This is a genomic window from Pseudoclavibacter sp. VKM Ac-2867 (genome assembly GCF_015351275.1).
Lineage (GTDB): Bacteria > Actinomycetota > Actinomycetes > Actinomycetales > Microbacteriaceae > Pseudoclavibacter.
Genome location: NZ_JADKSL010000006.1, coordinates 1 through 55910 on the forward strand (window position 1 = coordinate 1; position 55910 = coordinate 55910).

At 68.9% G+C, this 55910-nt stretch carries 59 protein-coding genes and 1 riboswitch; of the genes, 23 read left to right on the forward strand and 36 right to left on the reverse strand.

Going from position 1 to position 55910, the window contains the following annotated elements; genetic code table 11:
- Positions 1-123: 123 nt before the first annotated feature.
- Positions 124-1053 (reverse strand): aldo/keto reductase, encoded by a 930-nt coding sequence (locus tag ITJ67_RS07370; protein WP_194677199.1) that lies wholly within the window; start codon positions 1051-1053, stop codon positions 124-126.
- A gap of 169 nt (positions 1054-1222) precedes the next feature.
- Here ITJ67_RS07370 and ITJ67_RS07375 point away from each other — a divergent pair, with 169 nt between their 5' ends.
- Genes ITJ67_RS07375 through ITJ67_RS07385 form a run of 3 tightly spaced genes read left to right on the forward strand, consistent with a single transcriptional unit; the run spans position 1223 to position 2661 of the window.
- Complete coding sequence (locus ITJ67_RS07375; protein ID WP_194677200.1) at positions 1223-1714, forward strand: DUF4395 domain-containing protein; 492 nt, start codon at positions 1223-1225, stop codon at positions 1712-1714.
- An 11-nt stretch (positions 1715-1725) separates the two neighbouring features.
- Positions 1726-2166, forward strand: a complete 441-nt coding sequence (locus ITJ67_RS07380) for a thioredoxin family protein (protein WP_194677201.1) — start codon at positions 1726-1728, stop codon at positions 2164-2166.
- Between the two features lie 54 nt (positions 2167-2220).
- Positions 2221-2661 (forward strand): thioredoxin family protein, encoded by a 441-nt coding sequence (locus ITJ67_RS07385; RefSeq protein ID WP_146080186.1) that lies wholly within the window; start codon positions 2221-2223, stop codon positions 2659-2661.
- A 47-nt stretch (positions 2662-2708) separates the two neighbouring features.
- On the opposite strand, the gene ITJ67_RS07390 is transcribed toward ITJ67_RS07385, so the two are convergent.
- Positions 2709-3503 (reverse strand): GAP family protein, encoded by a 795-nt coding sequence (locus ITJ67_RS07390; RefSeq protein ID WP_194677202.1) that lies wholly within the window; start codon positions 3501-3503, stop codon positions 2709-2711.
- 117 nt (positions 3504-3620) lie between these two features.
- Between ITJ67_RS07390 and ITJ67_RS07395 the strand changes: the two genes are divergently transcribed.
- From ITJ67_RS07395 to ITJ67_RS07405, 3 genes are all read left to right on the forward strand, one after another.
- Entirely contained in the window at positions 3621-4832 is a 1212-nt protein-coding gene (locus tag ITJ67_RS07395) for a sensor histidine kinase (protein WP_194677203.1), read from the forward strand.
- A complete protein-coding gene (locus ITJ67_RS07400; protein WP_323741413.1) occupies positions 4829-5500 on the forward strand; it encodes a response regulator transcription factor in 672 nt (223 codons plus the stop codon). Before ITJ67_RS07395 ends, ITJ67_RS07400 begins: the two co-directional genes overlap by 4 nt.
- Positions 5501-5630: 130 nt before the next feature.
- Positions 5631-6635: a Gfo/Idh/MocA family protein gene (locus ITJ67_RS07405; RefSeq protein WP_194677204.1), complete on the forward strand. Its 1005-nt coding sequence runs from the start codon at positions 5631-5633 to the stop codon at positions 6633-6635.
- Here ITJ67_RS07405 and ITJ67_RS07410 read toward each other — a convergent pair.
- The 5 genes from ITJ67_RS07410 to ITJ67_RS07430 are packed head-to-tail and all read right to left on the reverse strand — an operon-like array spanning position 6632 to position 12603.
- On the reverse strand, positions 6632-7012 hold the full coding sequence (locus ITJ67_RS07410) for a VOC family protein (protein ID WP_104241028.1): 381 nt from the start codon (positions 7010-7012) through the stop codon (positions 6632-6634). The genes ITJ67_RS07405 and ITJ67_RS07410 overlap by 4 nt on opposite strands.
- 52 nt (positions 7013-7064) lie before the next feature.
- On the reverse strand, positions 7065-8843 hold the full coding sequence (locus ITJ67_RS07415; RefSeq protein ID WP_228502427.1) for an acetyl/propionyl/methylcrotonyl-CoA carboxylase subunit alpha: 1779 nt from the start codon (positions 8841-8843) through the stop codon (positions 7065-7067).
- Complete coding sequence (locus tag ITJ67_RS07420) at positions 8840-10483, reverse strand: 5-oxoprolinase/urea amidolyase family protein (RefSeq protein ID WP_194677205.1); 1644 nt, start codon at positions 10481-10483, stop codon at positions 8840-8842. The genes ITJ67_RS07415 and ITJ67_RS07420 overlap by 4 nt, the downstream gene beginning before the upstream one ends.
- 4 nt (positions 10484-10487) lie before the next feature.
- Positions 10488-11282, reverse strand: coding sequence for a LamB/YcsF family protein (locus ITJ67_RS07425; RefSeq protein WP_194677206.1), 795 nt, complete (start codon positions 11280-11282; stop codon positions 10488-10490).
- A gap of 28 nt (positions 11283-11310) precedes the next feature.
- Positions 11311-12603 (reverse strand): NRAMP family divalent metal transporter, encoded by a 1293-nt coding sequence (locus tag ITJ67_RS07430; protein WP_194677207.1) that lies wholly within the window; start codon positions 12601-12603, stop codon positions 11311-11313.
- A gap of 172 nt (positions 12604-12775) precedes the next feature.
- Here ITJ67_RS07430 and ITJ67_RS07435 point away from each other — a divergent pair, with 172 nt between their 5' ends.
- On the forward strand, positions 12776-13444 hold the full coding sequence (locus ITJ67_RS07435; protein WP_236558243.1) for a GntR family transcriptional regulator: 669 nt from the start codon (positions 12776-12778) through the stop codon (positions 13442-13444).
- Positions 13445-13509: 65 nt separating this feature from the next.
- A complete protein-coding gene (locus ITJ67_RS07440) occupies positions 13510-14244 on the forward strand; it encodes a glutamine amidotransferase (protein WP_194677208.1) in 735 nt (244 codons plus the stop codon).
- Here the strand turns inward: ITJ67_RS07440 and ITJ67_RS07445 are convergent.
- The 8 genes from ITJ67_RS07445 to ITJ67_RS07480 form a co-directional block, all read right to left on the reverse strand.
- A complete protein-coding gene (locus ITJ67_RS07445) occupies positions 14241-15131 on the reverse strand; it encodes an ABC transporter ATP-binding protein (protein ID WP_194677209.1) in 891 nt (296 codons plus the stop codon). The two genes, ITJ67_RS07440 and ITJ67_RS07445, sit on opposite strands and share 4 nt — an antisense overlap.
- Positions 15124-16209, reverse strand: coding sequence for a FecCD family ABC transporter permease (locus ITJ67_RS07450; RefSeq protein ID WP_194677210.1), 1086 nt, complete (start codon positions 16207-16209; stop codon positions 15124-15126). Before ITJ67_RS07450 ends, ITJ67_RS07445 begins: the two co-directional genes overlap by 8 nt.
- Positions 16206-17252 (reverse strand): FecCD family ABC transporter permease, encoded by a 1047-nt coding sequence (locus ITJ67_RS07455; protein WP_323741414.1) that lies wholly within the window; start codon positions 17250-17252, stop codon positions 16206-16208. The genes ITJ67_RS07450 and ITJ67_RS07455 overlap by 4 nt, the downstream gene beginning before the upstream one ends.
- Positions 17249-18193 (reverse strand): ABC transporter substrate-binding protein, encoded by a 945-nt coding sequence (locus tag ITJ67_RS07460; RefSeq protein WP_194677211.1) that lies wholly within the window; start codon positions 18191-18193, stop codon positions 17249-17251. Before ITJ67_RS07460 ends, ITJ67_RS07455 begins: the two co-directional genes overlap by 4 nt.
- 55 nt (positions 18194-18248) lie before the next feature.
- Positions 18249-19007 carry an ABC transporter ATP-binding protein gene (locus tag ITJ67_RS07465; protein WP_160070738.1) on the reverse strand — a complete coding sequence of 253 codons (759 nt, stop codon included), beginning with the start codon at positions 19005-19007 and terminating at the stop codon, positions 18249-18251.
- Positions 19004-20053 (reverse strand): iron chelate uptake ABC transporter family permease subunit, encoded by a 1050-nt coding sequence (locus ITJ67_RS07470; RefSeq protein ID WP_194677212.1) that lies wholly within the window; start codon positions 20051-20053, stop codon positions 19004-19006. The genes ITJ67_RS07465 and ITJ67_RS07470 overlap by 4 nt, the downstream gene beginning before the upstream one ends.
- Complete coding sequence (locus tag ITJ67_RS07475) at positions 20046-21059, reverse strand: ABC transporter permease (protein WP_194677213.1); 1014 nt, start codon at positions 21057-21059, stop codon at positions 20046-20048. Before ITJ67_RS07475 ends, ITJ67_RS07470 begins: the two co-directional genes overlap by 8 nt.
- Before the next feature lie 179 nt (positions 21060-21238).
- The gene (locus tag ITJ67_RS07480; protein WP_194677214.1) at positions 21239-22252 is read right to left on the reverse strand and encodes a siderophore ABC transporter substrate-binding protein; all 1014 of its coding nucleotides are present in this window, start codon (positions 22250-22252) and stop codon (positions 21239-21241) included.
- A gap of 222 nt (positions 22253-22474) precedes the next feature.
- Between ITJ67_RS07480 and ITJ67_RS07485 the strand changes: the two genes are divergently transcribed.
- Complete coding sequence (locus ITJ67_RS07485) at positions 22475-23605, forward strand: FUSC family protein (RefSeq protein WP_194677215.1); 1131 nt, start codon at positions 22475-22477, stop codon at positions 23603-23605.
- Between the two features lie 52 nt (positions 23606-23657).
- Positions 23658-25844: an RNA polymerase recycling motor ATPase HelR gene (helR, locus tag ITJ67_RS07490; RefSeq protein WP_323741415.1), complete on the forward strand. Its 2187-nt coding sequence runs from the start codon at positions 23658-23660 to the stop codon at positions 25842-25844.
- A 54-nt stretch (positions 25845-25898) separates the two neighbouring features.
- Here the strand turns inward: helR and ITJ67_RS07495 are convergent, their stop codons facing one another.
- Positions 25899-26324 (reverse strand): hypothetical protein, encoded by a 426-nt coding sequence (locus tag ITJ67_RS07495; RefSeq protein ID WP_194677216.1) that lies wholly within the window; start codon positions 26322-26324, stop codon positions 25899-25901.
- Positions 26325-26508: 184 nt separating this feature from the next.
- Between ITJ67_RS07495 and ITJ67_RS07500 the strand changes: the two genes are divergently transcribed.
- The 5 genes from ITJ67_RS07500 (at position 26509) to ITJ67_RS07520 (ending at position 31309) form a co-directional block, all read left to right on the forward strand.
- Complete coding sequence (locus tag ITJ67_RS07500) at positions 26509-27492, forward strand: NUDIX domain-containing protein (protein ID WP_323741416.1); 984 nt, start codon at positions 26509-26511, stop codon at positions 27490-27492.
- A gap of 186 nt (positions 27493-27678) precedes the next feature.
- Complete coding sequence (locus ITJ67_RS07505) at positions 27679-28203, forward strand: pyridoxamine 5'-phosphate oxidase family protein (RefSeq protein WP_160070744.1); 525 nt, start codon at positions 27679-27681, stop codon at positions 28201-28203.
- A gap of 174 nt (positions 28204-28377) precedes the next feature.
- Positions 28378-29178 carry a TspO/MBR family protein gene (locus ITJ67_RS07510; RefSeq protein WP_194677218.1) on the forward strand — a complete coding sequence of 267 codons (801 nt, stop codon included), beginning with the start codon at positions 28378-28380 and terminating at the stop codon, positions 29176-29178.
- A 182-nt stretch (positions 29179-29360) separates the two neighbouring features.
- Positions 29361-29693 carry an L-rhamnose mutarotase gene (locus ITJ67_RS07515; RefSeq protein ID WP_194677219.1) on the forward strand — a complete coding sequence of 111 codons (333 nt, stop codon included), beginning with the start codon at positions 29361-29363 and terminating at the stop codon, positions 29691-29693.
- A 197-nt stretch (positions 29694-29890) separates the two neighbouring features.
- Positions 29891-31309: an amino acid permease gene (locus ITJ67_RS07520; protein ID WP_194677220.1), complete on the forward strand. Its 1419-nt coding sequence runs from the start codon at positions 29891-29893 to the stop codon at positions 31307-31309.
- Between the two features lie 45 nt (positions 31310-31354).
- Here ITJ67_RS07520 and ITJ67_RS07525 read toward each other — a convergent pair whose 3' ends face one another.
- Positions 31355-32659: an alpha/beta hydrolase gene (locus ITJ67_RS07525; RefSeq protein WP_194677221.1), complete on the reverse strand. Its 1305-nt coding sequence runs from the start codon at positions 32657-32659 to the stop codon at positions 31355-31357.
- A 245-nt stretch (positions 32660-32904) separates the two neighbouring features.
- On the opposite strand from ITJ67_RS07525, the gene ITJ67_RS07530 reads away from it, so the two are divergent.
- On the forward strand, positions 32905-33465 hold the full coding sequence (locus tag ITJ67_RS07530) for a hypothetical protein (RefSeq protein ID WP_323741417.1): 561 nt from the start codon (positions 32905-32907) through the stop codon (positions 33463-33465).
- Between the two features lie 102 nt (positions 33466-33567).
- On the opposite strand, the gene ITJ67_RS07535 is transcribed toward ITJ67_RS07530, so the two are convergent.
- Positions 33568-34017 (reverse strand): excalibur calcium-binding domain-containing protein, encoded by a 450-nt coding sequence (locus tag ITJ67_RS07535; protein WP_323741418.1) that lies wholly within the window; start codon positions 34015-34017, stop codon positions 33568-33570.
- A gap of 195 nt (positions 34018-34212) precedes the next feature.
- Between ITJ67_RS07535 and ITJ67_RS07540 the strand changes: the two genes are divergently transcribed.
- Positions 34213-35115, forward strand: a complete 903-nt coding sequence (locus ITJ67_RS07540; protein WP_194677223.1) for a hypothetical protein — start codon at positions 34213-34215, stop codon at positions 35113-35115.
- A gap of 15 nt (positions 35116-35130) precedes the next feature.
- Here the strand turns inward: ITJ67_RS07540 and ITJ67_RS07545 are convergent, their stop codons facing one another.
- From ITJ67_RS07545 to ITJ67_RS07575, 7 genes are all read right to left on the reverse strand, one after another.
- Positions 35131-35535 carry a (deoxy)nucleoside triphosphate pyrophosphohydrolase gene (locus ITJ67_RS07545; protein ID WP_228502453.1) on the reverse strand — a complete coding sequence of 135 codons (405 nt, stop codon included), beginning with the start codon at positions 35533-35535 and terminating at the stop codon, positions 35131-35133.
- A 73-nt stretch (positions 35536-35608) separates the two neighbouring features.
- A complete protein-coding gene (locus tag ITJ67_RS07550) occupies positions 35609-36349 on the reverse strand; it encodes an amino acid ABC transporter ATP-binding protein (RefSeq protein WP_228502455.1) in 741 nt (246 codons plus the stop codon).
- Between the two features lie 71 nt (positions 36350-36420).
- Positions 36421-37320: an amino acid ABC transporter permease gene (locus tag ITJ67_RS07555; RefSeq protein ID WP_416362313.1), complete on the reverse strand. Its 900-nt coding sequence runs from the start codon at positions 37318-37320 to the stop codon at positions 36421-36423.
- A gap of 3 nt (positions 37321-37323) precedes the next feature.
- Complete coding sequence (locus ITJ67_RS07560) at positions 37324-38169, reverse strand: ABC transporter substrate-binding protein (RefSeq protein WP_194677225.1); 846 nt, start codon at positions 38167-38169, stop codon at positions 37324-37326.
- An 84-nt stretch (positions 38170-38253) separates the two neighbouring features.
- Entirely contained in the window at positions 38254-38778 is a 525-nt protein-coding gene (locus ITJ67_RS07565; RefSeq protein ID WP_323741419.1) for a cupin domain-containing protein, read from the reverse strand.
- Positions 38771-40105, reverse strand: a complete 1335-nt coding sequence (locus tag ITJ67_RS07570; protein WP_323741420.1) for an amidohydrolase family protein — start codon at positions 40103-40105, stop codon at positions 38771-38773. The genes ITJ67_RS07565 and ITJ67_RS07570 overlap by 8 nt, the downstream gene beginning before the upstream one ends.
- A gap of 11 nt (positions 40106-40116) precedes the next feature.
- Entirely contained in the window at positions 40117-41949 is a 1833-nt protein-coding gene (locus ITJ67_RS07575) for an adenosylhomocysteinase (protein ID WP_194677227.1), read from the reverse strand.
- Positions 41950-42055: 106 nt separating this feature from the next.
- A riboswitch (SAM riboswitch) is annotated at positions 42056-42170 on the forward strand.
- A 77-nt stretch (positions 42171-42247) separates the two neighbouring features.
- Here ITJ67_RS07575 and ITJ67_RS07580 point away from each other — a divergent pair.
- Complete coding sequence (locus ITJ67_RS07580) at positions 42248-42931, forward strand: hypothetical protein (RefSeq protein WP_194677228.1); 684 nt, start codon at positions 42248-42250, stop codon at positions 42929-42931.
- A 125-nt stretch (positions 42932-43056) separates the two neighbouring features.
- Here ITJ67_RS07580 and ITJ67_RS07585 read toward each other — a convergent pair whose 3' ends face one another.
- The 5 genes from ITJ67_RS07585 to ITJ67_RS07605 form a co-directional block, all read right to left on the reverse strand.
- Entirely contained in the window at positions 43057-43416 is a 360-nt protein-coding gene (locus ITJ67_RS07585) for a hypothetical protein (RefSeq protein ID WP_104241063.1), read from the reverse strand.
- A gap of 9 nt (positions 43417-43425) precedes the next feature.
- Positions 43426-44820: an FAD-dependent oxidoreductase gene (locus ITJ67_RS07590; RefSeq protein WP_194677229.1), complete on the reverse strand. Its 1395-nt coding sequence runs from the start codon at positions 44818-44820 to the stop codon at positions 43426-43428.
- 114 nt (positions 44821-44934) lie between these two features.
- On the reverse strand, positions 44935-45498 hold the full coding sequence (locus ITJ67_RS07595; RefSeq protein ID WP_160070759.1) for a hypothetical protein: 564 nt from the start codon (positions 45496-45498) through the stop codon (positions 44935-44937).
- 77 nt (positions 45499-45575) lie between these two features.
- Positions 45576-46142: a hypothetical protein gene (locus tag ITJ67_RS07600; protein WP_194677230.1), complete on the reverse strand. Its 567-nt coding sequence runs from the start codon at positions 46140-46142 to the stop codon at positions 45576-45578.
- A gap of 87 nt (positions 46143-46229) precedes the next feature.
- Entirely contained in the window at positions 46230-46961 is a 732-nt protein-coding gene (locus ITJ67_RS07605; RefSeq protein ID WP_194677231.1) for an alpha/beta hydrolase, read from the reverse strand.
- A 68-nt stretch (positions 46962-47029) separates the two neighbouring features.
- Here ITJ67_RS07605 and ITJ67_RS07610 point away from each other — a divergent pair, with 68 nt between their 5' ends.
- Positions 47030-48214 carry a cation:proton antiporter gene (locus tag ITJ67_RS07610; RefSeq protein ID WP_194677232.1) on the forward strand — a complete coding sequence of 395 codons (1185 nt, stop codon included), beginning with the start codon at positions 47030-47032 and terminating at the stop codon, positions 48212-48214.
- Positions 48215-48358: 144 nt separating this feature from the next.
- Here ITJ67_RS07610 and ITJ67_RS07615 read toward each other — a convergent pair whose 3' ends face one another.
- From ITJ67_RS07615 to ITJ67_RS07625, 3 genes are all read right to left on the reverse strand, one after another.
- Positions 48359-48850, reverse strand: a complete 492-nt coding sequence (locus ITJ67_RS07615; protein WP_104331074.1) for a SixA phosphatase family protein — start codon at positions 48848-48850, stop codon at positions 48359-48361.
- A gap of 180 nt (positions 48851-49030) precedes the next feature.
- A complete protein-coding gene (locus ITJ67_RS07620; RefSeq protein ID WP_194677233.1) occupies positions 49031-49873 on the reverse strand; it encodes an alpha/beta fold hydrolase in 843 nt (280 codons plus the stop codon).
- Positions 49874-50081: 208 nt separating this feature from the next.
- Complete coding sequence (locus ITJ67_RS07625; protein ID WP_194677234.1) at positions 50082-50438, reverse strand: hypothetical protein; 357 nt, start codon at positions 50436-50438, stop codon at positions 50082-50084.
- A gap of 279 nt (positions 50439-50717) precedes the next feature.
- Here ITJ67_RS07625 and ITJ67_RS07630 point away from each other — a divergent pair, with 279 nt between their 5' ends.
- The gene (locus ITJ67_RS07630; RefSeq protein ID WP_194677235.1) at positions 50718-51110 is read left to right on the forward strand and encodes a hypothetical protein; all 393 of its coding nucleotides are present in this window, start codon (positions 50718-50720) and stop codon (positions 51108-51110) included.
- 281 nt (positions 51111-51391) lie between these two features.
- Positions 51392-51961 carry a hypothetical protein gene (locus ITJ67_RS07635; protein ID WP_194677236.1) on the forward strand — a complete coding sequence of 190 codons (570 nt, stop codon included), beginning with the start codon at positions 51392-51394 and terminating at the stop codon, positions 51959-51961.
- Between the two features lie 81 nt (positions 51962-52042).
- Here the strand turns inward: ITJ67_RS07635 and ITJ67_RS07640 are convergent, their stop codons facing one another.
- Together ITJ67_RS07640 and ITJ67_RS07645 are read right to left on the reverse strand one after the other, a co-directional pair.
- The gene (locus tag ITJ67_RS07640; RefSeq protein WP_160071612.1) at positions 52043-52489 is read right to left on the reverse strand and encodes a VOC family protein; all 447 of its coding nucleotides are present in this window, start codon (positions 52487-52489) and stop codon (positions 52043-52045) included.
- Positions 52486-52965 carry an SRPBCC domain-containing protein gene (locus ITJ67_RS07645; RefSeq protein WP_194677237.1) on the reverse strand — a complete coding sequence of 160 codons (480 nt, stop codon included), beginning with the start codon at positions 52963-52965 and terminating at the stop codon, positions 52486-52488. The genes ITJ67_RS07640 and ITJ67_RS07645 overlap by 4 nt, the downstream gene beginning before the upstream one ends.
- A 174-nt stretch (positions 52966-53139) precedes the next feature.
- Here ITJ67_RS07645 and ITJ67_RS07650 point away from each other — a divergent pair, with 174 nt between their 5' ends.
- Both ITJ67_RS07650 and ITJ67_RS07655 read left to right on the forward strand, forming a co-directional pair.
- Positions 53140-53568 (forward strand): YciI family protein, encoded by a 429-nt coding sequence (locus ITJ67_RS07650; RefSeq protein WP_104241075.1) that lies wholly within the window; start codon positions 53140-53142, stop codon positions 53566-53568.
- A gap of 38 nt (positions 53569-53606) precedes the next feature.
- On the forward strand, positions 53607-54929 hold the full coding sequence (locus ITJ67_RS07655; RefSeq protein ID WP_194677238.1) for an RNA polymerase sigma factor: 1323 nt from the start codon (positions 53607-53609) through the stop codon (positions 54927-54929).
- Between the two features lie 179 nt (positions 54930-55108).
- Here the strand turns inward: ITJ67_RS07655 and ITJ67_RS07660 are convergent, their stop codons facing one another.
- Positions 55109-55810, reverse strand: a complete 702-nt coding sequence (locus ITJ67_RS07660) for a YceI family protein (protein ID WP_160071615.1) — start codon at positions 55808-55810, stop codon at positions 55109-55111.
- Between the last annotated feature and the right edge of the window lie 100 nt (positions 55811-55910).

A 55910-nucleotide genomic window follows, 5' to 3' on the forward strand; every position in this document is an offset into this window, starting at 1 on the left:
TGCTCCCGATCACGGGAGCAGCACCGGGCCACAACTCTGCGCTCGGGCAGGCTCGGGCAGGCTCGGGCAGGCTCGGGCAGGCGCGCGGGCAGGCGCGCGGGCAGGCTCCGGAGCGCGCGGACGCTACGGCAGTGTGTGACCGGCCGCCGTGAAGATGAGGTAGTACTCCTCGCGCGTCAGATGCACATCCGAGCCCGCGGCCGACTCGGCGACGCGCGATGGGGTCGTCGTGCCGAGAACCACCTGGATGTTCGCGGGGTGACGTGTGATCCAGGCCGTTGCGATGCCCATCGGCGTGACGCCGTACTTGTCGGCGAGCGCCTCGAGCACGTCGTTGAGCTCGGCGAAGTGCTCGCGGTCGCCGAGGAAGACGCCGTCGAAGAACCCCTTCTGGAACGGCGACCACGCCTGGAGGGTGATGCCGTTGAGGCGCGCGTAGTCGAGCATGCCGTTGTCACGGTCGATGGACTGGTCGAGGCCGACCATGTTGGCGGCGATCCCCGACGCGATGATCGGAGCGTGGGTGATGCTGAGCTGCACCTGGTTGATGATGAGGGGCTGCGCGACCACCGACTTCAGCAGCTCGACCTGACCGGGCGTGTGGTTGGAGACGCCGAAGTGGCGGACCTTGCCGCGGTTGTGGAGCTCGTTGAACGCCGTCGCCACCTCCTCGGGCTCGACGAGGGTGTCGGGGCGGTGCAGCAGGAGCACGTCGAGGTACTCGGTGCCGAGGGCCTCGAGCGACTCGTCGACCGTGCGCAGGATGTGCTCGGCGGAGAAGTCGAAGTAGCCCTCGCGGATGCCCACCTTCGACTGGATGAGCACCTTCTCGCGCTCGGCGGGGGACAGGCGGATGGCCTGGCCGAAGCGACGCTCGCAGGCGTGGCGCTCGCCGCCGTAGATGTCGGCGTGGTCGAGGACGTTGACGCCCGCGTCGAGGGCCGTGCCCACGAGGGTGCGCAGCTGCTCGTTGTCGAGGTCCATGATGCGCATGAGACCGAGGACGATGCTCGAGGCACGCACGTCGGTCTGGGGGAGAGTGAAGGTCTTCATGCGGGCATCATCTCAAGTCGCCTCCCGCCGAACCTGGTCGTCGCGGAGCGTCACAGTCGTTCCCCTCGGAGCCGCGCGCGCCTACCCTTTCGGCACAGCATCCGCTGCCGCCCCGGGGCTGGCTTCGTTCGAAGCCGTCGCCGAGGTCACCCCTGGAAGAGGGAGCATCATGTCGGCACAGACTCGCATCGACCCACGCGGGCCGCGGTTCGGGGCAGCGATCACGGCTGTCCTGCTCCTCGTCACCGTCTTCCTCGGCCTCGTCGCCCCGGCGGCGGAGACGGTGGCGGGCAGGCTCGTGCAGCCCGGTTTCCTCCTGCTCACCGCCCTGACGGCGCTCTTCGCGTGGGGCGCGTTCGCGGGCATCCAGCGGCACCCCTACGGGCGTCTCTTCGCCGCGGTGATCCGACCGCGGCTCGCGCCACCCGCCGAGACGGAGGAGGCGGCGCCGCCGACGTTCGCGCAGGGAGTGGGGTTCGCGGTGACCCTCGTCGGCGTCGTGCTGCACGTGCTCGGTGTTCCGCTCGCCGTGCCGGTGGCCGCGGGCGCGGCGTTCATCGCGGCCTTCCTGAACGCCGCCTTCGGCTACTGCCTCGGCTGCCAGCTGTACGTCCTGCTTCTTCGGGTCGGCGTCGTCCGCCCGCGCGGCGTGCAGGCCTGAGGGAGGCGCCCGTGGATGCCTCGCTCGCCGTCATGGTGCTCGTCGGACTCGTCGTCGTCGCCAGCGTCATCGGCGTCGTCCTGCAGCGGACGAACGGTCGCCTGAAGACCTCGCGTGCCCCAGGCGGTGCAGCCGCGGGGGCCGCGGACCTGCACCTCCTCGGGGCCGGCGTCGAGCCGGGGGACAGCGCCACGGTCATCCTCTTATCCACGGAGTTCTGCGCGAGGTGCCCCGCCACGAAGCGGATGCTCGACCAGCTCGCCGCGACGGCCCCCGGCGTCGTCGTGGCCGAGGTCGACCTCACCGACCGTCAGGATCTGGCCAGGAGCTACGACGTACGGCAGACGCCGACCGTGCTGGTGCTCGACGCCGACGGCAAGCGGGTCGCGCGCATCGGCGGGCCTCCGAGACGAGCTGAGCTCGAGGCGCAGCTCCTGCAGCTCAGCTCGTGACGCGAACGCCCGCGGATCTGACCTCCGAACCCCCGAGTGTGGGAGGCTGAGCGCGTGGACGGATCAGTGGTGTTGCTCGTGATCATGGCGCTTGTGCTCATCGTCGCCGTCGTCGGGTGGGTCGCGCGACGAGGGGTGAGCCGCTTCGACGGCGAAGGCGAGCCCGAGCCCGAGCAGTCCGAGATCGACCTCGAGCTCCTGCCCGAGGATGTGCTGCCCGGCCGCCGCGCGACGATCGTGCTCTTCACCGCCCCCGACAGCGCGGAGTGCGCCGCCACGAGATGGATGCTGCAGGACGTTGCAGCCACCTCGGCGGGGGTTGTGCTCGCGGAAGTCGACACGAGCATCCGCCCCGAACTCGTGCTGCCCTACGACATCGTCGTGACCCCGACGGTGCTGCTCCTCGACGCCGACGGGAACCGCGCCGGTCGCTTCGACGGGTCCCCGCTGCGTGAGTCGGTGGAGGCGCAGCTCATCGAGCTCAGCGTGCGCTGAAGGCGCGTCGGGGGTGTCGACGCGGGCCGGCGCCCAGGCTGTCACCGTCAAGTGTTGAAGGGCCAGAAGTCGAAGCTCGCCGAGTGCGCGAGCGCGTCTCGGAGCAGGAAGAAGCCGACGAGGGCGATGATCCAGGCCGTGTTCTCCGCGGCGTTTCGGCTCAGCCAGTCGGCGAGCCGGCGAAGGCGGGGCTCGACCGCGCGTCGAGCGGCGACGCGGCCGAGGAGCAGCAGCAGTGCCGGCGCGACCATGACCACGCAGTAGGCGGCGAGGAGCGGAGTCGACCCGGCGATACCGAGCCCGGAGCCTGTGAGGAGGCCGACCGCCGCCAGGTACGGGATCATCGTCGCGAGCTCGATGAGCCCCGCCGCCAGCGCGAGCGCGATGACGGTCACGGGTGGGCCGTCTCCGAGTGCGCGGTCGCGCCAGCGGGCGAGCCTGCCCTTGGCGGGCTTCGCCGACTCCCCGGGGTGTTCCGGCTGCGCGCCTCCCGGCAGCGCGCTCCCGTCCTGTGCGGCCCCGGCCGCGACCCGGCCCCGCTTCTTGGTCGGCATGCAGATGCCCACAACGAGCAGTCCGCCGCCGACCACCAGCTGAATGGCGTAGGCCGTCGGGGTCTCGAGCACCGCGGCCGCGTTCTCCAGGAAGGCGGACGCCCCGGCCGTCAGGGCGAGCCCGACGAGGAAGTAGAAGCCGGCGATCGTCCCCAGGTAGGTGAGGATGCGCCCGAAGCGGATGCGGCCGGGCGCGAGCAGGAAGAAGATCGGGATGAGGAGCGTGCCCGCGCTCAGGCTGTCGACGAGCGCGAGACCGAGGAGCGAGAGCAGGAGTTCAGTGGACATGCCGCAACCCTCCTGTGCACGGGCTCCCGGCCGCATCCGCTGAAGGATGCCAGCCGCGGTGCTCGCGTACATCGTTCGGGTGACCGCGCGTGGGCGTCCGTGTGCTGGGATGGTGCCATGACCGAACCGCAGAGCGCCGTCGCGCCGGGAACCCGGCACCTCCGCGCCGGTTGGCGGCCCGACGAGGATGCGACGACCACGCTCTTCGCGATCGCGGCTGCCGTCCTGCTGGCGCTCTTCGACTCGCCTCAGCACATCGCGCTGAGCCTCGGTGCGGTTGCGCTCGGTGGGCTGGCGCTCACCCAGAAGCGGCGGTTCCCCGTGCTCGTGCTGCTCGTCTGCGTGACCGTGTCGGTGTCCGCTTTCGTGCTCGTGGGCGTGATCGGCGGGGCCGTCCTGGTGCTGGATGCCCTCTATATCGTCGGCCGGTACAGCCCGCCGGCGGCGCTCCGAGCGGTGCAGGTGCTCGTCGCGGTGGCCGTGGTGGCGGCTTTCGCCGTGCCCGTGCTGCTCGGCGAGGCGCTGCGGCAGGGCGTGTTCTTCGGGCTGCAGGCCCTCGCGATCTTCGGCACGCCGCTCTGGTGGGCGAGCTCGGTGCGTCAGAGCGCGGAGCTCGCGCGGGTGCAGGAAGCTCGCGCCGACGACGCCGAGCGTCTGCTCGTGCTGGAGCGGGAGGAGGCGGTGCGCGACGAACGCGAGCGCATGGCCCGCGACCTCCATGACGTGGTGGCGGCCAACCTCTCGGCGATCGCCATCACCTCGGAGGCGGCTCTCGCGGGGTCCGGCGTGCGAGGCCGGGAGGCGGGGGCGCTGCAGGCGATCCGCGACTCGGCCCTCGACGGGCTCGACGAGATGCGGTCGATGATCCTCATCCTCCGAAGCGGCGCCGGCGACGGGGAGGTCGCGGCGCCGCCGAGGCTGGCTCAGGTCGCGGAGCTCGTGGCCTCGGCGGACTCGGTCGAGGCGAGCATCGTCGGGGAGGTGCCGAGCACATCCGCCGCCACGGAGCAGGCCCTCGCCCGTGTGGTGGTCGAGGCCGTCTCGAACGCCGGGCGGCACTCGCCGGGCGCCGTCGTCGAGGTGCGCTTCGAGGAGCGGGCTGACTGGCTCTCCGTCGTCGTGACCTCGACGGGCGGCACCCGGATGGAGGCAGTGCCGGGCACGGGCAACGGGCTCGGTCTCATCCGCGAGCGGGCGGAGCGCCTCGGCGGCCACCTCGAGGCTGGGCCGACGCCAGACGGTGCTGGGTGGCGAGTCGCAGCGACCGTGCCGCGCACCGCGGGCGCGAGGGCGCAGACCACTGAACGACCTGAGGGGAGCACATCGTGACCGAGGAGATCGACGGACCCATTCGTGTGCTCGTCGCCGACGACCACGCCGCGATCCGGGCCGGGCTGCGGCTGCTGCTCGAGGCCCACGGCATCGAGGTCGTGGGCGAGGCCGGCGACGGGGCCGCGGCGATCAGGAACGCGCGGGCCCTGCGACCCGACGTCGTGCTCATGGACGTCCGCATGCCGGGGACCGACGGCATCGAGGCGACGCGAGCCATCGTCGCCGACTCGCTCGCGCAGGTGCTGGTGCTCACCACCTTCGACCTCGACGAGTACGTGTTCGGCGCCGTCCGGGCCGGCGCTGCCGGGTTCCTGCTGAAGACGACGTCGGGGCCGGCCCTCCAGGCCGCAGTCGAGGCGGTGGCTCGGGGCGAGGGAGCCCTGTCTCCGGAGGTGACACGGCGTCTCCTCGATCGCTTCGCGCAGACGGCTGACGGCGCTCCGACGCCGACTCCGGAGCTGCCCGGACTCGCCGAGCTCACGGCGCGAGAGCGGGAGGTGCTCTCCGCGCTGGGCGAGGGGCTGTCGAACTCCGGCATCGGCCAGCGGATGCACATCAGCGCCTCCACGGCGAAGACCCACGTGTCGCGGGTGCTCGCGAAGCTCGGCGTCGTGTCCAGGATGGAGGCCGCCGTGCTCGCGCGTCGGGCTGGCCTCAGCGACTGACGCGCGCCCGCATCCGCGAGACGGGGTCCTGGCGACGTCGAAGGTCTGCTCCGTCTTGCTCTGCGAGAAGGCCTCGTGCTCGACGCGCGGAGCTCTCGCGGTGCGCGCGGCGCCCGACTAGGGTTTTTCCGTGACGACTGAACGGGTGCGGTGGGGAATTCTCGGGGCGGGCAACATCGCGAGGACCTTCGTGGGCGACCTCGTGGCGCAGGGCCTGGAGGTGGCGGCGGTCGCGTCTCGGGAGGCGCGGCGCGCGGCCGAGTTCGCCGCTGAGCTGTCGATTCCGACCTCCTACGGCAGCTATGAGGCGCTGGTCGCCGACCCCGGCGTCGACGTCATCTACATCGCGACGCCGCAGGCGTTCCACGCCGAGCAGGCGCTGCTCGCGATCGACGGCGGGAAGCCGGTGCTCGTGGAGAAGTCGTTCACCAACGACGCCCCCGAAGCCGAGCGGGTTGTCGCGGCGGCCCGCGCCAAGGGCGTGTTCGCGATGGAGGCCATGTGGACGCGCTTCCTGCCGACGGCCGACGCGATCGGCGACGTCCTCGAGCGCGGTTCGATCGGCGAGCTCGTGAGCGTCTCCAGCTCGCATTTCCAGAACCTCGACGTGGCCCCGACGAGCCGCCACGGGAACCCCGAGCTCGGCGGTGGCGTCATGGCGGACCTCGGCGTCTACGGCGTCTCCTTCGCCTCGAGGTATCTCGGCGAGCCCACCTCGATGCTCGTCGACGGCGAGGCCTCGGAGCTCGGGGTCGATCTCTCCGCCTCCGTGCTCCTGCGGCATGGTGCCGGCCGCACCTCGGCGACCCTCACGCGCATGGATGCGCCCGGCTCGAACCGCGCGGCCATCGTCGGCTCGGATGGCTGGATCGACATCGACTCGGTCTTCTACGCGTCGACCTCGTTCACGGTCTACGACGGGGGCCGAGGGCAGCGCGGGCTCCTCCGCTTCGACAAGCCGCAGCACGTGGGTCGCGGCATGCAGTTCCAGGCGCTCGAGGTCGAACGGTGCCTCAGCGCCGGCGAGCTCGAGAGCCCGCGCATGCCGCTCGACGAGTCGATCGCCATCATGCGAACGCTCGACGAGGTGCGGGCGCGCATCGCGGGCGCTCGTTCCAGCTCGGTCTCGCGCTAGGAGCTCGACCAGACCCCGAGCTCGTTGCCCGCCGGGTCGGTGAAGTGGAAGCGGCGGCCACCGGGGAACTCGTACGGCCCGCTCACGACCTCGCCGCCGGCCGCGCGCACCTGCGCGACGCTCGCCTCGAGGTCGTCGGAGTAGAGCAGCACAAGCGCCCCGCCTGGAGTGACCTGGGGGTCGAGTCGGAAGCCGCCCACCTCGTCGGTGGCGTCACCGCCGGGCCGGCGGATGCCGACGTAGTTGGGGCCGGGGCCGTAGTCGTTGAAGCTCCACCCGAAGGCATCGCCGTAGAACTGCTTGGCCACGGCGAGGTCGGTGACTCCGAACTCGAGGTAGTCGATGGAATGGTGGGCGCGGGCGGCTGGTTCCGTCATGCGAACCAGTCTGCCCGCAGCCACCGACATTTCACCGTCGCCTGGCAGGAGATCAGCTCGACGCGGCGAGCTCCGCGAGCACCTCGCCAGCTGCGATGGGGCTCCCAGCCTCGGCGCGCTGGCGGAGGACGCCAGCGGCCGTGACCTGAACGGGCGTCTCCATCTTCATGGCCTCGACGACCGCGACGGCGGTCCCCGCCTCGACTTCGGCGCCGTCCTCCACGAGCCAGCGCAGGAGCGTGCCCGCCATGGGGGCCGTGACCGACGAGCCGGACTCGCTGCCAGCATCCGCTGCCCCTGCAGAACCTGCCGCACCGGCAGGCGACGCCGCGGGAGCCGAGCCTCCGGCCGCGAAGAGCGTCGCAGGGAGCCGGAGGGCGACGCGGCGGCCGTCGAGCTCGACCCACGTCGAGACCACGGAGGGGTCGCTCGGCTCGACGGCGAGCACCTGCTCGGGAACCCGCTCGGCGAAGGTCGTCTCGATCCACTGCGTGTGCACGCCGAAGCCGGGGACGCCCTCGGCGCTCTTGCCGCCGATGAAGTCCGGGTCGTCGAGCACCGCGCGGTGGAAGGGCAGCACCGTCGGCACGCCTTCGACCTCGAACTCGGCGAGGGCGCGGCGCGCGCGGCGGAGCGCCTCCTCGCGGGTCGCGCCGGTGACGATGAGCTTCGCGAGCATTGAGTCGAACTGGCCGGAGACCACGGAGCCGGTCTCGACGCCCGAGTCGACGCGGACGCCCGGTCCGGACGGTGCTCGGAACAGCGAGATGGTGCCCGGCCCCGGGAGGAAGCCACGCGCCGGATCCTCGGCGTTGATGCGGAACTCGAACGAGTGCGCGCGGGGCGTGAACTCGGCCGCCTCGAGCGCGAGCCCGTCGGCGATGCGGAGCTGCTCGACGACGAGGTCGACGCCCGCAGTCTCCTCGGTGACGGGATGCTCGACCTGCAGGCGCGTGTTGACCTCGAGGAACGAGATGACGCCGTTCGCGTCGAGGAGGAACTCGACGGTGCCAGCGCTGCGGTAGCCGGCGGCCGCGCAGATGTCGCGGGCCGAGGTGTGGATGCGCTCTCGCTGCTCCGCGGTCAGGAAGGGGGCAGGTGCCTCCTCGACGAGCTTCTGGTTGCGGCGCTGCAGCGAGCAGTCGCGGGTGCCGACGACGACGACGTTGCCGTGCTCGTCGGCGAGCACCTGCGCCTCGATGTGGCGCGGCGACTCCAGGAACTGCTCGACGAAGCACTCGCCCCTGCCGAAGGCGGCGACGGCTTCTCGCCCGGCGGCGGCGAAGAGCTCCTCGACCTCGTCGAGGCGGCGCGCGACGCGCAGGCCGCGCCCACCACCGCCGAACGCGGCCTTGATCGCGATGGGGAGGCCGTGCTCCTCCGCGAAGGCGCTCGCCTCTGCGGGGGAGCCGACGGGGCCGCTGGTTCCGGCGACGAGCGGCGCGCCGACCTGCTCGGCGAGGCGGCGGGCCGAGATCTTGTCGCCGAGCAGCTCGATCGCCTCGGGAGACGGGCCGATCCAGACGAGCCCCGCCCCCTCGACGGCGCGCGCGAACTCGGCGTTCTCGGAGAGGAAGCCGTAGCCCGGGTGCACGGCGTCGGCGCCCGTGGATGTCGCAGCAGCAAGCAGCTTCTCGGCATCGAGGTACGTGTCCCGCGAGGTCGCGCCCTCGAGTGGCACGGCCTCGTCGGCGAGGCGCACGTGAAGCGCATCGGCGTCGCCGTCGGCGTACACGGCAACGGAGGCGACCCCGTAGTCGGCGCAGGCGCGGGCGACGCGCACGGCGATCTCGCCGCGGTTCGCGATGAGGACCTTGGTGATGCGGGTCATCGGAGTTCTCCTGGGGTCTGGGTGCGTGGGGTCTGGGTGCGTGGCTGGTGGCCGCGCGGTTCGACGATGCGGAATCGCACCGTCGCGCCGACCGGCAGCTGGCCCGCGAGGGGGAGGTCGTCGGTGATGACGGCGCCGAGCACGGGGTAGCCGCCGGTGAGGGGGTGGTCGGCGAGGAAGAGCACCGGCTGCCCGTTCGGGGGCATCTGGATCGCGCCGCTGACGCAGCCCTCGCTGGGCAGCTCGCCGCTCTTCACTCGGGTGAGGGCGTCGCCGTCGAGTCGCACGCCGACCCGGTTCGATTGCGGCGTCACCTGCCAGTCCTGGCCGGTGAAGCGCTCGATCTCCTCGGCCGAGAACCAGTCGTCGCGGGGGCCGAGCACGATGCGCAGCTCGACGGTCTCGCCGCCGGCTCGGGGAAGCTCGCGCGGCGGGGCGTCCGCGACGGGGCTGGCAGCGAGGAGGGTGGCGTGGGGCGCGAGGACGCTGAGCAGGTCGCCGGCTTTCAGCGCGTCGGGGCCGAGCCCCGCAAGGAGGTCGGTCGCAAGGCTCTCGAGCACCGGGGGCGCGCCGAACCCGCCGCGCACCGCGAGGTAGCTGCGCACTCCGGCGGCGGGGGAGCCGAGCTGCAGTTCGTCGCCGTCGTCCAGCGCGAACGCCGCTCCGAATGGGGCGGTGCGGGGAAGGGTGCCGGACACGGTCAGGGGCACCTCGGCGCCCGTCACCGCCACGACCTGCGGGCCGTGCGCCCGCACCAGGAGGCCGCCGTAGGCGACCTCTAGGGTGGGGGCCTCCGCAGCGCTGCCGACGAGGCGGTTCGCCTGGCGGTGGGCTGGCGCATCCAGTGCCCCGGAGGCGGAGACGCCCATGCTGGCGTAGCCGTCGCGTCCGAGGTCCTGGAACAGGGTCTGCAGGCCGGGGGACAGCACTTCGAGGGCGGAGGGGCTGTCGCTCGTGTCGACCGCACCCGCTGGTGTGGCCCCTCGGGCACTGTGTGCTCGGTCCTCGCTCACGCTCGCGCGGGCCCTCGTGGTGGCGACGCTGAACGTGACGAGATCACCTGGCGCCATGAACGCGGCCGGGTCGCGGTCGAGGTCCCACATGGGCACCTCGGTGGTGCCGATGAGCTGCCACCCGCCGGGGCTCTCGCGCGGGTAGACGCCGCTGTATGTGCCTGCCAGCGCGACGGAGCCCGCGGGGATGCGGGTGCGGGGCGTCGCCCGGCGTGGCACGTCGAGCACGGGGTCGTCGCCTGTCAGGTACGCGAAGCCGGGAGCGAAGCCCACGAACCCGACCGTGAAGGTCGAGCTCGTGTGGCGGCGCACGACTTCGTCAGTGGAGAGGCCGAGGAGCTCGGCGACCTCCGCGAGGTCCTCACCGTCGTACCGCGTCGGGATCTCGAGACGCCTCGGCTGTCCCGTGCGCACGCCGCTGAGGTCGGCTGCCGCGGCGGCGGCCTCGATCTCCTCGGCGGTGACCCGGGCTGGCCGGAACGGGACGAGCAGGGTGCGCGCACCCGGCACCATCTCGCCGACACCGGGGATGCGCAGTGCGGTCAGGGCGTCGAAGAGCGCGATCGTCTCGTCGAGGCTGTTGCACTCGATGAGGACCGCATCGTCGCGGGCGGTGAGGACTCTCATGGGGTCAGGCCAGCTTTCCGGCGGCTGCCGGGGCGGCTGCGAACGGGCGCAGCTCCACGCCGGCCTCCGTGAGCGCGAGCCGCACCTGCTTCGCCATGTCGGTTGCCCCTGGACTGTCGCCGTGCACGCAGATCGAGTCGGCCCGCAGCTCGAGAGTGCTGCCGTCGATCGCTTCCAGCAGGCCCTCGGTCGCGAGGCGCACCATACGCTTCGCGACCTTGTCGACGTCGTGCAGCACGGCGCCGGGCTCCCGACGGGAGACGAGCGTGCCCTGCGGCGTGTACGCGCGGTCGGCGAAGGCCTCGATCGCGGTGGGGATGCCCGCCTCGGTGGCGAGGCGGAGCACGGCCGAGCCCGGCATGCCGAGGAGCACGAGGCTCGGGTCGACGAGGCGAACGGCCTCGACGACGTCCGCCGCCTGCCGCTCGTCGTGCACGATCGTGTTGTAGAGGGCCCCGTGCGGCTTGACGTAGCTCACACTGGTCCCCTCGGCGGCGGCGAGTGCCTGCAGGGCGCCGATCTGGTAGACCACATCGGCCACGAGGTCGTCGGAGGCGACGTCGATGTTGCGACGCCCGAAGCCGGCCAGGTCGCGGTAGCCGACGTGCGCGCCGATCGCGACCCCCGCATCCGCCGCCCCCTTGACGGTGGCGCGGATGGCGCGCGGGTCGCCGGCGTGGAACCCGCAGGCGACGTTCGCGCTCGTGACGATGCCGAGCATCTCCTGGTCGTTTCCCAGGGTCCAGCGGCCGAAGCCCTCGCCGAGGTCGCTGTTGAGGTCGATGGAGCGTGTGTTCATGTGGTCAGCCTTTCGCTCGGGATACGGATCAGGTGTTGAGGAGGTCGAAGATCGGTCCGACCGCGTTGACGGCCATGTACCAGGTGATGAGCGTCGCGAGCGTGCCGATGATGAGCAGCCACTTCGGGTACTTCGCGCCGCCCAGCTTCGACGGGCGGAACCAGCCGATGTACATGAACAGGGTGAGGCCGATCGGCAGGATGAGGCCGTTGAAGCCACCGACGAACACGAGGAGCGTTGCGGGCGGAGTGCCGATCGACAGGTAGATGGCCAGCGAGAACAGGATGAAGCCCACGGTCCAGAAGTCAGCGGCGCGGCCGGCGATGCGCTTCGAGAGGACCGGCAGGAACGACACCGAGGTGTACGCGGCGCCGATGATGCTCGTGAGGGCGGCGAGCCAGAAGATGGCGCCGAAGATGCGGAAGCCAGCCTCGCCGGCGGCTGCCTGGAAGGCGTCTGCTGCCGGGTTGAGGGTCGTGTCGAGCACGACGCCGCTCGCGACGACGCCGAGGATGGCGAGGAACAGCACGTAGCGCATGATGCCCGTGATGACGATGCCGGTCACAGCCGCGCGGTTGACTTCCTTGATGTGCTCCGGTCCGGCGTTGCCGGAGTCGAGCAGCTTGTGCGCCCCCGAGTAGACGATGTACCCGCCGACGGTGCCGCCGACGATCGTCGTGATGGTCGCGAAGTTGATGGTGTCGGGGAGGACGGTCTGGCGGAGTGCGTCGCCGATGGGCGGCTGCGCGACGATGGCGACGATGACCGTGAGGATGATCATGGCGATACCGGCCACGATGACGACCCGGTCCATGACGATGCCGGCGCGCTTGATGAGGAAGATGGCGATCGCGATGGCGGCGCTGATGACGGCGCCGACCTTGACGTCGAGGCCGAGCAGCACGTTCAGGCCGAGCCCGGCGCCGCCGATGTTGCCGATGTTGAAGACGAGGCCGCCGATGACGATGAGCACGGCGAGCACGTAGCCGCTGCCGGGGAGGGCGTCGTTGGCGAGGGCGCTCGCGCGCTTCCCGGAGAGCGTGATCATGCGCCAGATGTTGAGCTGCACGGCGAGGTCGATGAGCACCGAGATGAGGATGCCGAAGGCGAACGCGGCGCCGAGCTGCTGGGTGAAGGTCGCCGTCTGGGTGATGAAGCCGGGGCCGATGGCCGAGGTGGCCATGAGGAAGAGCGCGCCGACCAGCGAGGTGCGGCGAGCTTTGGCGTACTGCTTGAGCTTCTCCGGGGTGCTCGCCTCGTCGGCGGCAGAAGAGCCGGACGCTGGGGACGCCGGGGAAGCGGGAGGAGGTGTGGAGGTCATGACTCGTTCCAGTTCGGTAGGGGAGCAGCGAGTGATTGCGGCAACCCTACGGTTGTTCAACGCTGAGCAACAGATTGTTCAACGATAGACGCGTAAATGTCTTGTTACAAGATGTATCGGGCAGATTTCGTCCAACGGGTCACCGCGAAGCGCCGCCGGTAGAGTGCGAAGCGTGAACGCAGCCGACGAGACCCTCGACAGGGCGGAACGAGCGGCCTCGAGCCTCCGCCAGATGATCGTCACCGGCGAGATCGTGCCAGGGCAGCGCCTCTCGGAGAGCGCCATGACCGAGCGACTCGACGTCTCGCGCAACACCCTCCGCGAGGCATTCCGCATGCTCACGGCGGAGCGACTGCTCACCCGGCGCCCCAACGCGGGCGTCTTCGTGGCCATCCCCTCACTGGCCTCGATCCTCGACATCTACCGCGTTCGACGCATGATCGAGGTGCAGGCCCTGCGCGCCGCCCCGGGGCGGCACCCGGCCGGGGCGCGGATGCGCGAGGCCGTCGAGCACGCCATCCGAGGGCGAGAGGCCGGCGACTGGGCGGCGGTCGGAACCGCCAACATGGCATTCCACACGGCGATCGTCGCGCTCGCTGACAGCGAGCGCCTCGACCGCGTCTACGCGAACGTCTCAGCGGAGCTCCGGCTCGCATTCGGCTTCCTCGAGGACCTCGAGTATCTGCACGCGCCCTACATCGAGCTCAACCAGCGCGTGCTGGAGCTCCACCTCGCCGGCGATACGGCCGGGGCGGCGGAGGCCCTCGACGAGTACCTCGTGCGCTCCGAGCGCACCGTGCTCGCCGCCTACGCGCGCATCGCCCCAGCACCGACGCTCTGACCCGACGACCTGAACCGAAGACCGACTCGTCGCCTCGAGTCGCACCCAACCCGAAGGAGTCCGCCGTGTCTCTCACCGCTCTGGTCGTCCGCCACGTCGTCTTCGAGGACCTCGGGCTGCTTCGTGACGTGCTCACTGAGCGCGGCTACGGCATCCACTACCTCGAGGCCGGGCAGGACGAGATCACTGCCGAGCTGCTCGTCGATGCCGACCTCGTCGTGGTGCTCGGCGGGCCGATCGGGGTGGGGGATGCGGAGCGATACCCGTTCCTAACTCCCGAGATCGCCGCCATCAGGGCTCGCGTCGAAGCAGACCGGCCCACGCTGGGCGTGTGCCTCGGGGCACAGCTCATGGCGGCAGCCATGGGCGCGGCGGTCGCGCCGACGGGGCGGGTCGAGATCGGCTTCTCGCCGCTCACGCTGACCCCGGATGGGGCAGCTTCGGTGTTGGGCGGCCTCGCTGACGTGCCGGTGCTGCACTGGCACGGCGACCAGTTCGAGATCCCCGCGGGAGCCGAGCGACTCGCCGAGACCCCCGGCTTCCCGAACCAGGCGTTCGCCGCGGGCCGGAACCTGCTCGGCCTGCAGTTCCACCTCGAGGTCGACCCGCGGATGGTCGAGACCTGGCTCATCGCGAACGCCTACGAGCTGGCGATTCACAAGCTCGATCCGCGGGAGATCCGGGCGGATGCGCTCGCGATCACGCCACGACTCACGGCCGCCGCGCGGACCGTCGTCGGTGGCTGGCTCGGCGCGCTCGATCCCGTTGCCGCCGGCGGGAACGAAGCCAGCGGGAACTAGGCCGGGGAGCCCGCGCCCGCCCGTGCGCTCTCCGTGGGACGAGGGTGGGGCATCCCGCGCGGCACGACAAGCGGCCCGCCCGTGATGGGGTCTTCGATGACGACGTTCGGCAGGCCGTAGATCTCCTCGACCCGCTCGCTCGTCACGACGTCGCGGGGTGTGCCGGAGGCGAGGATGCGCCCGTCGCGCATCGCGATGATGTGATCGGCGTAGCGCGCGGCGTGGTTGAGGTCGTGCAGCACGGCGACGATCGTGCGGCCCTGCCGGTTGAGGTGCGCGAAGAGCTCCATGAGCTCGACCTGGTGCGCGATGTCGAGGAACGTCGTCGGCTCGTCGAGCAGGAGTAGCTCGGTCTCCTGCGCGAGGACCATCGCGACCCAGACCCGCTGGCGCTGGCCGCCGGAGAGCTCGTCGACGCGTCTCGACGCCAACGGCAGGGTGCCTGTCGCGTCGAGGGCATCGCGGACCGCTCGCTCGTCGGACTCGGACCATTGGCGCAGGAGACGCTGGTGCGCGAACCTGCCGCGGCCGACGAGGTCGGCGACGGTGATGCCATCCGGAGCCAGGGCCGACTGCGGCAGCAGGCCGAGGCGACGGGCGACGTCCTTCGCCCGCATGCTCGTGATGGCCTTCCCGTCCAGCACGACCCGGCCGGCGTCCGGCGCGAGCAGTCGGGACAGGCCGCGGAGCAGGGTGGACTTTCCGCATGCGTTCGGGCCGATGATGACGGTGAAGGAGCCGTCGGGGATCTCGGCGCTCAGGTGCTCGATGATCGGTCTGCCGTCGTAGCCGAGGGTGATGTCCTCGGCGACGAGGCGCGACGAGGCGGGGAGCGTGGCGCGCTCTCGGGGCGTGCGGGCGGTGGGTGGTGGCTGGTGCTCAGGCACGGCGGCGGATCTCCTGGACGATGGTGACGACGAGGTAGAGGCCGCCGACGGAGACCGTCACGACCCCAACCGGCAGTGTGACGGGAAGGACGTGCTGGGCGATGAGGTCGGAGGCGAGGAGGAGCAGAGCACCGACCAGGGCTGCGAGCGACAGCGACAGGTACGGGGTGCGCGCCATGCGACGCGCGATCTGGGGAGCCGCCAGGGCGATGAAGGCGACGGGGCCGATGACGGCCGTCGAGATCGACACGAAGCCGACCGCGGCGAGCAGGACAAGCGCGCGGACGAGCTGCGGCCTGGCACCGGTCGCGGCGGCCACGTCGTCGCCGAGGTCGAGCTGACGCAGCTGCGGGGCGAGGAAGAGCAGCACGGCGAACAGCGGGATGCCGCAGGCGATCGCGCCGGCGAGGGGCGGGCCGGTCACGCCGTTGAGGGTGCCGGCGCCCCACGCGGAGGCGAACATGGCGGTCTCGAGCTCTACCTCGAGCAGCATCCACGTGTTCGCGGAGGCGAGCATGGCCGAGACGCCGATGCCGATCACGATGAGGCGGAACCCCTGCGCGCCGCCGCGATGCGCGAACGCCCAGATCACGAGGGCGGTGAGGAGGCCGCCGATCACCGCACCGGCGGTCATGAGCGGCCAGGATGCGGAGAACACGACGACGCTCACGAGCATGCCCGTGAAGGCGCCGTTGGAGAGGCCGAGGATGTCGGGGCTCGCGAGCGGGTTCCTCGTGACCGTCTGGAAGAGGGCGCCGGCGACGGCGAGGAAGGCGCCGAGGGTGATGGCCGCGATGACCCGGGCGAGTCGCCACTCGTAGACGACGGTGCGGTCGAGTGCGTCGCCGCCGCCGAGCAGGGCGCGGACGACGGCATCGGGGCTGAGCGGATACGTTCCGAGCCCTAGGCCCAGGATGCCGAGGACCAGCACGGCCGCGGCCACGGCCGCACCGACGATGGCGCTGCGCAGGCGGATGGTGACGGCGATGGGGCCGGCCCCGAGGCGGAGCTGCCGGTAGCCGAGGTCGACGGGCTCGAGGCGGTCCTCGGTGGGGGTAGGGGTGCGGGTCGCGGTCACGAGAGGGCGCTCGCCTTCCGCTGCCTGGCGAGGGCGATGAGGATCGGGGCTCCGACGAATGCCGTGACGATCCCGACGGGGATCTCGGCGGGCGCGATGAGGACGCGGCCGAGCACGTCCGAGAGGAGCACGATGACGGGGGCGAGGACCACGGAGATGACGAGGATGACACGCTGGTCGACGCCGAACAGCCACCGTGCGACGTGCGGCACCATGAGGCCGATGAACGAGATGGGGCCGGCCAGCGCGGTCGCGGTTCCCGCGAGCACGGTGACGGCGAGGATGACGCCGATCCGGATCGCGCCGACGTTGGCGCCCTGGGAGCGGGCCACATCCTCCCCGAGGGCGAGCGCGTTGAGGCCGGGGGTGAGCAGGAGGGCGCCGAGCACCGCGAGCGCGATGAAGGGGAGCACGGGCAGCAGGACGTCGAAGCCGCGGCCGAGCAGCGAGCCGGCGTTCCAGGACCGCATCTGCTCGAAGGCATCCGGGTTGCTGAGGGTCATGCCGGTGGTCATCCCCGAGAACACGGCGCCGAGGGCCACCCCGGCCAGGGTGAGGCGGATGGGGTCGGCGGGGCCCCGGCCGGAGGAGCCGATGAGGTACACGGCGACGGTCACGATGAGGGCGCCGAGGAAGCCGAGCCACACGAACGACGAGATGTCTCGGAGGCCGAGGAACGCCACCCCGATGGCGATCGCGAATGCGGCCCCTGCATTGACACCGAGGATGCCGGGGTCGGCGAGCGGGTTGCGGGTGAAGGCCTGGATGAGCGCTCCGGCGACACCGAGGGCGACGCCGACGAAGATGCCCGTGACCGTGCGCGGCACCCGGAGCTCGGCGACGACGTAGCGCGCTTCGGAGGACCCGCCGCCCCGCAGCACGTCGAGCACGACGTGCGGCGGGAGCGCGTTGGAGCCGAGCATGAGGGAGAGTGCAACTGCGGTCACGAGCAGGGCGAGGAGCACGAGCGCGCCGGTGGTTGCGCGCGCTCGTGACCCCGCCCTGAGTCGAGCCGGGGTGCGATCGGTGTGGAGGAGCGTCACCGCTGGGTTTCGAGGAAGCGCTCGATGTCGTCGAGCACAAGCGCGCCGCCCTTGGGGCCGACGCCGGACACCCAGTAGCTGGTGTCGACGAGGGTCACCGAGGGGAACTCGGCGGCGTTCTGGGTGATCGCGGCGGGGACGGTCGATGCGTCGTCGACGTCGGTGGTCGTCACGAACACATAGTCGGCCTTGGCGTCGAGGATGTTCTCGGGGGAGAGGTCGGCCTGGAGTCCGTCTTCCCATTCCTGCTCGGGGATGGTGAGGCCGGCGCATTCGAGCGCGCCGCCGGCGAACGAGGTCGGGCCGTAGAGGCTGAGCGTCGTCTCGTCACGGGGGCGGATGAGGTTGGCGGTCTTGCCGTCGACGCCGAACTCGGTCTTGATCTCTTCGCAGCGGTTGTTGAAGCCGGTCAGCAGCTCCTGTGCTTCGTCCTGCTGCCCGAGGGCTTCGCCGATGAGGAGGACGTTCTCCTGCCACGGGTCGGCCTGGCTCGCCATGAAGACGGTGGGGGCGATGGCTCCGAGCTGCTCGTAGAGCTTCGAGTGCCGCGACTCCGTTCCGAGGATGAGGTCGGGCTTGAGGGCGGCGATGGCTTCGAGGTCGGGCTCCGGCACCGTACCGACGGGCTCGACGCCGTCAACGCCCAGGTACTCGGGCACGCCGGCGACGTTGCTCGCGACTGCGGCCCCGACGGGGGTGACGCCGAGGGCCACGGCAGTGTCGAGCTCGACGGGTTCGAGGACGACGACGCGCTGCGGGTCGGCGGGGACTTCGGCCGTGCCGCGGGCGTGCTCGACGGACCGGGTGCCGGATGCGGTGCCCTCCGCGTCTCCTGCGGTTGGGGCGTCCGTGGCTCCGGCCGAGCAGCCGGCGAGCAGCAGGCCGGTGAGGGCTGCCGAGGCGATGAGCGTTGCGGCTCTGCGTGTGGTGCGTGTGTGCATGGTGAACGACTTCCGTGGGGTGGGATGGGGAGGGGGATGCGCTGCCGGCGAGTGCCTACCGGTAGTAGACGGCGAGCGGGTAGTCGCCGTCGTCTCGCACCTGGATGGGGGTGCCGAAGACCTGCTCGAGCGTCTCGGTGGTCATGAGCTCGCTCGGGCTGCCGGAGTGCGCGAGCTGGCCGTCGGTGAGCGCGACGATGTTGTCGGCGTAGGCGGCCGCGAAGTTGATGTCGTGGATGACGATGACAAACGTCTTCCCGAGCTCGTCGGCGGCGCGGCGCAGCTGGCCCATCATGGCGACGGCGTGCTTCATGTCGAGGTTGTTGAGGGGCTCGTCGAGGAGGATGTAGTCGGTGTCCTGGGCGAGCACCATGGCGACGTAGGCGCGCTGGCGCTGCCCGCCGGAGAGCTGGTCGAGGTAGCGGTGCTCGAGGGCTGCCAGGTCGAGGAACTCGATGGCCCGGTCGATGTGCACCTTGTCATCGGCGGTGAGGCGCCCCTGCGAGTGCGGGAAGCGGCCGAAGCCGACGAGCTCGCGCACCGTGAGCCGGGTGACGAAGTGGTTCTCCTGGCGGAGGATCGAGACGACCTTCGCGAGGTCGCGGCTCCTGGCCTTCGTGACATCGTGTCCGCCGACGGTGACGGTGCCGGTGCTCGCATCCGTCAGCCTGCCGACGATCGTGAGGAGCGTCGACTTGCCTGCGCCGTTCGGCCCGACGAGCGCCGTGATGCCGCCAGCTGGGATGTCGAGGGTCACGGGGCCGAGCACGGTGGTCTTGCCGTAGGTCTTGGTGACGTTCGAGAGCGAGATCACAGTGCACCCTTTCGGAGCAGGTAGACAATGAAGAACAGGCCGCCGACGAACTCGATGATGATCGAGAGGGACCCGGCCGCGTAGAACACGTGGCGCAGCACGAAGTAGCCGCCCAGCAGCGTCAGCATGCCGAGCAGCATCGCGAACGGGATGACGTGCTTGTGCAGGGAGGAACCCGTCAGCTGGTAGGCGAGGGTCGCGACGATGAACCCGAAGAACGTCATGGGGCCGACGAGGGTTGTCGAGATGGAGATGAGCACGGCCGTCAGGATGAGCAGCACCGTGACCTTGCGCTTGTAGGCGACACCGAGGTTGACGGCGGTGTCCCGGCCGAGGGCGAGCACATCGAGGTTGTTCCGGGTGCGCCAGATGAAGGCGAGCACGACCGCGATGATGAGCGCAGCCCACGGCAGGTACTCGGGGTTCGAGTTGCTGAGGTTGCCGAAGAGCTTCGCGGAGAGCACGTCGAACTCGCTCGGGGTGAGGAGGCGCTGCATGAACGTGGAGAGCGAGCCGAAGCCCACCCCGAAGACGACGCCGATGAGCAGCATGATGTGCAGGTTGCCGCGCTTGCCGGAGAACAGCCACGTGTAGAGCAGCGTCGCGAAGCCCACCATGAGGAAGCTCTGCAGGAACACCTTGGGCAGGCCGTCGGTGGAGGCGAGGGCGGCGCCGCCGAGGAAGAACACGAGCGCGGTCTGGAAGACGACGTAGATCGCGTCGAACCCCATGATCGAGGGGGTGAGGATGCGGTTGCCGGTCGCGGTGTGGAAGAGCACGGTCGCGACGGCCTGGCAGGCGGCGACGACGATGACGGTCGCGACGGTCACGACGCGCAGGTTCACGGCGAGCCAGAAGCCGCGGCTGCCGGGTTCCATTGCGATGTCGTAGGTGAGGACGCCGACGGCGGCGAGGATGACGAGGGCGGCGAGGATGCTGAAGCGCACCCAGAGTCGGGGCGCCGTCGCGGGGCGGCTGGCGTCGCTGACCTGGTCGCCGATGCGACGGGACGTGGATCTCGGGAAGCGGGGCACGGTCTCAGCCATTGCGGCGCATCCGGAGGAGGAGGGTGATGAAGACGGCGGCGCCGACCATGCCAAGGATCATGGAGACGGGCAGCTCGAAGGGCATGCGGATGACGCGGCCGATGATGTCGCAGACGATGATGATGCCGACGCCGAGCACGCACACCCAGGGCAGGTTCGATCTGAGGTTGTCGCCGCGCGCCATGGAGACGAGGTTCGGCACGATGAGCCCGAGGAAGGGCAGGAAGCCGACCACGACGGTGGTGACTCCGGTGGCGATGGCGACGAGGGCCGTGCCGATGAACATGACGAGGGTGTAGTTGAGCCCGAAGTTCGTGGCGATGTCCTTGCCGAGGCCCGCGACGGTGAAGCGGTCGGCGACGAAGTACGCGATGACGACGATGATGGCGACGATCCACAGCACCTCGTAGCGGCCGCGGACGACGCTCGTGAAGCTGCCCATGAACCAGGTGCCGAGCATCTGCAGGTAGTTCGTCTCGATGGCGAGCCAGGTCGTGAAGGCGGAGACGACGGCGCCGAGCATGATGCCGATGAGCGGCACGATGAGGGCGGAGCGAAGTGCGACGCGGCGCAGCACGGCGAGGAACACCATGGTGCCGATGAAGGCGGAGACGCTTGCCATGACCATGCGGGTCGTGAGGCCGGCCGCTGGGGCGACGATGTAGCTCACGAGCAGGCCGAGGGCTGACCACTCGGTGGTGCCGGTTGTCGTGGGTTCCACGAAGCGGTTCTGGGTGAGCAGCTGCAGGATGAGGCCGGAGACGCTCATCGCGCAGCCCGCGAGCACGAGCGAGACGGTGCGGGGAACCCGGGAGATCCAGATCATCTCGCCGCCGAACTCGTTGCCGGCGATGTCGTAGGCGCCGACGAAGAGCGACAGGACGGCGAGACCGGCGACGGTGAGGATACCGATGGGGAGCGCCCCTCGCCGGTTGAGGAGCGGCACGTGCGGCTTCGGCGCGGCTCGGGGCGCCGGCGCTGCTGGGGGTGGGGCTGTTGCTGTCATTCGCTCGCTGTCGTGGGTGACGTGCGGAGGGGCCGTGCGGAGGGGTGCCGTGCGGCTGTCGCGGTTTGCGCGGCTTACGCGGCGGGAGACCCCGGGATGCCCGGGTCCGGTTCGTGCCCCGCCTCCCGGGCGCCACGAGGGCGTCAGGGCAGCGGCGGGGCACGAGCCCCGGAGCGTGGCTAGCTGCTCGCGCCGGAGAACGCCGCGGCGACGTCCGTGTACAGGCCCGTGTAGGCCTGGATGCCCTCGTCGAGGTAGAAGGTCGGGTCGAGGTAGACGATCTGGTTCTTCTGCACGGCTGGCACGTTCTGCAGGGCCTCGGCGCCGGCGATCAGCTCGGCTGCTGCCGTAGCGCCCTCTTCGCCGGTGCCGGCGTCGCGGTCGAGCACGATCATCCACTCGGGGTTGGCCTGGGCGATGGCCTCGACGCTGATGTCGTCGCCGTGGGAGGCGTCTTCAGCGGCCTGGTCGATGGCGGGGGTGAGGCCGATCGTGGGGAAGAGCTGGCCGACGCCGCGTCCCTCACCTGGTGCTGCGTAGGCGATCTCGCCGCCGGAGGTGATGAGGCCGACGACCGTGTCGGTGCCGTTGTAGGCGCTCTTGGCATCGGCGATGGCGGTGTCGAACGCCGCGACCGTCTCGGCGGCTTCCGCTTCCTTGTCGAAGATCTGGCCGAGGATCTCGACCTGGCGCTTCAGCTCGCTCGTGGCCTCCTCGCCGTCGCGGGGGTTGATCTCGATGGTCTTGGGCTGGATGTCCTTGAGGTCCTCGTAGTAGTCCTGGAAGCGGTAGCCGCCGATGATGAGGTCGGGCTCGGCTTCGATGACGGCCTCGAGGTCTGGCTCGCGGTGGAGGCCGACGTCGAGCACCTCGTCGCCGCCGGCGAGGTCGGGCCAGACGCTCTCCATGAGCGGCTTGGGGGCTGCGACGACGTTGATGCCCCAGTCGCTGAGGGTCTGGAACGTCGTGTTGTCGAGGGCGATGACGCGCTCGGGGTTGACGGGAACCTCGATCTCACCGTGGTTGTCGGTGATGGTGACGGTTCCGGATGCGGCAGCAGTGGTCTCCTCTGGTGCGGCCCCGGTGGCGGCTGGGGCGCATCCGGCGAGGAGGAGCGCGGAGATGGCGAGCAGTCCGGCGCCCTGGATGCGGGCGGCCGTGCGCCTCGTGGGAATCGTGAGCGTTTCGGGCATGGCGGATCCTCTGTTCGGGGATGTGCTGTGCTGCGCGCACAGAGAGTGGAGCCGTTGCAGGGGCCGCACGGGCGCTTTGGGGGGCGGACGGGCCAAGCCTGCGCGTCGCGTTGAACGTCCAACACGACTCGGCTTTCAGTAAGGCTAGCCTATCTTAAGTTCGGAGTCGTGGTCAGGGGCGGCAGACGGGGAGAAGTCCCCGGGCGGGGAGATAATGGCGCAATGCCTTTTTCCCGACACGAGCTGATCCCTGGCTGGCGCGACCTTGTGACGATGGGGCCTTATCGCCGCGACCATTGGGTGGCACTGCGGGTTGCACTGGCGATCGGCGCGCCACTGGTGCTCCTGTGGGCGACCGGATCCATGGAGCTTGCGATCTTCGCCGTGTTCGGGGCCTTCACGAGCGTCTACGGACGAGGGCTGGGCGTGTTCGCTCGCCTCCGACTGCAGTCGATCGCGGCGGGAGCGCTGCTCGTGTCCGTCGGGGTGGGGGCACTCGTCTCGCTGTCGCCAGAGCGCGGCCTGCTCGTGCTGCCCGTCGCCGCCGCGTGGGCCTTCCTCATGTCCCTCCTCGGCGACCGGGTGCGATGGGCACCTCCCGGCCCCATGTTCCAGATCTTCGCCCTCGCCGCGATCGCGGCGCTCGCGGTGGACGGGGCGGTGCTGCTGCGCGGTCTCGGCGTGGCCGTCGTGACGGCGGTGTGGTCGCTGCTCCTTGGGGTCGCGTTCGGCGCGGTCGGGGAGCTCGTGGACAGGGGCCGAGCGGCGCGTGCTGCCGCCGGTGAAGCCGCTGCTCCTGCTCTGGCTCCTGGGCCAGCTGTCTCGGGGGCCTCTGCTGGGGGCTCGCCGTCGACGGGATCGATCAGGTCGGTTCGACCTGCGAGGTCGACGCCGGTGGGGCGCGCGTGGATGTTCGCGGTCGGCACGCTGGTGGCTGGGGCGATTCCGCTGCTGATCGGCATCGGGCATCCGTATTGGGCGATGGTGTCCGCGATCGCGGGTCTGTCGGCGGCGACGGGGTTCCATCGGGTGCTGCGGGCGACGCATCGGCTTGTGGGGACGGTGCTCGGCCTCGGGGTGGCGGCGGTGCTGATGGCGTTCGAGCCGAGCGGCCTGGTTGTGGTGCTGCTGGTGATCGCCCTGCAGGGTGGAGTCGAGCTGTTCATCGTGCGCAACTACACGCTGGGGCTGCTGTTCCTGACGCCGCTTGTGCTTGTCATGGGGCGCCTCGCGGGGGATGTCTCGGCTGGGCAGCTGCTGCTCGAGCGGGGTGTGGAGACGCTCATCGGGTTGGCTGTCGCGGTGGCGATCGCGGTGGTTCTCGAGCGCCTGCCTGCCTCTTCCAAGTTATAAATCACCAGGGGGCTTGCCGCAAGACCCCGTCGAGGCACCAGAATGAGCGATCGTGACATCTCCTGCTGAAGTCTTTGCCCTCCCGGCCCATCTCTCGTTCAAGTCCGACCCGGAACTGGTGGGTGCTGATGCTGAGCAGTTCGCTGCGGTCGCTGAGGCGCTAGCCCTGCAGAAGGGCGAGCTCGCGGCGCGGCTGGACGAGCTGCGGCTGACGGAGGGCGGCGCGGGGCAGCAGGCGCTTGATCGGGATACGGAGATCCATCGCCTGTCGCGGCAGCTGCGTGGCCTGGAGCGCTTCGGGGTCGATGCGTGCTTGGGGCGGATGACGCCGGCGGATGGTTCGCCCGATGTGTACGTCGGCCGGTTCGGTCTCGCGGATGAGGCCGGGCGTCGACTGCTCATCGACTGGCGTGTGCCGGCGGCTGAGCCGTTCTTCGCGGCGACGCACGCGAATCCGCTCGGCCTGGCGAGCCGCCGCCGGTACCGCTGGAACGTGGAGCGGGTCGTCGACTACTGGGATGAGGTGTTCGTGCCGGGAGATCTCGTCGGCCGTGTGGCGCTGGACGACCAGTCGTCGTTCATCGCGAGTCTCGGGACGGCGAGGTCGGGGGAGATGCGGGACGTGCTCGGCACGATCCAGGCCGATCAGGACGCGATCATCCGCGCCCCTTCGCGGGGTGCGCTGGTTGTGGATGGCGGGCCCGGCACAGGCAAGACGGTTGTGGCGCTGCACCGCACGGCGTTCCTGCTGTACTCGGACCCCCGCTTCAAGCAGGGGCGCGGCGGGGTGCTGTTCGTGGGCCCGAGTCGCCCGTACCTGAACTATGTGGCGAACGTGCTGCCGAGCCTCGGCGAGGACAGCGTGCAGCTGTGCACGCTCCGCGACCTGCTCCCGGAGGGAGCCGACGCGCGGGAAGAGGCTGATGCATCCGTTGCCCGGCTGAAGTCGTCGCTCGACCTGGTGCGAGCTGTCGGCAAGGCGGTGCGGTACCACCAGCGTCCGCCGCGGGCGCCGTTCTCGGTGACGACGACGGACTCGCAGGAGCTGACCCTGGATGCCCGCGACTGGGCGGAGGCGTTCGTGGCGTACGAGCCTGGGCTCACGCACAACGAGGCTCGTGAGCAGGTGTGGGAGGAAGTGCTGCGGCTGCTCGTCGACAAGCGCTCGCCGCAGGCTTCCGAGCACGCGGTGAGGGCGTCGCTGGTGCGTGATGAGCGGTTGCGGGCCGCGTTCGCGAAGGCGTGGCCGCTGCTCGACCCGGCTTCCGTGATCGCCGACCTCTGGTCGGTGCCGGCGTACCTGCAGTGGTGCGCCCCTGAGCTGAGCGCTGAGCAGGTTCGGGCGCTGCAGCGGGCGGATGCTCGCTCGTGGACCGTCTCGGATCTCCCGCTCATCGACGCGGCACGGCGACTCACGGGCGACCCGAACGAGTTCCGGCAGCGGGCACGTCGGGCCGAGGCGCTGGTGTCGCAGCAGGAGAACATGTCGCATGTGGTCGACAACCTCATCGAGGGCGACGACGACGGCGAGGGTGTCGTCACGATGCTCCGGGTCGAGGATGCGCAGCATTCGCTCATCGACGAGGATTCCCTGCCCCCGGTCGACTTCGACGAGCTGGCTGGCCCCTTCGCGCACGTGGTGATCGACGAGGCGCAGGAGCTCACCGATGCCGAGTGGGCGATGCTGCTTGCGCGGTGCCCCTCCCGCAGCTTCACGGTCGTCGGCGACCGGGCGCAGGCGAGGCACGGCTTCCGCGAGACGTGGGAGGAGCGTCTGCGAGGCATCGGGCTGCCGAAGGTCGAGGTGGCGCAGCTCACGATCAACTACCGCACGCCGGAGGAGGTCATGGCCGAGGCTGCGCCTGTCATCCTGGCGGCGCTCCCGGATGCCAACGTGCCGGTGTCGGTGCGCAGCAGCGGACTGCCGGTCGTGCACGGATCGGCCGCTGACCTCCAGCAGGTGCTGGATGCGTGGCTGGAGGAGAACCTCGAAGGAATCGCCTGCGTCATCACGGCCGTCGGGAGCGGGAGCGGTGGCGGTGATGGCCAGAGCGGTGTCGAGTTCGACAACCGGGGTCGGGTGCGCTCGCTCACTCCGGAGACCGCGAAGGGCCTCGAGTTCGACCTGGTCGTGCTCGTCGATCCCGAGCAGTTCGGGACCGGGATCGAGGGTGCCGTCGACAGGTACGTCGCCATGACCCGGGCCACGCAGCGCCTCGTGGTGCTGACCACCGACTGACGCTGCGGTGCGTGTCGTCGGTGTCGACAGCTTCGGAGGGGTCGTCAGCATCGCTCACGCCGCCACGGCGAAGTACTCGGCCTTGTCGAAGTGGCGCACGCCCTCGCGCGACGCGAGGAGCTGCGCGCGCACGGTGAGCTCGCGCACCTCGCACGCGATGCCGAGCGCGGCTGCCCACAGCCGCTCGTCTGGCGTGGAGTCGCCAGAGCCTGGCCGCTCCCACGTGAGGATGACGCTCGCGGCCCGCAGCTCGGCGACCATGTCGGCGATGGCCCCCGCGATCTTCTCGAGGTGCGGATACGTGGGTCTGTTCGGGTAGGCCTCGATCGGCATGAGCACTGGGAGGGCGAGGTCGTCGGCGTCGAGGAACATGAGCCAGAGCTGGCGCCGGTAGGCCTCTCCGACGAGGCCGGTCACGTGACGGAGCACCTCCTCGTCGGTGATGATGGGCTCGGTCATCGGGGCTGGGATCGCTGTCATGCGACGAGTGTGCGCGCGACGAACGGACCGGAACCGGGCTGGCTTCGCACCTGTGGAAGGGGTGCATCCACAGGCCGCACGCCTGCGGAGTCGCTCCTCGCCCGCACTGGCCCTCCTGGAGCATCTGTTACGCCCGTCTGGCTGGGCTCTTGGCAGCGGGGCCGCGCCGTGTGAAGCTGACGGAGTGACGACTTCCCCCACCGGCAACCAGGTTTCGCGACGCCTGCTGCACGGTCCGCGCGATCCCGGTGACGCGTGGGTGTACTCCGAGACCGGACAGCGCTACTGGGGCAGGTTCGGTGCCGCAGGGCTCGTGGCCGTCGACCCGCAGCGCGGCATCCTGCTCCAGCACCGCGCCGAGTGGAGCCACCACGGCGGCACGTGGGGCATCCCGGGCGGGGCGCTGCACGAGGGTGAGTCCCCGGCCGTCGGCGCCCTCCGTGAGGCCGCCGAGGAAGCGGGTGTGCCGTGCGGCTCCGTGTCGCCGCTCTTCACGAGCGTGCTGGAGCTCGGCTTCTGGCGGTACACGACGCTCGTCGCTCGCGTCGTCGAGCCCTTCGATCCGGTCATCGCCGACGCTGAGAGCCTCGAGCTGCGCTGGGTCCCCGTCGCTGAGGTGGACAAGCTGCCGCTGCACCACGGCTTCGCGGCCTCCTGGCCTGCGCTGCGGGCCGCCCTCGAGGTGCGTGCGGCGGTTGTCGTGGACGCGGCGAACGTGGTCGGCTCGGTCCCCGACGGCTGGTGGCGGGACCGTGCGGGCGCTGCCGAGCGGCTGCTGTCGAAGGTCGAGGCCTTCGCTCAAGCCGGAGCGGCCCTGCCTGTGTCGTCCGTATCCACATCGGTGGCCGCCGGTGTCTCGGCCGAAGACCTGGGACTGGGCGGCACGAGCTGGTTCCCAGAGTTCGCGGTGGTCGTCGAGGGCGCCGCGCGGGAGATCCGCGGCCCGTCGGAAGACGAGGCGCCGCACGCCCCGGTTCGAGTGGTGCGCGCGAGCGCGTCAGGAGATGACGCGATTGTCGATGAGGCGCGTCGCCGGGTCGATGGTGGCGAGACCGTGACGGTCGCCACGAGCGATCGCGAGCTCGGCGAACGCGTTGCGGCGGTCGGTGCGACCGTGAAGGGCGTTGGCTGGCTGCGCGAGCTGATCGGCTACGGGGCTCGCCGCTAGGGCACGTGCCTGCCGTCTCGCTCTCACGTCTCGCTCTCAGGCGCCGCGCCGGCAGTGCACGGCGGGCATCCGGGAGACACGAGGGGGATTCGGAGGCCCCGTGCGTACGTTCGCCGGGTCCCGTCAATGGGAGCGCCCGATGATGGGCGCGACGATGCGCACGATCTGATCCCCGAGGAGCAACACATGACCGACCACACGACGCACGACGGCCACGGCACCCACTCGAATGCCTCGCACGCCGACGAGGTGGCGAAGATCGCGAAGCTCGTCAAGGAGTTCCGCTTCGCCATGCTGACGACGATCGAGGGCTCGGGGTCGCTGGTCGCGCATCCGCTCACCATTCAGGAGGCGGAGTTCGACGGCGACCTGTGGTTCCTCATCCAGAAGGACTCGACGACGGTCCGGAACCTCGCGGCGGATGCTCGCGCCGGGGTCTCGCTGAGCTCGAACGACTCGTGGGTCTCGCTCTCCGGGACGGCGGGAGTCGTGGATGCGCCGGAGAAGCTGCGCGAGCTCTGGAACCCGGCCGCCGAGGCGTGGTTCCCTGACGGACCCGAGGACCCGAACGTGGGCGTCCTGAAGTTCACGGCGAGCGGCGGCGAGTACTGGGACACCCCCGGCGGCCGCATCGCGACGGTCTTCAGCTTCATCAAGTCGAAGGTCTCCGGAGAGCCCATCGAGGGTGACAGCGGCAAGGTCGAGCTCTAACAGGCACGCGGGCGGCACGGAGCCGGACCCGTCTGACGCCCTCGACCATGAGGCACCACGCGGTGCGGTTCATGGTCGGGGGCGTTTGCCGTCGCTGCGACGGCTCGATCGACTCCGGCACGCACCGGTGTCAACATCCACGCCGCATTCAGTTAGATCGTTTAGCTTCTTTGCATGTCCTCCGATCTTCTCCGTCGTCTGTTCGTGACCGTCTCCGGAATCCTCTGCGTCGTCGGGACCCTCTACGGGGTGGGTCTCTTCGGCGGCACTGAGGTCAATCAGTCGTCGAGCGGCAACCTCTCCGCCGACGCAACACTCATCGCCCCGGCCGGCACAGCCTTCTCGATCTGGTCGGTCATCTATCTCGGCCTGTTCGCCTACGTCGTCTGGCAGTGGCTGCCGAAGCAGGCCGCATCGGCGAAGGCTCGCTCGACGGGTTGGCTGGCCGCGCTTTCGATGCTCCTGAACGCCGGATGGCTGCTGGTCACCCAGTTCGGTCTGATCTGGGTGAGCGTCGCCGTCATCGTCGCGCTCCTCGCCGTCTGCATCGCGCTCGTGAGCCGTATCGCCGCACGCCCCGCCGAGAACTGGGGCGAGCGTCTCGCCGTCGACACGACCTTCGGCCTCTACCTCGGCTGGGTGTCGGTTGCGACCCTCGCGAACCTCGGGGCGGCCATCGTCTCGACCGGGGTGGCTGCTGAGAGCACGCTCGGCGAGATCTCGACCACCGCGGCCCTCGTCGCCGTCCTCGGACTCGCGACGTTCTACGTGTGGCGTTGGAAGAACCTCGCCGTGTCGGCGGCCATCATCTGGGGTGTCGCCTGGGTTGGCTTCGGGCGGCTCGCGGATGCACCCGAGTCGACGCTCGTCGGCGTCGTCGCCCTCGCGGTCGCGATCCTCATCGCCGTAACGGGGGTGCTCGCGAAGTCGATCGACTCGCGCAACGCGAGCAGCCAGCAGGCCGTCCTGGCGTAGGTCCCTGCTTCGAAGGGCCCAGTCACCGCTCTCGCGGTGACTGGGCCATTCTGCATGCCAGGTGTCGCACTCCCGCGGGCACGATCTCGCTAGCATTCGAGTATGGAAGCTACCGATGGAGCCCTTCTTCGAGACGAGACGCGTGCTGCAGCCCGCGTGGCGCGCGGGATGCGAGTCCCACGATGAGGGTCGCGCTCCACTCGGAGATCAAGCCGGGATCGATCGAGGGGTACCGTGCCAGCCACGCCGTCGTGCCTGACGAGCTCATGGCCGCGTTCGACCAGGTCGGCATCCGCAGCTGGACGATCTTCCGCTCCGGGCATCGGCTCTTCCACGACGTGATCTGCGACGACTGGGATGCGGCCATCGCGGCGCTCGACGTCGATCCCGCGAATGCTCGCTGGCAGGAGGACATCGGACGCTTCGTCGAGCTGTACCGAGACTCCGATGGTGAGGAGGGATTCTCCCCGCTGGAGCTCGTGTGGGATCTCGATGCGCAGAAGCGCGGCGGCTGACACGCTGGGAACCGCCGGTTCTCGCATCCGTTCTCGCATGCGTTGGCGGCGTTTCCAACTTGCTCCCGGAACGATCATGGGCTTACACTCGAATCCTTGGGGGATGCGTTCTTGAGACGCCTTGTCTGGTGCAATTCCAGAGTCCTCCACCAATCTTTTCTGGTGAGTTTTCTTCTCGCTGGATCTAGGCTCTGGCCATGAGCGGTATCGAAGGCGATTCCCCAACTGCCGGGCCGGCGCTTGAGCGCGGTCTCAGCAACCGACACATTCAGCTGATCGCTATCGGCGGTGCGATCGGAACCGGACTCTTCCTGGGTTCCGGCATCGGCATCCATAAGGCCGGCCCGTCGATTCTGCTGGTGTACGTCGTCGTCGGCGCCATGTTGTTCGTGATGATGCGGGCGATGGGGGAGCTGCTGCTCTCGAATCTCGGCTATCGCACCTTCCAGGACTTCGCTGCGGACTATCTCGGTGAATGGGCGCGCTTCTTCATCGGCTGGACCTATTGGCTGTGTCTCATCTCGATCGCGACGGCCGACATGGTCGGCGTGCAGACGTATGCGAGGTTCTGGTGGCCGGATCTTCCCGGCTGGGTGCCGATGGTCATCGCGGTCGCGTTTGTGCTGGCGTTGAATCTCATCGCCGTGCAGGCATTCGGAGAGGCCGAGTTCTGGTTCGCGCTCATCAAGGTGGTCACCATTCTGGGGCTGATCGTGGTCGGCATCTTCCTCATCGCGACGGCGTTCACAGCCCCGAACGGGGATATGGCGAGCGTCACGCATCTGTGGGACGACGGCGGCTTCTTCCCGAACGGTCTCATCGGGTTCCTGGGCGGCTTCCAGATCGCGATCTTCGCGTTCGCGGGCATCGAGCTGGTCGGCACGACGGCGGCCGAGGCGAAGGATCCGGAGAAGAACCTGCCGAAGGCGATCAACCAGGTGCCGATGCGCATCCTCTTCTTCTACGTGCTCGCGCTCGGCGTCATCATGTGCGTGACGCCGTGGAGCGAGATCGACCCGAGCGAGAGCCCGTTCGTGGCGCTCTTCCTGCTCATCGGTCTCGGCGGGGCGGCCGCCATCATCAACGCCGTGGTGATGACGTCAGCCGTCTCAGCCGCGAACAGCGGCTTCTTCTCCTCGAGTCGCATGGCCTACGGCCTGGCGACGAGGAGGCAGGCTCCTGCCGTGTTCGGGAAGCTGACGCGGACAGCCGTGCCGGGCAGTGCTCTGCTGCTGTCGTGTGGGGTGGTGCTGCTGGGCGGATCGCTCGGGTTGATCTTCGACGATGCGTTCCAGCTCGTCACAGCGGTGTCGTCGATTCTCTTCATCTTCGTGTGGTCGATGATTCTCGCGTCGTACCTCGTGTACCGGCGCCGTCCCGAGCTGCATGCCGCATCCGCCTACCGGCTGCGTTTCGGCGTGCCGCTCTCGTGGGTGGTGCTCGGGTTCTTCGTCTTCATGCTCGTGGTGCTCGGCATGTTCGACGACACCCGCGGGCCGCTGCTGCTGACTCCTGTGTGGTTCGTCATCCTGGGCATCGCGTGGATGCTCGTGCGGCGTCGGGTGGGTCGGATCGCGCAAGAAGAGCGTGATGCTGTGGAGCCGGCTCGCCCCTAGCCGTCGCGCGTGAGCCCTGGTGGTCCAGGGGTGTCTGACGCTCGGTCAGGTGCCGGTCGAGAGCCCGAGCACTGGGTAGAGCACGTTGAAGCCTTCGGTGAGGCCGCCGCTGACGGCGGAACCGCCGTGGTCGGCGCCCTGCACGATGAACAGGGTCGTCGCGATGCCGAGGGCCTGGGTGGCGTTGGAGAGCGTTGTCGCCATGGAGACGAAGTCGGGGTCTTCACTGCCGGCCGTGAAGATGGCGGTCATTCCGGCGTACGTGCCCGCCGGCGCGGCGTTGAAGATCGTGATGGGCTTCGACGCTTCGAAGGCGGCGGTGTCGCCGCCGTAGATGTCGGTCGTGACGGCGTCTGGGGTCTCTGAGCCGGGGTACTGCTCGCCGGAGACGCTGATGATGTTCTTGAAGGTGCCGGGGTCTTTCGCGGCGTACTTGGCCGCGCATCCGCCGCCGTTGGAGTAGCCGGCGACGGTCCAGTACTTGGGGTCCTGGATGACGTTGAGGTTGGCGTTGACCCAGTTGACGACGTCGGTGGTGACGTAGGTCTCGGCGTTGCCGTACTTCGCTGAGTCGGCGCAGGCCGGGTCGACGTCGCCCGCTCCGCCGAGCTGGTCGGCGACGACGACGATGGGGGCGAGGCCGTTGTGGTCGGCGGCGAACTGGTCGAGGACGTCGCTGATGATGGTCGGGTCGGGGTTGCCGACGTAGCCCATCATCATGATGACGACGGGCAGGGCTGGGGCGTTCTCGACGAGCGCCGCCGGGGGCAGGTAGATGCCGGCGTCTCGGGCCACGAAGCCCGATACGGTGCCGGGAATGGGGGCCGAGCCGCGTTCGCCGACGGAGGGCATGTCGTCGGGCGCCTGCCACGTCGCGGCGAGGGGCTGCGTGGGCGCGGCTCGGTTGTCGGGGTTGTACTCGGGGAGCGTGATCTGGTCTTCTTCGACGACGCCGAAGACGGAGCCGAGGGTGGGGTTGAGGCCGTAGAAGGCGTTGATGCCGGTTGCGCCCGCGAGGAGGTAGGCGAGGATGGCGACGCTCGCGACGATCTTGCGCCAGGGCTTCGCGTCCGGGAAGGAGGCGATGGCGAGGCCGACGCCCGCGAACATGGCGGTCGCCCACACGCCAACCATGAGGGGCAGGTTCACTCCGAAGAGGTCGAGCAGGTTGCCCGCGAAGTAGATGCCCATGCCGAGCAGCGCTCCAGCGACGGCGCCGATGGAGGCGCGCACGAACCACTTCGGGTCGGGGTCGCGGACGAGCAGCGTGATCGTGAGGGCGACCGCGACGAGGTAGATGATCCACATCGCGGGCGAGTTGACGATGGGCAGCTCGAGGATGGCGCTCATGCGCGCGCGGGGAACGACATCGGGTGCTCCTTCGAACGAAGCGTTACGGGGGATTCTGACGAATCTCGGGTCCCGGTGGACTCAACTTCTCACACGGGGTGAGAGAAAGCTACACGCGAAGGCGGAGCGAATTGCTGGGTGGCGATGGGTGGATGCGCGGCTCAGATCGCCTCCAAGTGCTAGGCCGGGACCGCGGGTCGCTGGCAAGGCTTCCGACTCGGCAGCATCGGCGCTACGTTTCGAGGGTGAGCACCCCAGCAGAGGTCGAGGAGCCCGCGGACGAGCGCCAGCGCGACGTGCCGCTTGGTGTCGTCATGGTGGGTATGGCGGCGGTCGCTTGGTGGCCGGCGTTCACCCTCGGAGCGTGGGGTGAGGTGTTCTTCGACGACATCCTCGGGTTCTGGGCGGCATCGACAGCCGCGTTCGTGTTCGTGCTGCTCGAACGGCGGAGGGTGTGGGGCAGGCTGTGGCGCGCGGGGCTGCTGCTCGTGCCAACGATGTGGCTGGCCCTCAACTTCCTCGTCGACGACGACTCGGGCAACCTCGGTGTCGCCTTCGTAGACCTCGCCGCGCTTCTCGTCGTGCTCGTGTGCGTGCCCTTCACGCTCTGGGTGCTGCTGCGCATCGTGTGGCCCGACTTCGTCGATCGCACCTCACGGCATCGGCGCTGGCTGATCGTCGCCGTGGTCGGCGGCATCGTTGTGGTCGCCTACGTGCTCGGCCTTAACCAGGCGCACTTCCTCACCTGCGACGACTTCGCCATCAGCGGGAACTCGCTGCCGCCGGGGTGCGTGCAGGGGAGCTAGGAACAGTCTCGATGAGTGGCTGAACGCAGTGCGTCGCAGGGTTGCAGCGAGCGCAGAACCGCTCTTGAGCCGTTGTGGGGTCGAGGCCCGGTGACGGTTTGGCTACTCGCAGCCGATACCGTCACCGTCACGGTCGAGGTGTGGGCCGTAGCCAGGATCTCCGGAGTAGACGGGTGCTGCGCCTGCATCGCGGGCGGCGGTGCAGTTCTTGTAGTACACGTTTGACGGCTGCTCGACGGGTTCCGCGGCGAGCGGCACTGGCGCCGTTTCGGGTTCAGGTGCGGGCTCCGGCGCCGCGGGTGCCGCCTCGGGAACGCTGACTTCCTCAGCGGGCACGACAACTTCGGGGGTGGCTGTGACGGTGACCGTTACCGTCTCGACAGGAAGCGTGGCCGTCGCCGTTACGGTGACCGTTGGGGCTGGCTCGGCGGCTGGCTCGCTCGCAGACGCGCATCCACTGAGCACTCCGAACGCGACGATCGAAAGAGCCGCTGCTGCAGCCAAAAGGGTGTGGCGGGGCAGGCGCGACTTAGGGGCGCGAGGGGAGTTCACGACGAGGGGCTCCAGAGATGGGGGAGAGCGAGGAAGACCGGGCGAGCCTATGCGACCAGAGTTCATGTCGTGAAATGCCCGGGTGCTGGGGCATTGGGGCTGAGATATGCGTGGATAGGGGAGGGCGCAGGTGTGGCTCGTACTGGAGGTACCGGCGAACTGTTCTTCGTGCACGGCTATCGGTAGTCTAGAAACGTGGATTTCCCCTGGCCCATACGCATCGGTGAGACCCTTCGTCGACGCCAAATCCACGAGATGCTGGGCGGTCAACAACAGCAGGGAATATCGACTCCCCGCGGAAACCCCAATATCCTCATCTTCACGGACCCCAAGAAGGGGCGGCGATACGGCTACGACCTCCACGAAGGCCTTCGCGCCGACGGAGTTTACGCGTACACGGGGGAGGGAACCCTCGGGGATCAGAAGTTCCTTCGAGGAAACGCAGCGATCATGTCATCTGTGCAAGATGGTCGCCTGATCAGGCTCTTTACGGTACAGGGGGTGGACGCCACCTACGTCGGCGCTTTCACTCTCGCTGACCCGCCGTTCGAGTACCGTGAGATACCCGATGTGGAACGAGGATCCCGCCGCGGCATCATTTTCTTACTCGCTCCGGTTGACGCGGATGTGGCGCAACTTGCGCCGAATGGCAGGCCCGATGCTGAGCAAGTCGTCGTCGCTGATTGGATCATGCCCGAGTGGGGAGGCTTCACTGTCGAGCTGCAGCCTCGCGAACTCGAGATATCGAGAGTTGAATTCAATCTCCAGGCAGCATTCGGAACCTGGCTGAAGTCGAAGAACCATGTGGTTCAGTCCATGTCGCTGACGGTTGGAAACACTCGGATACGTCCTGATTTTTACGACAGCACTGCGGGCGAAGTCATAGAAGCGAAGAAGTCCACCGCTCGCTCGTACGTTCGCGCGGCTATCGGGCAGTCGCTCGACTACGCTCACAATGCGCGGCGAGCTGGCTACCCCGTGAAACCGGCAATCCTCATGCCGGGTCGCATGGAAGACGACCTCTCAGAGCTCTGTCGCGAGCTCGACGTTCGCGTCCACACGCGTGTTGGAGAAGGTTTCGTCGAAAGCGACTGGTGAACGAGGCGTTCCGGCTCAGCCGGCGCTCCGTATGAGTGCCCCCACAGTTGGAAGATCTGGTTTCGCCCAGTCCAGAGCCGCGAGCTGGCTAATCGGGACCCAGCGCAGAAGATCGTGGTCCGTGCTGCTGCTGGGCTCAGTCTCAAGAGCCTCGACGAGATAGCAGCTGAGGTCGATGGTGACATCCTTCAGCGTCGTCGTCGAACGATCGACGAGTTCCAGAACGTTGACGTCGATGCAGAGTTCCTCTGAGATCTCTCGGGCAAGCGCCGCCTCGGGTGTCTCGCCAGGTTCCACTTTGCCACCGGGGAACTCCCATGATCCGGCCCCACTTTTGTCGGAGCCTCGTCTGCAAGCGAGCACTTTTCCATCCTGAAGAAAAACGCCCGCGACGACTGTCATCGTTGTCTCGCGTCCCATATCCACGCCAGACAGTCTGGTCCAACTCGCGCGTGCCGGCTAGTTGTCGCAGCTGATGCGCCAACTCTGGCACTTACGCCCCGAGGTTTACCCGCGAAAGGAACTCAACCGTCTCTGGCCGCTGCGGGTTCGTGAAGAACTGCTCGGGCGCGGCGCGTTCGATGAGCACGCCGTCCTTAAGGAACACGATCTGGTCGGCGACGCGCCGCGCGAAGCTCATCTCGTGCGTCGCCATCAGGATCGTGGCGCCCTGCTCCTTCAACTCGAGCACAACATCCAGCACCTCACCCACCAACTGCGGGTCGAGCGCGCTCGTGATCTCATCCAGCAGCAGCACCTTCGGCTCCGTCATGATGGCGCGCGCAATCGCCACCCGCTGCTGCTGACCACCAGACAGCCGATCCGGGTAACTCGTCGCATGCGCACCCAGGCCCACGCGCTCCAGGATGGCCGCGCCCCGCGCCGCCGCCTCAGCCCGAGGCGTCTTGTGCACCTTCCGGGCAGCGAGCGTCACGTTGTCGAGCACCGTCATGTGCGGGAACAGGTTGAAATGCTGGAAGACCACACCGATGCGGCTCCGCACCGCGTCGGCGTTCGCGCGCGGGTCGGAGATGTCCTCGCCATCGAGGAAGATCTGCCCATCGTCGACCCGCTCGATCAGGTTGATCGTCTTCAGCAGCGTCGACTTGCCCGAACCGCTCGACCCCACCAGCACGATCACCTGATGCGGCAGCACGGAAAGATCGATGCCACGCAGCACCTGCACGTCACCGAACTGCTTGTGCACGCCCCGAACCTCCAGGACCGGCTTCAGATCGCCCGCGGTGACAGCGGATGCAGCGGTGCCCGCGGCGGCGGACTCGTCGTCGTACGCATACACGTCACTCATACCGTGCCCCCGATCTGCTCACGCTTCTGCGCCCGAGCCGTGTACCAATCCGTCAGACGGATCATCGGCAGGCTGATCAGCACGAACAGCAGACCCGCGACCACGTACGGCGTGTAGTTGTAGGTGAGCGCCGTCTCGATCTGCGCGGCCCGAACCGCATCCACCGCACCCAGGATCGAGATGAGGCCGACGTCCTTCTGCATGGAGATGAAGTCATTCATGAGGGCTGGCGTCACCTTGCGCACACCCTGCGGCATCACTACCAGGCGCAGCGTGGCAGCGTGCGAGAGGCCGAGCGAACGCGCAGCCACGCGCTGCGTCGGATGCACCGACTCCATACCCGCCCGCAGCACCTCGGCGACATACGCCGAGTACACGAGCACGAGGGCGAGGGTGCCCCAGACAGCCGCATCCACGCGAGGGAAGATGCCCAATGCTGGAACGCCGATGCCCACCAGGTAGAGCACGATGATGATCGGCATGCCCCGGAACAGGTCCGTGTACACCGTCGCGACGGCACGCAACGGGAAGAAGACCGGACCGCGCAGCGTGCGGATGACCGCCAGCAGCGTCGCGAAGATCGCCACCCCCACCACGGCGACGGCCAGCACGCGGATGTTCAACCACAGGCCCTCGAGCACCGTCGGCAGCACTTCGATCGCGTAGTCGAGATCGAAGAACGTCTCCGACACCGCCGCCCAGCCAGGCGTGTTGATGAGCGTCGCCCAGACGATGACCGCGAACGCGAGCGTCGAGACGAGCGCCACCAGCACCGAACGCTGCGACTGGCGTCGCCGGAATGCTCGCCGCTCGAGCTCGATCGCACTTGGCGACCAAGGCTCGGCGGCCGCGGCGCTCGCCGGCACTTCGGCGGGAGGAGGAGGGACCTGCGACACGAGCTACTTCAGCGTCGGAACGTCAACCGACGTCTCGAGCCACTCGGTCTCGAGCTCGCCGAGCTTGCCGTTGTCACGCAGCGCATCCACGGCGGCCGTGACCGGCGCCGTCAGCGCAGAGTCCTTCGGGAGCACGATGCCGAACTCGTCGCCACCCTCGGTCGAGTCGAACTGGCCGATGATCTTGCCATCCTCGAGCTCCACCCCGGTGAGGTAGAACGCCGTCGGCAGGTCGGTGACCAGCGCGTCGATCTGGCCGCTCTTCAGCGCCAGGACGGTGTCCTCGTTCGAGTTGAAGACCTCAGGATCCTTGCCGAGCGCATCCTTCGCGACCGAGTAGCTCGTCGAAGCCGCGGCGACGCCCACCTTGGCGTCCGCGAAATCGGCGATCGATGCAGCACCGGCGACGCTCGACCCCTCGGTCGTGATGATCGCCTGCGTCGTCGTGTAGTACGGCGACGAGAAGTCCACGGCGTTCTTCCGCTCCTCGGAGATCGTGAACTGCTGCAGGTTCAGATCGAAGTCCTTTGGCCCCGGCGCGACGGCGCTATCGAAGGTCGTGCGCACCCACTCCACGTCCTCCGGCGCGTACCCCAGCTCCTCGGCAACCGCCAACGCGACGGCGGCCTCGAAGCCCTCGCCCGACTCCGGAGCGTTGTCGATGACCCACGGGTAATACGCCGGCTCGCCCGTCGCGATCGTCAGCTTGCCCGGCGTGAGCGTCTGCAGCCCGTCACCCTCAGCGGCCGGCTCAGTCGTGGACGTGCCGGAGCACGCGGAAAGCGCGAACAGCGCGGCGATGACGCCAGCGGCAGCAGCGCCCTTGCGGATGCGGGAGGAGAGAGTCATGACAAGCCTTTCGTTCACTGCTGAAGATAGGGGAAGGCGCACGCAGGCACGCGCCCATTACGCCTGGTTGCAGGCAAGGCAGGCTCACGCCTCCGGGTCGTCGACCAGCGTGAAATCGTCGAAGCTGAAACCGGGGGAGACGAGGCAGCTCACGAGCACCTCTTCCTCGCCCGGCAGCGTGCGCTGCCAGTGCCCGGCGGGGACAAGCTCCTGCGCGTGCCGAAGATCGAGCGTGACGGGCTCGCGGGCATCCGGCGCCGACCCGTTGCCGCCCAGCTGCAGCTCGAGCGAGCCTGGGCCGTGCCACATCCAGATCTCGTCGCTGGTCACGAGATGCCAAGCCGACGACTCGCCAGGCGGGAGCAGAAAGTGGATGAGCGTGGCCGCGGGCCGCTCGCCGTTCGGGGTCTGCAGGCGGTCGCCCGACGTCCACGTGCGGCGATACCAGCCGCCTTCGGGATGCGGCTCGAGGCCCAGCTCTGTGGCGCGCGCGGGGACGGCGGACGGCTCGTGCGCATCCGCATGCCGACGCCCCTGCGCAGCTGACCCTTCTGCTGCAGTCGCCTGCGTCTCGCCCTGCTGCTGCTCTGCGTTCCCCTGCTCAGCCACGTGAAACCTCCAGCTCAGTGTTGTCGGCGGCCCAGACGAGCTCGCCGCCGATCATGGTCGCCGACGCCCGGCCTGCCCCCGCCTCGGCGAGCGCGACGATACCGTCAACCACCGACACCACGGGCACGTCGAAGAACGCCAGATCGGCGCGCGCCCCCACGGCGAGGTACCCGGTGCGGTCGGGACCGAGGTCGAGGCCCAGCGCGTGCGCCCCGCCGAGCGTCGCCGCCGACAGGATGCGCTCGTGCAGGTCGTCGCCCCGATACCCCTGCGAGCGCGCCACCTCGACGAGCGTCGCGACGTCGTGCATGAGGTCGAGCGACGGACTCGACGACAGCGAGTCAGTGCCGATCGCGATCGGGCTGCCCTCCACGAGGTACTCGGCGACCGGCGGCGCATCGAGGCCGATGACTTCGTTCGACCGCGGACACAGGGCGACGCTCGTGCCGCGCTTGCGCAGCAGCGCCCGGTCCGACGCCGTCATGTACACGCCGTGCGCGACGTGGCAGTCGGGGCCCAGCACGCCGAGCTGGTCGACGAACTCGGTCGCGCTCATCCCGAAGCCCGCCGAGCGCATCGCCCGGAAGCTCTCGAGCTTCACCATCTGCCACGGCTCACCGTCGACGCCGCTGCCATCGCGCTCGCCCTCGAACGCGGCCTCGCCCAGGTGCAGATGCGTGCGCAGCCCGCGCTGGCGCACGATGTCGGGGATATCGAGCAGGGGAACCGCGTCGAGCGAATACGGCGCATGCGGTGAAAGACCGGCGCCCGGAGTAGTGGGGATGCGATCGAGCTCCTCCACGATGAGCTGACGGCCCCGCTCCTGCCAGTCCTCGTTGGTCCAGCTCATCACCTCCCAGTAGGTGATGCCGTGCAGGCCAGACTCGTGCAGCACGGGGATCGCCGTCGGGTCGGTGACGATGTCGGCGACGCTGGTCGTGCCCGCGCGCAGCAGGCTCTGCGCGCCCGCCATGGCGTCGGCATACCAGTCGTGGGGGAGCACGTAATCGCGGTTGAAGGCCTCGGCCCAATCCTCGAACCCGTTGTACTGGCGCTGCCCGACGGCGGCCATACCCGTGTACTGCAGGTGCGAGTGCGCGTTGACGAGCCCCGGCATCAGGATGCCGTCGTGGTGCACCTCCCGCGCCACGACGCCGCGCTCGGCGAGCGACTCCGTTACCCAGGCCCGCTCGCCGACATGCACGATCCTGCCGCCGCGCACCGCGACCGCGCCGCCCAGGATCGGAGGCGCGGTGATCGGGATGACCAGCGTCGCCGTGTAGACCGTGACCTCGTCGTGCGCCGAGGTCTTTGCTGCGTTCTGCACGGGCGCTCCAGTCATGCGTTCGGGAATCTGGTGGGATGCCAGGCGGGCTTGTGGCTCTGGCCCTCGGTCTGGCTCCTGCGCGGGTTCCGGGCCGTCGGCTCGGGCAGGGTCTCGGTTTCGGACTCGGAGAGTTCCGGACTCCTCTGCCCGACGTCGCCACCGAGCATCCCGGCCGCGATGACCTCGTCGGCGCTCGGGGGCAGCGGATGCACGCCCGGCTCCCGCACGTCGCCGCGCGCCAGCATGCCGGCCGCCGTGAGCTGCGCCGCGAACGAGAGGTCCATGATCTGCACCGGGTTGCCCTCCGCGGCGGTGATGTTGATGCAGCCGCCGCGATCGAGAACGAGTGCGGGGGAGTCTGCGGAGCCTGAGGCGGAGCCGCAGCCGGACGCGGATGCAGCCGTCGAGTCGTCGGCCCGGTCGCCGTGCTCGGCCCTCGGCCAGACCACCGCGTCGACCTTCCACGCCCGCGATTCCAGACGCGCACCCAGCGACTGCGCGTCTTCGAGCGCGATCTCGTCGAGCACGCCGCCCGCGACGGCAAACGCCGTGCCGGGGCCCGCCACGCGCAGGTGGGCCGCGGTGATCGTCTGCGGCTCGCCGGTCGCAGAGATGACGACATGGGCGGTGCCGACCGTGTCCTCGAGGGGCGCCGTGTCGTAGCCGGCGTACCGCGCCTCGAGCGCCCGCACCGGATCGAGCTCGCACACCGTGACCACCGCCCCAAGTGCCGACGCGTATTGCGCGACCCCCACCCCAACCGGGCCGAACCCGACCACCGCGACGCGTGCATCCGCGAAGCCCCTGCCGAGCTGGTCGAGGAGATCGGCGATCGCGAAGACGCACGACTGGCCCGTGCCGTACCGGTTGTCGAAGCGGGTCTTGACGCGGGCGTCGTTGACGGCGAGGACGGGGATGCGCAGTGCGTCGCCCATGGCGTGCAGCGGGCGGAGGCCGCTTGTGGTCTCCTCGGCAGCACCGAGCAGCTCGACTCCGTCGTGAGCCGCGAGGCGGATGAGGTGCGAGCCGTCGTCGAGGAGGAACTCGTGCCCCTCGGCGAGATACGCGCGCGCGTTCGCGAGCTGCCCGTCGGCGTCCGCGCCAGAACCGGCGTGCACGGCGAAGCCGCGAGCCCTCAGGGCATCGGCGACGGCGTCGTCGGTCTCGTCGCTGTGCGCGTAGAGCGACACCTGCGCTCCGGCCTCGGCGAGCAGCAGCGAGAGCACGGCGGTCTTCGGCTCGAGCACCATGCTCACCCCGAAACGGCGCCCCCGCAGCACCCCCTCTGCCGCGAGCGACGCGGCCACCCTCGAGGAGGCTGGCATGAACCGGCGGGCCCAGTCGAGGCGCAGATCGGCGTCACAGGCGGCCTCGTCCGAGCCCGGTTCGAGCGCCTCGGCTCGGCGGCGAGTGGAGTCGAGTCGAGCAGCGGCCGGGTCGAGGCGCAGAGCGGCGGGGTCGAGTCGGATCACGTCGAGGCCGCGGCCATCGGCGAGGCGGTAGCGGCGCGAGGGCGGTCGCGTCGCGAGCCCAACCGGGCCCGGTGCGTCCAGCGCGGTTGCGAGAGCCCCGTCGTCGCTCGCGTCGACCACGATCGCCCCGTCGCGGAACGGCGGCTCGTCCGTCACAGCAGCCGACGGACTGGCCTCGTCGGCGGTCAGGAAGACGTAGTCGGCCCGGTCGGACCCACTGGAGACCGCGCCGAGCGCGCGCAGCAGGCTGCGGAGCGCGCCGGCCAGCTCGCCCGCACCGGCGACGTGGATGCGCTGCCCAGCGATCACCAGGTTCGTGGCCGCAGCGAAGGCGCGCACGAGCCGCTCGGCAGTCAAAGAGGCGTCACTCACGGCGCAAGTCTAGAGACAGCTGGAGTCCGACTCGGGACACACGACTGGATTTCGTCACAGCCCGACATCGCACGTCTCCCGTCGCTCGTGCTAGCCTCCATCCCACGTTCACGAGCTGCAGCGTCAAGTACCTGGCTAGCTGCACGGCAACCCTCCACCTGAGTGGGGTGCCCCAGGGGAAGAACGGGTCGACACCGCCCGGTGTGCGACAAGTCAGTTCACGCGCCAGTCGGTGCCGAGCGGGGCGACCCGCGCGTGCATCCGCCGAACGCGTGGCGTACCCGCCAGGAGCGCACCCATGCCCGAAACGCCAGCCCCAATCGACGACGCCACCCGCAACCAGAGTGGCGTCCGCCTCATTCACGCGAAGCACGACTGGGATGCGGAACTCGACCAGGACGCCCTCGCCGCGTTCCGAGAGCTGCCCCACGAACTCCGCCGCGAGTGGCTGCTCGCCGTCCTGCGCTGGCCGCCCCACTCGCACGGCACACCGACCTTCGCCATGGCGTTCCTGTCCGGCATGTTCCGCAAGGGCCAGGTTGACACCAAACCCGACTGGCAGGAGTTCGCGGGGCGCTGGCACCAGCTCGGCTTCTCGCCGATGCTGTTCCTGCTGCTCAACGTGACGGCGCAGAGCCGCGCGCGGTTCCGGCTCGAAGCCCACGAGAAGGCGCCGCACGGGGCATCGCCCACGTCGCTGCTCGATCGCGCCGGGTTCGAGCAGGGGCGCATCGGCTACCGGGCAGGTCACCTGCGTCCCAGCGACTGGACGGAGATTCCGACCGCCTACGACAACGGCGACTTCGCCAGCGCGGTCGACGTCTGGCTCACGAGAGCGGGGGAGACCCCAAGCGGATGCGCGAGCTGCGTCGCCCGTGGGCTCGAACGGCGCGCCTTCCGCGACGAAGGTCCGCGCGGCGACGGCCGGCTTCGCGACACGAACCTCGAACACCTAAGCCGGAAGTCCACCGAGCGAGACTGAGGGTGCGGTGTTCTCTCGAAACCACCGAACAGCGGGCACTGGACGCCGTTCAGTGGTTTCGAGAGAAAGGTCGTGCCTTCGCCGACTGCCCTCGAGCGGGCGTCAGACAGAAGGAGCTGGGACGCCTACGCGTCGACGACCCCCGTGAAGCGGGTCCCGATGCCATACGAGAACTCCCGGGTCGTTCCGGCGGCAGGCTCCGGCAACTCGTCGAGATCATGGTTGTCGCACGACACGTACGTGAACTCCGGCCACCACTTCTTGGGCCGCACCTTCTCCACCGTCCCGCACACCTCGCACGTCAGCGTCGCCCACACCGGGCGCTTGCCCGTGCGGTTCGCCCGCGACTGCGCCAGCCACGCCGGCGGGTTCGCGTCCAGCTCCGCCAACGCCTCCTCGGCGATGTACGGGGGCAGGCCGTTCCGCTTCGCCATCTCCAGAGGGATGTCGAGGCGGATCGCTGCATCATGTCGGCTGAGCTTCATCCCGCCAGCCTAGAGCGCAGGCGCGTCGGCGGAGTCCGCGGCCGGGTCCTCGGCAGGGTTCGTAGCCGGCAGCGGAGCGAGGTACCTGGCCAGGCTGTCGTCGAGCTCATCCACCCACTTCGTGTGGTGCGTGGACGCGATCGTGCCCGTCATCACGGAACGGTAGGCGCGGTCGCGGTACCCCATGATGTCCTCCGCCTTGTCGTGCTTCCACTCCAGGAAGATCTCCACGACCTCATCGAGGTCGAACATGGGGTAGTCGGTGGCCTCGATGAGGTCACGTACGTAGTCGGCCTGGAAGCGGATCTCATCCGCTGCCCCGCCGATCGCGTTGAAGCGCTCGAGCCACGCCTCGATGTCGGCCCGGCGCGCATCCACGCTCGGAAGCACGACGTCGCCCAGGATCACGTCGCGCACGAACCAGGCCTGTGCGTCGAACATGTTGAACGTGAACCACTGGTCCTGCGCGCCCAGGTAGAAGAGGTGCGGGTTCTGCTCCCACACCACACCCTTGTAGAGGCCCTCCGGGTAGACGTTGTTGGGGGAGTCGAGCGCCAGCTCGCTCGGCAGGAACGGGTACTTGTGCAGGTAGCCCGTGCACAGGACGACAGCGTCGAAGTCCTTCTCCGTGCCGTCCGCGAAGTGGGCGGTCGAGCCGTCGAACCGCGTGACGAGCGGGCGCTCCTCGAAGCCGAGCGGCCAGTCGTAGCCCATCGGCGCCGTCCGGTAGCTCGCGGTCACCGAGCTCGCACCCATCTTGTGGGCCTGGCTGCCGATGTCCTCCGCCGAATAGCTCGAGCCGATGACCAGCACGTCCTTGCCCCGCAGGTTCTCCGCGCCGCGGAACTCGTGCGCGTGGCTCACCTGGCCTGGGAACGTCTCGAGGCCCTCGAACGTCGGCATCTTCGGGAACGAGAAGTGCCCGGATCCCACGACGACGCGGTCGAACACCTCACGGCTCGTCTTCTTCGACTCCAGATCCTCGCTCACGAGCGTGAACTGCTGCGTCGCCTCGTCGAAGTCGACCCAGCGCACAACCGTGTTGAAGCGCACATGCTTGCGCACCCCGGCGCGCTCGACGCGGCCCGAGATGTAATCCCACAGGGCCGGTCGCGGCGGGTACGAGGAGATGGGGCGGCCGAAGTGCTCGTCGAAGCTGTAATCAGCGAACTCGAGCGCCTCCTTCGGGCCGTTCGACCAGAGGTTGCGATACATGCTCGAGTGGACGGGTTCGCCGTGCTCGTCGAGGCCGGTCATCCAGGTGTAGTTCCACTGGCCGCCCCAATCCGCCTGCTTCTCGAAGCAGACGATCTCAGGGATCTCCCGCCCCTGCTCTGCCGCCGACTCGAACGCTCGAAGCTGTGCCATGCCGCTCGGGCCCGCACCGATGATCGCAATTCTCATGTTCTGTTGTTCCCTGGTTCTGTATGTCTGGTCGAGTTACGTATGACGCTGTACTGACCACCAGGTTAACAAGTCGCGTTCTCGTCGCCGCCGTCGGCGAAGCGGATGCGCCGCTCAGGGCATGCAGACAGCGCTGTCCTCTTCGAGGTCGGTGCTCGATGAGTCGTAGCCGCCGGTCTGAACCGAGCCGGCGACGATGGCCGTCCCCATCGTCGAGAACGTGTACGTCGTCGTGACGAGCGGGGTCGGCTTCGCGGGCGCCTCTGTGTCGAGTCCGTAGACCGCGCCGTAGTCGGGCAGGTCGGGGAGCTCCAGCTTCTCGGTGTCCGTCTTCAGCGTCAGCTCGTGCTCATCAGCGAACGTCTGCATGGAGGACGCGGTCCAGCCCTCCTGGCTGCGGGTCGCATCCAGCGCCGGCTTCAGCTCGGTCTCGCACCGATCAGCCAGCGTCGAACGGAAGACGAGCGTGCCCCCAAATATCGTGGCCGCGATCGCCAGCAGGCAGAAAACGACTCCGCCGAACCTGATGTAGCCGAGGTATGCGTCGCTCCAGTTCGGCTCGCGGTCGCGGAACATCCACCGCTGGCCCGTCGATGCGGCAGCCGCCGGCCAACCGGCCTGCCACACCCCGAGCACGGCGAAGAGTGCGGCGACGGCGAAGATCGGGAAGAAGTCCATGAGGGCTGATGCTAGACCCGACGCGGGGTGTTACGCGCGCTCCGTGAACGCCTGGTCACCGCGTCTTCACGCCCCGCTCAGCAGGCGCAGGTCATGCTCGCGAACTGGTTCAACCCGACGACCGCGAAGATGACGCCGGTGATGAGGAACACGGGCGCCCCCAGGATGCCGCACCAGAAACTCGGCGCCTGCTTCTCGCTCGGCAGGAAGAAGGTGACGATCGCCACCGCGATCGCCCACAGCGACACCGGGGCCAGGAACGGCTGCTCGAACACCCAGATCATCGGCACCCAGTGCAGGCCCACGATGAGCAGCATGACGGGCGCCATGAGCTCGCCCTTCTTCTTCCGCAGCAGGATGATCGCGGCGATGAGGCCGCCGACGACCTCGACCGCCACCATGGCGATGTAGACGGTGAACGGCACGGAGTCGACCCGCAGCGCCGTCGCGCTCGTCCAGTTCCTGATGGCCGTCGGCAGCGTGATGCCGACGAGTGCGACACCGGCGAGGCCCAGCACCCCGAAGACGATGCGCCAGGCCCAATGTCGGGGCCGCTCCTGCGCCCACCCCGCCCACACGAAGGTCGCGAAGCCGAACAGGGACGCAGTGAAGATGACATCTCTCGGGAATTCGACGGACAGCATGCGCACCCCTTCATCGTTCATCGATGTGCGGCTCAGCCTAGGGGAGCGAGCCGCCACGGGGCGGGGGAGAAGTGCCCCGCCTGCTCGTCAGATCAGGTCGCGGATCGCCCCGTAGCTCGCATCCACGTCGTGCAGCCAGAACGGGTGACCGACCTCGGGGAGCTGACGCACCTGCCACCCCAGAGCCTCGAGCTCGGCGGGCATCGGGGCGGGAACCACGGCCTTCCCCTCGGCGGAGAGCACGATCGTGGATGGCACGACCGGGGCGGCAGGCGTGTACGGAGCATGCGCGACCTGATCGAAGATGCCCACCGTCATCTTCCCGTCGAAGCGCTTCTTCGCCCGAGCATTCAGCGCCCGCGTCTCTGCCGAGTACCGCTTGGTGTCGTTGGTGCCCGTCGCAGCGCCCGCCAACATCACGAGCGGCAGCGTGACACCGGACAGCGCCCAGAACACTCGCGCACCGAATCCCTCGTTCGGCAGCCCGAGCTTGAACCCCGGATCGAGGTAGATGGCCCGTTCCGGGCGAAGCCGGGGTACCGCCCGCACGAGCAGGGCACCGCCCAGCGAATGCCCGACCGCGCTGTGCAGGTCGTCCGGAAGCGTCTCGATCAGGTCATCGACGAACTCGTCGAGTCGGTAGCTCTCGGCCCGCGGGCTCTCGCCGTGGCCCCGCAGATCGACGGCGATGGCCGTGTACTCGCCCGACTCGGCGATGCGCCCGGCCAGCGAGCCCCACGGCTCGGCGCTCGCGCCGATGCCGTGCACCAGCGCCACCTTCCTCGGGCCGTCGCCGGTGGTGATCGTGTGCAGCTTCATGCATCCGCTCCAGTGCTCGTGTCCGAATCGCCGCCCACGCTACGCGTGCCCGCTGTTACTCTGAGCGCGTGTCGGAACCCGGGGTCTTCCTCATACCGGCCCTCGCAGTGCTGGCTCCCCTCTTCACGCGCAGCATCTCGCGCTGGGTCAAGGTGCCCATCGTCGTGTTCGAGCTCCTCCTGGGCATCGCCGTCGGGCCGAGCTTCCTCGGCTGGGTCGACAAATCAGACCTGCTCGACTGGCTCTCCGAGTTCGGCCTCGCCGCCCTCTTCTTCGTCGCCGGCAACGAGATCCGCTTCCGCAGCCTCGGCGGCGGCCCACTCGCCCGGGCATCGCTGGCCTGGGTCGCAAGCCTCGTCATGGGGCTCGCCGCGGGCTTCCTCATCGCGCCGGGAGAGGCGGCCGTCATCATCGCGATCGCTCTCAGCTCGACCGCGCTCGGCACGCTCATCCCCATCCTCCGTGACGCGGGGGAACTCGGCTCGCCCTTCGGCAAGGCGACGACCGCGATGGGAGCGGTCGGCGAGTTCGGGCCCCTCGTCGCGATCTCCATCTTCCTTGGAACCCGCTCCCCGGGCGTCTCCACGCTCGTGCTCGCGCTGTTCGTCGTCATCACCGGCGTCGCGATCTTCGTCGCCGTGCGCATGCAGCACGGGCACCTGCATCGACTCGTGAGCGCCAGCCTCCACACGTCCGGCCAGTTCGCGGTGCGCGTCGTCATCTTCACGCTCGCCTGCCTCGTCGCCCTCAGCGCGATGCTCGACCTCGACATCCTCCTTGGCGCCTTCGCCGCCGGGGTCATGTGGCAGATCATCATGCGCAGCGCGCCCGAGGCCGACCGCGAGCAGGTCGAGAGCAAGATCGAAGCGATCGCCTTCGGCTTCCTCGTGCCCCTCTTCTTCATCTACACGGGCGTCACCTTCAACCTCGATGCGCTCCTCGGCAGCCAACTCGCGCTCATCCTGCTGCCGGTGTTCCTCATCCTGCTGCTGGCGATCAGAGGCCTGCCCGCCCAGCTCGCCGCGCCGCGCGGCGCGGGCAACCGCGAACGGGCGGGCATCGGCCTCCTCAGCGCGACAGCGCTGCCCATCATCGTCGCGGTAACCGCGATCGGCGTCGACCAGAAGGTCCTCGACCCCGGCCTCGCGTCGTCGCTCGTCGGAGCGGGAATGCTCTCCGTGCTGCTCTTCCCCATCCTCGGCATGGCGCTGCGGCCAGCCGATGCGAAGCGGCACGAGAGCGCCAACTTCTGACGCAGCTAGGAAGCGACGGGACGCGGAGCGGACGCGACGGTTGGGAACGGGCCGTCATGACTGGCGAGTGTCAGAGGTGGTGTCCGCCAGGTTCGGCTTCCCTCAGGGGCGGCGGCCGTCAGGGGCGGCGCTGGTGTCGAGAGGTCAGCGCGGCGCTCGGAAGGCCGTGATGTTCGCGGAGTTCCAGCGCAGCGCATCCCACTCGCCGTGGAAGGTCAGCACGGTGATCCCCGAGGTGGGGTAGCCGTGTCGGATCTCCCGAGCCAACTCCGAGTCCTTGTCGGCGGCCAGAGCGATCGCAGTGCCCGAGACGGTCGGCTCGTGGCCGATGACGAGCAGCGTCTGCACCTCGGCGTCGGTCTCCTTGACCTGCTCGAGGTAGTCGTCTTCGCCGCCCATGTAGAGGGTGCTCGGGAACTCGGCGGGAGCGAGGATCTCGGCGGTCTCGAGCGTCTGCCGCGTGCGGGCAGCTGGCGAGCAGAGCACCTTGTCGACCTTCGGCGCGTTCGCGCGCAGCCAGTCACCGGCCTGCGCGGCCTCCTGCACGCCCCGGTCGGCGAGCGAGCGCTGGCGGTCGTCGATCGTCATCGGATGCTCGGCCTTGGCATGACGGAGAAGGATCAGAGTGCGGGGCATGGGGTCAGCCTAGAGAACCAGATGGGCAACACGTCGAAGGCTGACCGCGTCGGTCGCTTTCGCTGGCCGCATGGGTCGGCAGTGCCCGGTTCGCCACGCGATCGCGCCCCGCGCATCCGTTTTATATCTTTGATATCTGTGGATGCGCGGGGCGCCACGTGCTGCGGATCGTTCGGTCTGTCAGGCCTTGACGAACTTCAGGAGCGCCGCGTTGACTTCCTCGGTGTGGGTCCACAGGAGTCCGTGCGGGGCGCCGTCGACCTCGACGTACTCGGCCTCCGGGAACGCCGCGTGGAACGGGCGGCCCGTCGCGTCGATCGGCAGGATGTTGTCGCTCGTGCCGTGCAGGATGAGCGACGGCTTGCCGCTCGCGCGCACCGCCGCGACGTCGTCGCGGAAGTCCTCGATCCACGTCGGCACAACGGCATAGGCAGCGACCGGCGCCGACTGGGTTGCCGTCGTCCAGTTCGCGTCGACGACCTCCTGGCTGATGCGCGAGCCAAGGTTCTCGTCGAGGTTGTAGAAGTCCTTGTAGAAGTTCGTGAACCATGCGAAGCGGTCGGCCTTCGCGTTGTCCGAGATGCCGTCGAAGACCTCCTGCGGAACGCCCGTGGGGTTGTCGTCACGCTGCACGAGGAACGGCTCGAGCGAGGCGAGGAAGGCCAGCTTCGCGACGCGGTCGTGGCCGTGCTTGCCCACGTACCTCGCGAGTTCGCCGGTGCCCATCGAGAAGCCGACCAGGATCACGTCGCGCAGGTCGAGGGTCTCGAGTACCACGTTCAGGTCGTTCGCGAACGTGTCGTAGTTGTACCCCTCGGTGACCTTGCTCGACTGACCGAAGCCGCGGCGGTCGTAGGTGATGACCCGGTAGCCGGAATCCAGCAGCTCTCGCGTCTGGCGCTCCCAGCTCGCCCCGTTCAAGGGGTAGCCGTGGACGAGGACCACCGGCTGCCCCGCGCCGTGGTCCTCGTAGTAGAGCTCGATGTCCGTGCTGTTCTGCGTCCCGACCTTGATGTAGCCCATAGCGGTGCTCCCTTCATCGTGGCGAATGCGACCGGCCCCGAGACGAGATCGTGCGGCGAGGCGTCGCGGAGACAATCCAATGACACGCGCCTGACCGCGAACCGAGACTGTGACCCCGGAAGGCTCCGAGCGTCGCCGTCTTGAGTACGGAGGCGAGAGTCTCCGCGGGCGGGGCTGTGGTCGAGGTCGTGGTCGTGATCAAGGTGAGTCAGGCCGTCTGCACGGGGCGGAGGTCACCCGCTGGTGGGAATGGCAGCAGGTACTCGTTGTGCGGCACGGTCATGTCGCCCCAGTCCTCGCGCTTCACGCGGATGCGAACCGCCGACACCTCCGTGATGCGAACCCGAGTCCAGTGGCCGTCCTCGAGGCGCAGCTCGTAGGCGTCGGCAAGGTAGCCGATGCCGGTCTCCTCCAGAAGGGTCTCGGCCGCCAGCCAGTCGATGGCATCGGAACGTTCCCGACCGAGCAGGTCGATGACGACGAAGCCATCGCCGCGAGGGCGCATCCACCCGAGAAGCTCGCCGTCTCCTCGTCGGTGTTCGATCCAGTCGCTGGGTGCAGTCATGCGTCGATGCTAGCCAGCGGCTGTAGACGGTTGGCGAGGTGTGGATAACTTCTGCGCGAATTCTCGGAGGCCACTACGTTGACGCCCATGCGTTCAGGGGAGAGAAGCAGACGCGCCGTCAGGGCCGCGCTGCTCGTCATGCTCAGCTTCGGGTCGGCCATAGGGGTGAGCGGATGCGCGCCCCAAGAACTGGCCCCAGCGCCAACCCCCAGTCCAGCGCTCAGTGCGCCGCCCGGCACGGCGCCCGTGCTGCCAACCAACGAAGAAGCCCTCGCGATCGTGGAGGAGCTCGTGCCGAAGTTCCTGGCGGCGGAGGCGGATCTCCTTCAGACAGGTACTACCTCGGCGCTCGAGAGCTTGGCGGTCACTGCCTACGTGGAGAGAGTTGAGCAGGATTATCAAGACCTACAGTCCCGCGGACTGTCGGTGTCCGGCGTTCCCACGCTCAACAGCCTTGGAGTTCAGAAGGTGGAGGCTGTAGAGCGAGATGTCGTTATCTCCTTGTATGGCTGCTACGACATTTCGACAACTCAGATGTTGGACGGAGGGGGTCTAGACGTTCTTGTTCAATCTGCAGGCGGGCGGTCACCAGTAGTTGTTTGGGTGAATGACGCGGAGGGTGACTTCAAGATTCAGGAGTTGGAGCCATGGTCTGGCGCGAGCTTCTGCTAACTACTCTCCTTCTCGTTGGCGTGAACCCCGCCGGTGCGGAGTTGCATCCTCGGAGCTGCACCTATCTGAACTTTGCGGATGGTGTCTGCGGTGCGTCGAATGGTGGCGACAGCGTCAACATTCAGGTCGAGGAGACGTACGCGGACGAGTCCACATCTCCCGACTTCTCCGACGGCGGCGGGGGCGGGTGGGACGACGGAGGGGGCGGAGGCGGAGGCGATGCAGCTGCCCCGGGCGGTCCGCCTTCGTTCACGCCCAGTGTGAGGGCGCTCGAATCGCCGATGAGCTCGCTCCTCACCCCGGTGCTGTGTCGAGCCTGCGGCGGCGGTGGGGGAGGCGCACGCCCGACCGCGCCGGCCCCGCCGAGGAGCTTCACGGTCAGCGACGTGCTCACGCTGGCACCGGCATCGGTGTCGCTCATGGCGGAGCCGTCCACGTGGAGCATCGTCGGGTCCCACACGAACTTCTTCACGACGGCGACCAAGCACACCGCTTCAGGCACAGTCCTCGGGTACCCCGTCACCGCGACGTTCACGCCCGTGTCCTACCGGTGGGACTCCGGCGACGGCACCACGCGGGAGACGACCACGCCCGGAGCCAGCTGGGCGGCACTCGGCCAAGAGGACTTCACCGCAACGGCGACCAGCCACGTCTATCGGGAGAAGGCCACCGTGCAAGCTTCCGTCACCGTCGTCTACACGGCGAGCGTGACCCTCGCGAACGGCACGAGCATCCCCGTCACGGGCACCCTCGACCGAGCCTCCGCGGCTGTGGCGATCGAGCTCTTCACCGCCGACACCGTCATCACCGTCGGCGACTGCAGCGAGCACCCGCAACAGCCCCGCTGCTGACCTGCCCCTGACAACGACCGTCGCGAGCGAAGCCGAGCCAGCGCGAACTCGAGCGCGAACTCGAACCCAGCTCGAGGCGGGCTATTCCTGCCCGTCCTGATCGAAGACGACGGAACCGTCGGGCAGCACCGCCCAGCCCGGGTTGTGCGCCACCTCCCAGACGACACCGTTCGGGTCCTCGACGAGTCCATGGAAGACCCCGCCGAACTCACCCTCCTGCGGCACCTTCAACATCACCCCGCCACCGGAAGCCATGGCCGACACCACCGCGACGACCTCCTCCCGGCTGCCTACATTGTGCGCCAAAGTCACACCGGACACCGTCGACCGCTGCTCGCCCGTGCCCAGGTCACGGTCGAACTTCTCCGCATCGAAGAAACCCAGCACCTGACCGGCCCCGATCTGGAAGAACAGCACCTCGTCCACCACATCCAGCAACGGCTCCCACCCCAGCGCCTCCGAGTAGAAGCGCCGCGCCTCGTCAAGATCACGAGTCGCGAACGTCACGAAGTTCACCTGCTGCTTCACTGGCGACCCACAAACGCCGACAGGTTCTCCAGCGACGACGACATGCCATCGACGTGGTCCGCCTGAGCGATGCCGCTCGGCACGTCGTATGCCGAGACCGTCACCAAGGTCCCGCCTGGGAACTCCGCCAGCTCCCACACCATCGTCATCGTCCCAGCGAACGTGGGGTCTTCCGACTCGAACACGACCTGCTGCGAGACCCGCTCGTCGGGGACGAGCTCCACGAGCACGGAGGCCGACACATCCCGAGACGCGGACGTCTTCCCGCCACCCGCCGGGGCCTCTGAGTAGGTGAGCTCGAGCACGCTGCGCCCGCCCACCCAGGGCTCGAAGCTGAGGTATTTCCCCGACATTCCCTGGGGCGGCAACCAGGATTCAAGCGCCCGCTGGTCCAGCAGAGCCCCATAGACACTGGATGCGCTCGCCGGCAGCACCCGGGAGACCCGGTCGACGCGTGGTTCGAAATCGCTTGTCATGACCGGAAGGTAACAACCCGAGGTGGGGATGCGCCGACCGGCCTCCAGAAGAAAATCCGAAGAAGATTCCGACGTGTGTCGATTCCGCCGGCCCTCGTTCGACGCAATAGTAGAAGGGTGCTGACCGGCACCCTGAAACCGGCCCCGAGTGGGTCGCAGACAAGGAGAACCATCATGAAGTTCATGCTCATCATGCGCGCCACCGACGAAGCCAAGGCCTCCTACGAGAACACCGACTTCACCGAGATCATCAACGCCATGGGCAAGTACAACGAGTCGATGATGGAAGCCGGTGTCCTGCTCGCAGGCGAAGGGCTCGCCGACGACCTCAGCACGGCCTTTGTGGTCGACTTCACGGGCGAGCAGCCCGTCGTCACCGACGGCCCCTACGGCGAGACGCATGAGCTCTTCAACGGCTTCTGGATCATCGAGACCGCCACCCGCGACGAAGCCATCCAGTGGGCGTCCCGCGCCCCGCTCCAAGGCCCAGGGTCGAAGCTCGAAGTTCGCCGCGTCACCGACATGAGCGACTTCGAAGGCCACGAGGACAACGAGTACCTCCGCAAGGAAGAGGGCTGGCGTGAGGAGCAGGCGGGCGCCTGAGGCCGGGCACGTCTCGAATCCTCATCTCGCCAACGGTCATGACCGCCTCCGAACACGGCCACGAAGCTGAGACGCGCGGCGGCTCCAACGGGAGTGCGAATGCCGACGCCAGCGAAGCTCCACGTGCCAGCGTGGCGGCTATCGACGCCGTCTGGCGCATCGAGAGCGCGAGAATCGTGGCCACCTTGACGAGGATGGTCGGCGACGTCTCCCTTGCGGAGGACCTCGCGCAGGAAGCGGTCGCCGATGCTCTGACGCAGTGGCCAGAGTCGGGCGTCCCGGTCAACCCGGGGGCCTGGCTCACGGCCGTCGCCAAGCGCAAGGCCATCGACGGATGGCGGCGGCGCGAGCGACTCGACGAGCGCTACAGCGCCATCGCGCGAGACCTCAGCGAAGCGGATGCATCTGCGAGCGACGAGTGGGAGCCGATCGGCGACGACGTCCTCCGGCTCATGTTCGTCGCCTGCCACCCGGCACTCTCCCGCGAAGCCCGGGTGGCCCTCACCCTGCGCATCGTCGGCGGCCTGACGAGTGGCGAGATCGCGCGCCTCTTCCTGCTGCCGGTCGCGACCGTACAGCAGCGCATCGTGCGCGCCAAGAAGAGCCTCGGCGCCGCCAAGGTGCCGTTCGAGACGCCCGACCCCAGCGAATGGACCGCCCGTCTCAAGGGAGTCCTCGCCGTGATCTACCTCATCTTCACGGAGGGGTACGCAGCGACTTCCGGCGACCGCTGGCTGAGATCCGACCTTGCGGCCGAGGCGCTGCGCCTCGGCCGCGCCCTCAGCAGCATGCTGCCGCGCGAGCCCGAGGTGCTGGGGCTCGTCGCGCTCATGGAACTGCAGTCCTCGCGCTTCGCGGCGCGCGAAGCGGCGGATGGCACGCCGATTCTCCTCGCAGACCAGGACCGTCGCCGCTGGGACCGATCTGCGATCCTCCGCGGCCGCACCCTCCTGTCGCGAGCGGATGCGCTGGGCAAGGGGCGAGGCACCTACTGTCTGCAGGCCGCCATCGCCGAACGTCATGCGGTCGCACCGTCCGTTGCGGACACCGACTGGCAGCAGATCGTCCTCCTCTACGAGGTCCTCGGACGCATCGCGCCGAGCCCCATCGTCGAGCTCAACCGTGCGGTGGCCGTGTCGATGGCGACGGGACCTGCCAGCGCACTGGCGATCGTCGACCGGCTGGGAGCATCCGGCGCTCTCGCCAGCGGTCCGCTGCTCGCGAGCGTCCGAGGGGAGCTGCTGGTGCAGCTCGGGAGGGTCGAGGAGGCTCGCTCGGAGCTGCTGGTCGCCGTCCGGCTGAGCGATAACGAGCAGCAGCGCGGGGTGCTGCAAGGGAAGCTCGACGCGCTCGGAGCCTGAAACCAGGCCACGTCGAACGCGCGTCACGCAGAAACGACCAACTTGCGTGACAGAGGGGCTGCCTGAGCCGAGCTCTGGCCGGATGCACCGGTTCTGTCACGCAAGTTGGTCAGCGGGTGGAGAGGGCGGTCGGGTTGAAGAGGGGCCCAGGCCGGAGGTGTCGGCTGGGGCGGTGAACGCTAGGCGCGCTCGAGCACCAGGAGGAACTCGACATCGCCTGTGGGCTCGACGGAGACGAACCCGAGGTTCGGCGCCTCGACGCCGTAGTCGGCGAAGGTCACGGGAATGCTGCCGGCGACCTGCACGGTCTCGCCGTCGAGGCCGGCCGTGATGTCGATGCTCACCTGCTGGCTGACGCCGTTGAGCGTGAGCGTGCCCGTTGCCGGGATGGTCTCCTGCGTGCCTTCTGCGAGGCCATCGAGTGCTGCGACGGGCTCGTCGAGCGTGAAGGTCGCTTCCGGGTTCGTGGCGGTGTCGAGGGCTTCGCTGCGGAAGTACTCGTCGCGGCGCTGCTCGTCGGTGGCGATGGACGCCACGTCGACCGTGATGTCGGCTGCCGTGAGCTCGGTGTCGGTGGTCGTGAGCGTTCCGGAGACGGTCTCGGTGCGTCCGGTGACGGTCACGTCCGTGCCGTTGAGGACCTCGTCGACGCGGTAGCCCGCGTAGGAGCCAGCGGCGACAGTCCAGGAGCCGGCGAGCGATCCGACATCGGCGCTGCTCGTGGTCGTGGATTCGATCTCGAGGGCGGGGGCCTCAGCTGCGGGCGCCGCGATGACATCGCGGTAGATCATGGGGCCGAACACTGCGGCCGCGATGCCGATCACCACGACGACAGCCGCGATGACGATGCCGATGGTGGCTTTCTTCGATGGCTTCTTCATAGTTGTAGCTTGAAGCACTTTTCTATGGACAAGCTATGGGTTTGACGTCTCCTTTGTCTGTGCGGGGATGCGCACCTTATCCGTGGCGTGTCCACGACCC

Coding starts and splice junctions, on each gene's coding strand:
- ITJ67_RS07370 (WP_194677199.1), bottom strand. CDS start 1,053: ATGAAGACCTTCACTCTCCCCCAGACCGACGTGCGTGCCTCGAGCATC.
- ITJ67_RS07375 (WP_194677200.1), top strand. CDS start 1,223: ATGTCGGCACAGACTCGCATCGACCCACGCGGGCCGCGGTTCGGGGCA.
- ITJ67_RS07390 (WP_194677202.1), bottom strand. CDS start 3,503: ATGTCCACTGAACTCCTGCTCTCGCTCCTCGGTCTCGCGCTCGTCGAC.
- ITJ67_RS07395 (WP_194677203.1), top strand. CDS start 3,621: ATGACCGAACCGCAGAGCGCCGTCGCGCCGGGAACCCGGCACCTCCGC.
- ITJ67_RS07410 (WP_104241028.1), bottom strand. CDS start 7,012: ATGACGGAACCAGCCGCCCGCGCCCACCATTCCATCGACTACCTCGAG.
- ITJ67_RS07415 (WP_228502427.1), bottom strand. CDS start 8,843: ATGACCCGCATCACCAAGGTCCTCATCGCGAACCGCGGCGAGATCGCC.
- ITJ67_RS07420 (WP_194677205.1), bottom strand. CDS start 10,483: ATGAGAGTCCTCACCGCCCGCGACGATGCGGTCCTCATCGAGTGCAAC.
- ITJ67_RS07425 (WP_194677206.1), bottom strand. CDS start 11,282: ATGAACACACGCTCCATCGACCTCAACAGCGACCTCGGCGAGGGCTTC.
- ITJ67_RS07430 (WP_194677207.1), bottom strand. CDS start 12,603: ATGACCTCCACACCTCCTCCCGCTTCCCCGGCGTCCCCAGCGTCCGGC.
- ITJ67_RS07460 (WP_194677211.1), bottom strand. CDS start 18,193: ATGCACACACGCACCACACGCAGAGCCGCAACGCTCATCGCCTCGGCA.
- ITJ67_RS07470 (WP_194677212.1), bottom strand. CDS start 20,053: ATGGCTGAGACCGTGCCCCGCTTCCCGAGATCCACGTCCCGTCGCATC.
- ITJ67_RS07475 (WP_194677213.1), bottom strand. CDS start 21,059: ATGACAGCAACAGCCCCACCCCCAGCAGCGCCGGCGCCCCGAGCCGCG.
- ITJ67_RS07480 (WP_194677214.1), bottom strand. CDS start 22,252: ATGCCCGAAACGCTCACGATTCCCACGAGGCGCACGGCCGCCCGCATC.
- ITJ67_RS07485 (WP_194677215.1), top strand. CDS start 22,475: ATGCCTTTTTCCCGACACGAGCTGATCCCTGGCTGGCGCGACCTTGTG.
- ITJ67_RS07495 (WP_194677216.1), bottom strand. CDS start 26,324: ATGACAGCGATCCCAGCCCCGATGACCGAGCCCATCATCACCGACGAG.
- ITJ67_RS07505 (WP_160070744.1), top strand. CDS start 27,679: ATGACCGACCACACGACGCACGACGGCCACGGCACCCACTCGAATGCC.
- ITJ67_RS07510 (WP_194677218.1), top strand. CDS start 28,378: ATGTCCTCCGATCTTCTCCGTCGTCTGTTCGTGACCGTCTCCGGAATC.
- ITJ67_RS07515 (WP_194677219.1), top strand. CDS start 29,361: ATGAGGGTCGCGCTCCACTCGGAGATCAAGCCGGGATCGATCGAGGGG.
- ITJ67_RS07520 (WP_194677220.1), top strand. CDS start 29,891: ATGAGCGGTATCGAAGGCGATTCCCCAACTGCCGGGCCGGCGCTTGAG.
- ITJ67_RS07525 (WP_194677221.1), bottom strand. CDS start 32,659: ATGAGCGCCATCCTCGAGCTGCCCATCGTCAACTCGCCCGCGATGTGG.
- ITJ67_RS07545 (WP_228502453.1), bottom strand. CDS start 35,535: ATGGGACGCGAGACAACGATGACAGTCGTCGCGGGCGTTTTTCTTCAG.
- ITJ67_RS07560 (WP_194677225.1), bottom strand. CDS start 38,169: ATGACTCTCTCCTCCCGCATCCGCAAGGGCGCTGCTGCCGCTGGCGTC.
- ITJ67_RS07580 (WP_194677228.1), top strand. CDS start 42,248: ATGCCCGAAACGCCAGCCCCAATCGACGACGCCACCCGCAACCAGAGT.
- ITJ67_RS07585 (WP_104241063.1), bottom strand. CDS start 43,416: ATGAAGCTCAGCCGACATGATGCAGCGATCCGCCTCGACATCCCTCTG.
- ITJ67_RS07590 (WP_194677229.1), bottom strand. CDS start 44,820: ATGAGAATTGCGATCATCGGTGCGGGCCCGAGCGGCATGGCACAGCTT.
- ITJ67_RS07595 (WP_160070759.1), bottom strand. CDS start 45,498: ATGGACTTCTTCCCGATCTTCGCCGTCGCCGCACTCTTCGCCGTGCTC.
- ITJ67_RS07600 (WP_194677230.1), bottom strand. CDS start 46,142: ATGCTGTCCGTCGAATTCCCGAGAGATGTCATCTTCACTGCGTCCCTG.
- ITJ67_RS07605 (WP_194677231.1), bottom strand. CDS start 46,961: ATGAAGCTGCACACGATCACCACCGGCGACGGCCCGAGGAAGGTGGCG.
- ITJ67_RS07615 (WP_104331074.1), bottom strand. CDS start 48,850: ATGCCCCGCACTCTGATCCTTCTCCGTCATGCCAAGGCCGAGCATCCG.
- ITJ67_RS07620 (WP_194677233.1), bottom strand. CDS start 49,873: ATGGGCTACATCAAGGTCGGGACGCAGAACAGCACGGACATCGAGCTC.
- ITJ67_RS07625 (WP_194677234.1), bottom strand. CDS start 50,438: ATGACTGCACCCAGCGACTGGATCGAACACCGACGAGGAGACGGCGAG.
- ITJ67_RS07635 (WP_194677236.1), top strand. CDS start 51,392: ATGAGCTCGCTCCTCACCCCGGTGCTGTGTCGAGCCTGCGGCGGCGGT.
- ITJ67_RS07645 (WP_194677237.1), bottom strand. CDS start 52,965: ATGACAAGCGATTTCGAACCACGCGTCGACCGGGTCTCCCGGGTGCTG.
- ITJ67_RS07650 (WP_104241075.1), top strand. CDS start 53,140: ATGAAGTTCATGCTCATCATGCGCGCCACCGACGAAGCCAAGGCCTCC.
- ITJ67_RS07655 (WP_194677238.1), top strand. CDS start 53,607: ATGACCGCCTCCGAACACGGCCACGAAGCTGAGACGCGCGGCGGCTCC.
- ITJ67_RS07660 (WP_160071615.1), bottom strand. CDS start 55,810: ATGAAGAAGCCATCGAAGAAAGCCACCATCGGCATCGTCATCGCGGCT.